The following is a 51,498-nucleotide window of genomic DNA, read 5'->3' as shown; positions in this document are numbered from 1 at the left end:
TGAGCGGGACAATCATATCATCGATAACTATAGGCTGGCCTTGGACTCCGAGCATTCGCGGAATGGAAAAACCGTAGACATCGGCATCGAGCAGACCGACTTTTTTGCCTAACCGCGCGAGGGCGCAGGCCAGGTTTACAGTCACAGTCGATTTGCCGACACCCCCTTTGCCGGACGAGACGGCGATAAATCTATCGGCGAAATTGATGACAGAAGCTGGCGCCCGACCCGTAGCGGGTTGGTTTCCGGTCGTCGGTTTGACTCCCATACCGAGTTTTGTCCGAAGCTCGGTCCGCTGTTGGTCGTTCATGACATCGAATTTGACGGCGACCCGCTCGACGCCGGGAATGAGCATGACGGCATTTGTGACATCGTTTGTGATTTTCTCTTTGAGGGGACAGCCTGGAACGGTAAGGGTGACGCCGACAGTGACATCGCCGCCTTCAATATCGACAAATTTGATCATTCCAAGTTCTGTGAGGGGCTTTTTGAGTTCCGGGTCATCGATTCCGGAGAGGATGTGCATGACGGTTTCGGTATTGAGCATAACAAAAATCTCTTTCACAGGGTGTAACGACTTTTATAGTCGCAAGTTCCGAGGGTTAATAAAGGAGTATTGGGGGGTGAAAGCAACGAGGGAAATGGGGACGGTGGTACAAGGGCTGGTGCACGGGGCTTTCAGGTCCGCCCCACCACAGCGGGCAGGCGTGGCGGGATGTACACCAGTCACGTAAATAAGGGCAGGCACAGGGACCTGCCCCTACAAATATAGAACTGTGACACTAATGCCGCACATTCGATATTGCGTCGATATTCCGTAGGGGCAACCCCCCGTGGTTGCCCTCTTCATCATCTCATATTCGTCTTCATCCTTGGTGCGGGGCAGACTGGACGAAGAATAAGTAAGTGGTGTCGGGCGTCTCTGCCCGACACAAAAAGACAGTCAGGCATCCGCCGCGGCGGACTGCAATGGAATGGTAGGGCAAGATCAGATCCGTCTTTCATTGAGACATAGGTTCCAGTGGCATTCTTAGCCAGCACGTCGCTTGCACCCGCCGCTCCGGCTCCTTTGCGGCCATGGATGATATTACCCAACGCTGTGACATAGCTGTCCATGCGAAGATTATTATTTGACTGCAAATACAGATTGCCGTTTATGTGCACCCGTCCAAAGAGCGTCATATCCGGACCGGGGGCGATCTCCAAATCATTGCCATAAAATACCGCAAACTGGAAAATCGGTATAAGCGCAGTTTCGAACGTTTGAGACATTTCAACCTTGCCATGATCCTGCAAGCTGGTCGCTGTCGAGTTCAAACTGAAAGATTTCATCAGCGCATGCAGCCCGGCCATAGAGCCGACTGTCAGATCCTTGACTGTAGGAAATCCGTCATCTGTGGTCGAGTATACCACCGCGCAGTTATTTACGGCATTTGTTCCTATAGGCATGACCAGCGGCGGAGCGCCGGTGCTGTCGTAGGTACACTGAAGCGATGCCGCGGCCTGCTCAAGCCCCGCTTCTGCCGCATAAAAGGCATGCATCTCATGCAATTTGGTTGCCAGCGATTGAGACCTCTGTATCCGAAGTCGACATTGTCGCCAACCCGATTAGTGTAAGCAGACCGACCATGATAAGCGCGATCAGAGTCGCAAAGCCTGATTCACGCCTTACTATTTTCGTACGCACTATATCACCTTCCTGTTATAGATACATATGGGAGTCTGATCCGACATGCTCCCGCTGCCATCCGGTACAGCGAAAGATTTTCACAACTGGCGCTTCGGGAGGATGGTTGGCAGCGTCATCCAGGCCGGTATCGTACGACCAGTTGCGTATAGGCTCAGAGAAAAATGCATTGCTCCACTTTCCAACAGCCTGTTGAGCTTCCCAGAGATTGACAGCAGAGCCTTTCCAGGTAAATGTTTTGCCTGTCCAGTCTTCAAGGAACCGGGGCAGATTTTCAAAGCCGCCGCCGTACTCGGTGGAGGTCGTGGTCTGTCCGCCGGTAAAATATGAGGCATTGACGGTGCTACTGCTGGCGATGCGGTCGGTCTTTGCAAGGGCGCTCTTGGAATCATCCCAAGAATTAGAGAGAAAGGTAAGGGCATCCCCCATGAGCGAGGCCGGTTTCTTGTTAACTGTGTTGAAATTTCCAACCGTGTAGACCGGATTCTCGCTTGCGATAGTCAATCCGCCGCCAAGCTCGGCGCCGTTTTTCAGTCGAAGCGCAGGATACTCTGATGCGCTTGCCGAAGCATCAGAGAAATAGATGACTCCATTGGACGGGGCAAATCCATTGGCGTAGAGTTTCTGAATATCGATATCTGTGACATCAACTTTTTTACCTTCACGTCCATCGGTGAACTTGTCGGCGCTATAGGTAATGACGCCTGTCGCAACCATCAAGGCGGTGACATCGACCCAGGAGCCGGCGACTTGTTTGAAGGCGATGTTGTCGACGATCTTAAGTGTCGCTTTGTTTTCGTACGAATCCGGGTTCGCTGTGCCGTTCGCCCGCTCGATTATTTTATGAGGATTGCCGGTCTCATCAGCCACAGGAAGATTCATTTTGGCTTGACCATGTGAGCCGTCTTGAACCTTGCCGCCCCAGCGGCTGAGGGCATCTGATTTCCAGGTGGAGACGGTCGCATCAAGCCAATTCCCTTTGTTGTCTTGCTGAGATTTATATATTCCGCTGGCGTTCTTAACGTAGACTTTGCCTGCTCCTACTGTGCCGGGGCCTTTGCGTCCGCGGAGAAATTTACCTGCGGCAGTTACATAGCTGTCTATATTTAGGTTATTGCTCGACTGAATGTAGAGGTTACCGTTTGTGTGAATTCGACCAACTAGAGTCATATCCGGCCCGGGCGCCATTTCGAGATCGCCGTCATAAAAAACGGCGTATTGAAAAATCGGTATGAGTTGGTTTTCGAAGGTCATCGTCATCGAGACAATTCCTTCACCTAGTGGGCCCGTTGCCTCAGATTGAACACTGAAGGATTTAACGGTGGAATTAAGACCAGCATACGGCCCTATGGACAGAGCTTTAGTTACTGCCGGGCCGTTATCCTTGGTCTCATACACGATGGAGCAGCCATTTATGGTTTCGCTTCCCGACGGCATAAGCGTAGGCGCTTTGCCGGTGCTGTCATAAACATTCTGTATTTGCGCCGAAGCGTACTCAAGTCCTGCTTCAGCGGCGTAAAAGGCACGCATCTCCTTGAGCTGGTTACCAGCAATGGTAACATCGTTGTCAGATGTCGACATGGCGGCCAGTCCAATAAGGGTCAGCATACCGATCATTATCAACGCAATGAGCGTCGCAACGCCCGTCTCATTTTTCAGCGGCTTACACAACATAATATTCTATCTCCTTTACTAAGATATATTTCTCACATTAACTGATGACGTGTACGTTCTCAAGCGATAGGGATCGCTTGTCTTGTCGGGATCAGGATTGGCCGAACGACCAGTCAGAGAAATTTTCACCTCGCGAATGTCTTCTGAGACCGTCGGCACATCGACAATTGTCCCGTCTTCAAGACGATACGTCAACTGCAGATCAGAAATGTTCTCGGCGTATACCTGAGGGTTCTGCCCGAAAAGCTTTATCATCATACAGGGTTTGTTCGGGTCAGTCGTGTTGTCTATATAGAACTTGACCTGATACATTAAGAGAATGACGGCGTCTTTGCCATATGACCTTGACAGCCTCATTGTATTATGCTGCAACATTCTAGATGCAGTCTGAACGTGAGTAATGACAAACCATTCGCCGCCTCCCGAATCGGGTTCAAAAATATATACCCACTGATTATCACTAAAGCAGGATATGTCTGTCGCGCACTTCAACTCCGCCGATGGCATAGGCATGGCTGCCGCCAGATAGGTATCGCAGTCCGAAGTCTGGTAGTTTACAGTTATCGTATCAGGATTTGTATTGTATGCGTCTATAGCTTCCAAACCGTCGGGGAGACCGTAGCCGGCCATGCGGATCTGTCGCGTCAGTTCATCAATCGAAGCCCGGGCGGACTGCTGAATTTGTGAGATGTCATCCTGGATTAAATAGTGCTCATGCTGAGTCAAATAGGTCTTCAGCACAGCCGTTGTCACCATACCCATCAAGACGAGCGAGATGAGAACCTCCATGATGGAGAATCCCCTCGCTCCCGTTTGCTTTCGTAGTAGAGTTCTCATAGCCTTTTGAGTCCTTTGCTTTCTATCTCTGTTAGAGTCTTTCATTATTTATTCAGTTCGGACAAATGCGCTCATACTGCTCGTTTTGGTCTTTGAGCGCACGTCCTCCCATGTGACAGCGACATCGATTTTAATCAAATGGCTTCCCATATCAGTGACTGTCCAGCTTCGCGAGATACCTTGAGCGGTGTCCGAGCTATTCAAAGTTTCGCCTGTAGCCCGGAGTTCTTCGAGCTTCTCCTGCATAAGTTGCGTGGCAATAGTAGTTCGATTTGACCAATCGTTGCCATCGAGGGCGACCATCGCCATATTTAAAAGGAGAAGAAGGGACACGCCCAGAATGACCATGGCGATCATAACCTCAAGAATCGAAATACCGCGCTGGCCTCTTTGATTGATCCTTGTGTTTCTTAATTTCTTCATAATTCTGCCTATTTTCATGGTATTGTTCCTTATATTTCAGCTTGTAGTATGTAACAAGTGTGCCGTAGACATAACGCGCACACGAAAACTGCTCTTTAACTGACATAAGAACTAATGCATCAATGGGATAGAAAAATACGAATCTGGTGTGTCCAGCAGCGAATCAATAGGTAAAATCCCATATTTTTTCGCTCCGAAGTGCCACAATCTATTGGTTTTCCCCCATATCTGAAAAGCCTACAAACTGCCAGCTTGACTTTACCACTGTTGAATGCAAAACTTGTTCAATGAGTCTAAAATTCGCTTTGTACCTCGCAGGGAAATGGGCTGAGAAAGCCCTACAGATAACAGTAAAATCCCCCTACGATAAGTCAGTGGTCGGGGTTGTTTCATCGGCATCGTCTGACGATTATACTCTTGCAATTGAAGCCGCCCATACCGCGTTTGCCCAAACCCGCGAACTGCCGTCCTACGTGCGCGAAAAGTGCTGTCTCTCGATTGCGGAGCAGATTAAAAATAGTCATGAAGAGTTTGCAAAAGTCTTGTCGCTTGAATCAGGCAAATCTCTCAAAGAAGCGAAACTTGAAGTAAACCGAGCTATCGGCGTTTTTAGAATCTCTGCTGAAGAATCGAAACGAATCGGCGGCGAAATAATCAACCTTGATTGGAATCCGGGAAGTGAAAATCGCATTGGCTTGGTCAGGCGGTTTCCACTCGGCGTCATTGCCGGAATCACACCCTTCAATTTTCCACTGAATCTGGTGGCGCATAAAATCGGCCCGGCTATGGCATCGGGTAATACGATAGTCCTCAAACCGGCCTCAGCAACTCCGCTCTCGGCGATGCTGTTGGCCGAAGCGATAGACAAAACGGATTATCCGAAAGGCGCGATTTCCATTCTGCCGGGACAGCCATCCGAGACGAGCCCGCTTATCAAAGACGAACGGGTGAAACTTATTAGTTTCACCGGCTCGGGCCAAGTCGGCTGGTGGATCAAAGAACAAGCGCCGCGTAAGAAAGTAGTATTGGAACTCGGGGGGAACGCCGGTGTGATTGTCGCCGATGATGCCGATCTTGAGTGGGCGACAACTCGGCTGGTCACCGGAGCATTTGGTGTCGCCGGGCAGTCATGTATTTCCGTCCAACGAATCTTCATTCATGCCAACGTCTATGAACAGACTATCGCGCTGTTTACCAAAAAAACCAAAGCGCTCAAAATTGGAAATCCCATTGATTCTATGACAGATCTTGGCTGTATGATAACGCCCGATGCTGTGGAGAAGGCCTCAATGTTTATTTCTAATGCCGTCTCAAAGGGAGCAAAAGTTCTTACTGGTGGAACTGTAACAGGACAGATGATTGAACCGACAATTTTGACCGACGTGGATCGTAAGCTTGATGTAAACCGCACAGAAGCCTTCGCGCCAATTGTAATTGTCGAAAAGTATGAAAAGTTTACTGATGCCGTCGCGGCAATAAATGATTCTCCGTTTGGTTTACAGGCGGGCGTTTTCACAAACCGCATGAATGATATTATGTATTCTTTCAAATATATCGATTGCGGCGGTGTTATAGTAAATGACATCCCCACTTACCGCGCCGACCAGATGCCGTACGGGGGGATGAAAGATTCCGGCACAGGCCGCGAAGGAATCCGCTATGCTATTGAATCGATGACTGAAATAAAACTGCTGGCCCTTAAAATGGATGTGAAGTAATAAATGCCCATTGCCTACACTACCGAACCGGATTTGACCGCCAAAGAATTCATCGATCTCCTCAACCGCTCAGGACTTGCCGCTCGACGCCCGGTCGATGAACCCGAGCGTATTGCTGAAATGGTTCAGTTTGCTTCGCTCATGCTCTGCGCCCGCGACGGAGATAAACTTGTCGGTATCGCTCGCGCTGTGACTGATTTCAGCTTCTGTTGTTATCTCTCTGATCTGGCTGTCGACAAAGCCTACCAGGGACAAAAGATCGGACAGGAGTTAATGCGTCTCACCCACGAGGCTTCCGGCGGCGGCAGGGTGACATTCCTGCTTCTTGAGGCCCCAACCGCAGCGGGATATTATGGGCATGTGGGTTTTGAAAAAGCCTCCAACGCCTGGCTGATAGCGCGGAAGATATAGGGCGCCGCGGGCTGCGCTTAGCCGTGCAGTTAGGCGACTGGAAGCCTCGTGCACCGGCTTATCCCGGTTACGTCATCGCTACAAGAGAAGAACAATTTGATTTTATAACCTCCAGTCATTATTATTTCTACAGTAAACAAACTGAACAGCGGAGTCATACTCTATGTTATTCGGAGCCCATGAATCAATTGCCGGCGGAGTTTTCAACGCCATCACCCGGGGCCAAAAGGCAACCTGCGGAACAATCCAGATATTCAACAAATCAAACAGCCAATGGCGCGCCAAAAAACTCGAAACAAAAGAGTTGGACCAGTATTTCAAACTCATCCTGGATACAAAAGTCACAGTTGCCACCTCGCACACAAGCTATCTGATCAATATCGCTTCGCCCAATCCGGAACTGAATAAAAAATCCTACCTTGCCCTCAAAGAGGAGATGGAGCGCTGTGAACTATTGAAAATCCCCTGTCTTGTCATGCATCCCGGCTCGCATGTCGGTTCAGGCGAAGAGACTGGTCTCAATGCAATAGTCGCTAATCTCATTCGCCTTTTCGATGAACTTACCAACAACAATGTCTGTCTCCTGCTTGAGACGACCGCCGGCCAGGGCTCAAACCTCGGCTATACCTTTGAGCAGATCGCCTATATCATCGACCATGCGCATAAACATGCCCAGCTTGGGGTGTGCATGGACACCTGTCATGTTTTTTCCGCCGGATATCCTATTAGCGATCCGAAGGATTACAAAAAAACAATGGCCACTTTCGATTCTGTCATCGGATTGAAACGACTTAAAATAATTCACATGAACGACAGCAAAAAAGAATTCGGAGCCAAAAAAGACCGGCATGAGCATATCGGAAAAGGCTTCATCGGTCTGGAGGCATTCCGTAATATCGTAACAGATAAAAGGCTTGCCGCCATTCCCAAAATTATCGAGACTCCCAAAGACGAAGACACGCTTGCCGAGGATATTGAAAATCTGCGCGTACTGCGAGGGCTGGCGGTGTGATCAATCAATAGCTCTTGTTTGGCTTCTCGTGCAGGCCGTCTCTGGCCTGCACCCTATGGCGTACTCTGTGGCTGGTGTGGCAATCTCATATTCTCTTATCTTGTAGCGATTCCGCCGCGGCGGACTGACTGTCTTGACGTGTCGGGCAGGATAACTGCCCCGTCGGGGTCGCCCGACACCACAACATAGATGCTCTTGCCCAAATAGATGTTCTCCCCCAACTAACTCTTGCCTCAGAGAGCCGATAGCCGTACCATTACCGGCTATGAAACTTGGGATTTTAGGCAAACCACAATCGGGCAAAACAACCGTCTTCAATGCCGCCGCAGGTATGCAGGAAGCAGTCGGTGATTTTTCGCAGGCTGTGCACCGTGCCGTCATCAAAGTACCCGATTCTCGGCTGCAGACCCTTGCCGAGCTGGTCAACCCCAAGAAAATCACACCCGCCGAAATTGAATTTCTCGATGCTCCTGGCCTTTCCGGCAAAGGAAAAGAGGGTGCCGGACTTGAGATAAGCTCCGATTTTCGCCATATGGATACCTATATAATGGTGGTGAACGCTTTCGCCCCCGACGCCAATCCGACGGTCGAAATAAAAAACCTTATCGATGAATTGATTCTGCTCGATCAGGCGATGATTGAAAGTGCGGTCGTGAAGAAATCGAAGAAAAGCCGCATGACCGGCGACAAAACCGAAACACGCGAAATCGAACTGCTCCAGAAACTTCTGGCATTTCTTGAACAGGAAAAACCGCTCATAGATTTGGACTTGACCGATGAAGAACTAAAGCTCATTCGCGGGTATATGTTTCTCTCTCTGAAACCGCTCCTGATTGTGCTAAATATTTCCGAAGACCAGTTGGCGAACTCGAGCGCGATATACGAAAAACACAAAAGTATTGTTTCACCGGGACGCCGTGAACTTGCGGTTGTGTGCGGAAAAGTAGAGATGGAACTTGTCGCCCTCGGCGACGACGAGCGTGAGATGTTCATGCAGGAGTTGAAAATTTCCGAACCTGCCGTTTCACAGGTTATCCAGAAATCATATTCCCTGCTCGGACTTATTTCATTCCTTACCGCGGGCGAGCCCGAAGTGCGGGCCTGGACAATCAAACGAGGCACAAACGCGCAAAAATCCGCCGGAGTTATCCACAGCGATATTGAGCGTGGTTTTATTCGCGCCGAGATAATTAAGTATGCCGATTATGTTTCCCTGAAAACTCCTGCCGCAATCAAAGCCGCAGGCAAGATGCGCCTTGAGGGGAAAGAGTATATCGTCGATGACGGCGATGTCGTGATGTTCCGCTTCAACGTCTAAGGCCAAGGGGAACTTCTACTTTGTCCACACGTTTTTATCTTTAGATGTTCATTTTTTGCTCATCAAGGCCGATAAGTTAAATAGAGGTTTTTAACATAGAGATGACCAAAGTGCTGGAAAGAAATATAGTCAAATCAGAGACTGAGACCCAGGTATTGCCGATTCTTCCCCTTAAAGGAATAATCGTTTATCCCTATCTGGTGGTTCCGCTCATGATCCAACAGGTGGAGCAGACTCGTCTTGTCGATGACGCCCTCATGCAAGGATCACGAATAGGTCTCTTTGTCCAAAAAGACCCCAAAGAGGAAAATCCCGGTCCCGATGGGCTCTATCATGTCGGCACTGCCGGCAATATCCTCAAAATGCTCCGGTTTCCCGATGGCACCGTCCGTTTTCTTGTCCAGGGATTAACTCGCATCAAAGTTCGCCGCTTTCTGCCCGACTCGCCCCATTTAACGGCTGAAGTTTTTGAGTTGGATGAAAACGAAGACGACTCGCTTCGTCAAACGGCGTTACAGAGAAATTTCATCGACCGTATAAAGACACTTGTGGAACTTGCGCCGTATCTAAACGAGGAGTTCCATGTCTCGGCCATCAATCAAGACACCCCTTCCAAGCTGACCGATTTTGTGGCATCGAGCCTGAATATACCGCTCGCCTTTAAACAACAGTTGCTCGAGGAACTCGATGTCGTCAAACGAATGCAAAAGCTGTATCAGGCGATAAATAAAGAGATCGAAGTGCTTGAGCTGTCGCAAAAAATTCAGGCCCAGGCCGCAAGCGAACTTGGAAAATCACAGCGCGATTATATTTTGCGCGAACAGATCAAAGCCATTCGGCGTGAACTTGGCGAGACAGATGGCCCGCGCGACCTCGAAGACCTTGAACAAAAAATTGCCGATGCGAAAATGCCCGAAGCCGTCGCCAAGACGGCCATGAAGGAATTCGACCGCCTCTCTCACATGGCTCCGTCGTCGGCTGAATACACTGTCTCCCGTACTTATTTGGACTGGCTGGTCTCGCTCCCGTGGAGTATCAGCACGACTGATATTCTGGATTTAAAAAAAGCCAAGCGAATACTCGACGAAGATCATTTTGATTTGGAAAAAGTAAAAGAACGGATACTGGAATACCTTGCCGTCCGTAAGTTGAAGGCAAATATCAAAGGGCCTATCCTCTGCTTTGTGGGCCCTCCTGGAGTTGGAAAGACATCGCTGGGGAAATCCATCGCCCGCGCGATGGGACGCGAGTTTGCGCGTATTTCTTTGGGTGGCATGAGGGACGAGGCTGAAATTCGCGGACATCGTCGAACCTATATCGGTTCCCTGCCGGGACGAATCATCCAAAGCTTAAAACGGTGCGGCTCGAACAATCCGATTATCATGCTTGACGAAATAGACAAACTCGGTTCCGACTTCCGCGGCGATCCGGCATCTGCGCTTCTTGAAGTGCTCGATCCGGAACAGAACGACTCTTTCACTGACCATTATCTGGATGTCCCCTTCGACCTATCGAAAGTAATGTTCATCACAACCGCTAACTGGGCCGAGCCGATATCCCATGTTCTCCGTGACCGGATGGAGTTGATTCAGATCCCGGGTTATACCGAAATAGAAAAATTGGCCATTGCCAAGCGGCATTTGCTTCCCAAACAGTTGGAGAATCACGGTCTGTCCGAGAAGAATCTTGAGGTGAACGACGACGGCCTCCGGACTTTAATTGAAGATTACACCCGCGAAGCCGGTGTGCGTAATCTCGAGCGGGAAATCGCCTCGGTCGTTCGCAAAGTAGCCCGCAAAGTGGCATCGGGAACTACAAAGAAAACTTTGATCAACGCCCCGGCTGTCGCGCGGCTTCTTGGCCCAAGACGATTCTCGCACGAAGTTCTTACCCGCTATGGGCGTCCCGGTGTCGTCCCCGGTCTTGCCTATACGGCCGCCGGCGGGGAACTGCTTTTTGTCGAGGCGACATTAATGCCCGGGAAAAACGGGATGATGCTCACGGGTCAGTTGGGAAATGTGATGAAAGAATCGGCTCAGGCCGCGCTCTCATTCATTCGCTCCAATGCTGCGGATTTAGGGATTGCATCACAAAAATTTGAAAATCAGGAAATCCATATTCATGTCCCCTCAGGCGCGACACCCAAAGACGGGCCATCGGCGGGAATCACAATGGCTGTGGCATTGGTATCCCTCTTCACTCAGCGTCCGGTCAAACCAGCTCTTGCCATGACCGGTGAGGTTACACTTCGCGGTGAACTGCTTCCCATTGGCGGACTTAAGGAAAAGCTCCTGGCCGCGCTTCGCGCCGGTGTGACGACCATCATTCTGCCAGCCGAAAATCGCAAAGACACAGTAGAATTGCCTGCAGAAATTAAGAAGAAGATCAAAATAAAGTTCTTTTCTGATGTCCTCCCAGCGATTAAGTTTGCTCTTGATGTTCCTGTCACTAAAAATAAAAGACAGCCGAAAAAGAGCAAATCCAAAGCCTCGGCCTAAACTGAAAATCAGAAAAATATGAAACTGGTCACAGCCGCCCAAATGCGGCGGATAGACCGTCTCACCTCCGAGCAGACCGAACTCTCCAGCGCGCGTCTGATGGAGAACGCCGGATCGGGTATTGCTGAATTAATCATCTCGGCCCTGCTTCCCGCCTCCGAAGGAAGCGTGATTCACATTTATTGCGGGCGCGGTAATAATGGCGGCGATGGCTTTGTTCTTGCCCGTCATTTGGCTGAGGAAGGTGCGAGTGTGACAGTCTTTTATATCGGACCCACCGAGAAAATATCTCAGGAGACGCGCCTGAATCTCGACCATGCAATTGCTGACGGTATTCACACGGTTGAGATTTCATCCGTTGACGATCTGCCGCACCCGGATGAATGTGACCTTGTTGTCGATGCAATTTTGGGAAGCGGCTCCGAAGGGGCGCCTGAAGGACTTGCCGCCGAAATGATCGAGCATATAAACCTGCATGATTGCATTGTCGTCTCTGTCGATATCCCCTCCGGTGTAAATCCCGACAGTGGCGAAGCAGTTGGGGCGGTGGTAGAAGCCGATTATACGTATGCGCTCGGTCTGCCAAAGTATGGACTTTTCCTCACACCGGGGCGGGAGCTGGCCGGAGAAATCGAAGTCATTCCTATCGGGATTCCTGATGAGATTGTCGAGAGTGTCGCAAAAGATTGTCTGCTTCTCACCGATGATGCGGTCGCAGATCTACTTCCGGAGCGGAAATTCGATGGCCACAAAGGGGAATTTGGAAAACTTTGTGTGATTGCCGGATCGACCGGACTCACCGGCGCGGCGGCGCTCGCCGGTTTAAGCGCGTTGAGATCGGGCTGCGGCACAGTTGTCGTGGGCACACCGGCATCTGTTCAGCCGATACTGGCGATAAAACTGACCGAAGTGATGACCCATCCCTTGCCCGATGTCGGCAAAAAAGGAGCCTTGGCGCTTCGCGCCCTTGGAGAGATTCGCGCCCTGATAAAAAAGCATGACGCGGTTGTAATCGGCCCCGGGCTTGGAAGGCACCATGAGACGTTTGAACTGGTACGGCGGCTTGTGGCAAAAATGGACAAACCATGTCTTATCGACGCCGATGGACTCAACGCTCTTGCTGGTCAACTGGCAATGTTGAGAGATTGTTCTATCCCGCCGATCCTGACTCCGCACGGTGGAGAATTTGAGCGGCTGACGGGATTAAAAACGCCGGATGACATTCACCAGCGAATAGCGCTTGTTCGAAAAGTTGCCACAGAGAATAAGATTGTATTGGTGTTAAAGGGAAGTCCGACTTTGGTCGCAACTCCGGCAGGCGAGGTTTATCTCAATCCGACTGGAAATAACGGCATGGCAACCGGGGGGACGGGCGATGTCCTCTCAGGAATAATCGGCTCGTTTCTTGCGCAAGGGATGACGCCGGATGCCGCAGCAGTCTGCGGAGTCTATGTTCATGGATTGGCTGGTGATTTTGTAGCGGAAACTTTTACTCAGCGCGCCATGATTGCCGGCGATATAATGGAGAGTCTCCCGTATGCCTTTGAGTATCTTGAGTAGCCGCAATTAAGACGCTTATTTATTTGATGTTCCGTTAGGTCTTGCCGGCCTTCTTAGGGCAGAGGTGCTGAGACTTCCGAAGTCCGCCCACGGCGGATGACCTGACGGTCACCTGGTGCGTGGCAGAGACGCCTCGCACGAAGAACAAGGAAGCGCAGTCAAGGCCCTATCTTGTCATTCCAACACATTGTCAATCCCGTCCCCCGTGGCGGACTGACATTTAAGGCCTTTCCATCTCAGACACCCAACTCAAAGGGGTTGACAAAGGGCGGTGTATGTTCGTAGTTTCAAGCTTCGAAAGATTCCTTACGCGCCCGTAGCTCAATTGGATAGAGCGTCTGACTACGGATCAGAAGGTTGAGGGTTCAAATCCTTCCGGGCGTATAAAATCTGCCGATTCCCTGCTGATGGCCAACAACTTACACAATGTTGCTGGCTTTTTTATTGGCTGGCACAGGAGCGAAAAGAGCATCTGACTATGACCTGCCACTTCAAGAACGTTTGTAATGTTCCGTTAGGTCTTGCTCACTTCAAGCGAACAGCCGGATTAGAAATCGATGATGAAAAACCCACCCGCTGGGTGGGTTACAAAGAAAAGACTATTTGGAAACCCACTGTCCAACGAGCCTGCCCACTGTGGCGCGGCAATCTCAGTTTTCTTCACTCCGGTGCGCGACAGGGACGTCCCGCACGAAGACATTTATACTGTAATTCCTCTTTAAATCTTCGTGCAGGCCGTCTCTGGCCTGCACCACCAATAAGAGCACACCGCCCACCGTCCGCCGATGGCGGAGTGGGGTACCCCAAATCACAACAAGTATCACTACATGTCGTTGCGAGGAGTGAGGCGAAGCCGAATGACGCGGCAATCTCATATTTGCTTTGTCCGTTCAGATCCCGTAGCCCAGCCAACGGCTGGGTTTTTCGTGCCCAGTGTGAGAATAAACAAGTTGCTGAGATTTGGTGCGGGACTGAGACGCTCCGCACGAAGACCAATGCGGTACGAGAATCAATGAGAAGGAAGAGCTGTTGCAATCACTTAAGACGAGTGACTACGAATTCTCTGAATGATTGGTGAAATTGGGCGCAGTCTCAACGGCAGTTGCTCCAACCGATTCCGTTGGCGGCTTTCTAAACATGGTGAGCAGGATAAAAACTATGGCGCAGGTGATTGCGGCATCGGCGATGTTAAACGTCCACCATCTCTCCAGCCGGTAACCGAAAAGGGACAGGTCAAAAAAGTCGACATCGATAAAATCGACAACTTTACCGATTCTTATTCTATCAATAACATTTCCGAGCGCTCCTGAGGCAATAAACGAAAGCGGCAGGGCAATCATTTTATACGTGCGGTTTGCGTAGATATAATAGAGCAGTAAGGGGAGTATGATAAGGGCGGTGATGAGATAATAGCCCGATGGCCCGAAGTTCGTCCCCATCGCGCCCCCTTCATTGTAGACCAGCGTGAACATCAGAAAATCGCCGATGATCGATTTCGACGGCTGCCCGGTAAGCGCGTCCACCGCCCAGATTTTGGTTATCTGGTCGAGAAGAACGACAATAGCAATTATAAGGGCCGGCATTCTCAGCCAGCTAAACTTATTTGCGGCCAGCTTTTGCTTCCTCTTCAGCGGATTTACAGCCTATGCAAAGCCTCGCATGGGGGACAGCTTCGAGCCGCGCGGTGCTTATCGGTTTATTGCAGACCGTGCAGATTCCAAACGAGCCATCTTTGATGCGAAGCAGGGCCTGGTCTATATGATAGACAAGCCGGCCTGATTTAGAGGCAAACATGAATGCCATTTCGCGATCCATAGTGTCCGTGCCCTGGTCGGCCATGTGATAGGAATACGACGAGATATCTCCTGACGCTTCTTTCTGGTTGGCATTTCCGCCAGGATTGACAATGCCCATTTCATCGAGCATCTCTTTCTTCTTTTGCAGAAGCAGGACCTCATACTTTTTTGCATCGACTTCTTTCATACATCTCCTCCGATTTATACTCGGGCCACCGCGATGGCCGCTTTTTCGCCGTTGATGTTCCACTCGGTGCTCTCGCCGCTTGTCGGGGAGGCAAAAGAGCCGTTGTCTGTAAACTCCATTTTATCAGCTAAAGTTTCACGACGGATAAAATCTTCGTGCTTTGTCACCGCCGTTTTTAACCTCGGTGACACCGCAACTTTGATTGTTATCTGGTCAGTGACGTCAAAACCGGATGTTTTCCGCAGATTTTGAATCTTACTAACCATTTCTCTCGCGAATCCCTCATCAAGTAAATCTTCTGTCAGAACAGTATCGATGGCCACCGCAAGCGGGCCATCGACTTCAACGGCCAAACCTTCCTTTTCGGTTCTAATGATTTCCACATCTTCTCCCGTCAAGGTAAGCAAACCGGATTTAAGGTCAACATTCAAAGAGCCACTCTGGGCAAATTTCGCGACTGCGGAATTATCCAACTGAACAATATGCGCCGCAACCGCTTTTACCTGCGCCCCCAATTTTGGTCCGGCTGTTTTGAAATTCAGCTTGGCAGAGTAGGTGACATAGTTATCAAGGTCAGCTTCTGCAATCTCTTTAATATTGAGTTCGTCTTTGATTATATGAAGAAACGGCGCAAGTGTCTCAAAAACGTTCTTTCGCTGGCCTCCGATAAGAAGCCGCGAAAGCGGCTGGCGAACTTTCAGATTTTTTCGAGAGCGCGCGGCGCGTCCGAGTGAGACAATCTTTTGAACTAAATCCATCGCTGATTCCAGTTCTTCATTGATAGAAGAAGATTCCGTCTCAGTTGGTTTCTGAGTGTAAGTGAGAGTTGCCTCACCGAAAGTTAATTTGAATTCACCTAGTTCAGCCCTAAGTACGTTATGTTTCGTGAATCGCGTCATATGAACCGACAATGGCGACTTCAGTGTTCTTGTTTTGCGGACAAGCTCCTGCCAGAGCAGTTCGCTTATAAACGGCGCAACCGGCGCGATGAGTCTGCAAACACCTTCAAGAATAGAATAGAGCGTATGATAGGCGCGCATCTTGGACGGATCATCACCAGCCGCCCAGAAACGACGGCGGTTATTGCGGACATACCAATTCGACATATCTTCAATGACAAAATATTGAATCGCTCTAACAGGTCGAGTGATTTCATATTTATCGAAATCCGCAGTGACATTTCTCACAAGCGATTGATATTTTGAGATAATCCAATTATCGAACTCCTCTGATTCTCCGGCCTTTCCCGCGAGATATTCTTCGACTGTTTGGCTATTCTTGTCGGCTTTGTCAACCACGTCGTCAATGTTGGCATAGAGCGCAAAGAAACTATAGGTGTTGCGGAGTGTGTCGAAAAATTTCCGCACGACTTCGGCCAATCCATTCAGATCAAATCGCGTCGGCAACGAGGGATTGGAAACCGACACCAGATACCATCTCACCGGATCGGCGCCGTAGGTGTCGACTGTAATAAACGGATCGACCACATTCCCTTTGTGCTTGGACATTTTCTTCCCCTCTTTGTCGAGGATGAACTCAATCACAACAACATTTTTGAATGCCGGTTTGTCAAAGAGCATCGTCGAAATAGCCAGAAGGGAATAGAACCAGCCGCGAGTCTGATCGACCGCTTCAGAAATAAAGTCAGCCGGAAATTTTGATTCAAACACCTCTTTGTTTTCAAACGGATAATGCCACTGCGCATAGGGCATTGCGCCCGAATCAAACCAGACATCGATAAGCTCGGGCACTCGTTTCATAGTCCCACCGCAGTCACAGCGAAGCTCCACTGCGTCGATATACGGTTTATGTAAATCTAGATCAGACGGGACATTTATGCCTTCGGCGCGAAGCTGTTCAAGCGAACCGACCGCCCGCTGTTTCGCGCAGGCTTTATCTGTGCAAATCCAAATCGGAAGCGGTGTTCCCCAGAATCGCTCGCGCGAGAGCGCCCAATCGACATTGTTCTCAAGCCAGTTGAGCATTCTGCCGGTGCGGATTTCATCGGGCACCCAATTGATGGCATTATTATTTTTGAGCAGCTGCTCGCGGAAAGCGGTCGTTTTGATATACCACGACTCACGCGCGATATAAATAAGCGGCGAATCGCACCGCCAGCAGAAGGGATAGTTATGCTCGTACTGTTCCTTTTTGAATAACCGTCCGGCGATTTTCAAATCCTTGATGATGACCGGATCGGCGTCTTTGATGAACATCCCTTTGTATGGCCCGGCGATATCTTTGAAATGCCCATTCGGCTCGACTGCCTGCAAAACGGGCAAGTCGTACTTTTTCCCGATCTCATAATCATCGGCGCCAAAGCCGGGCGCGATATGGACAATTCCGGTGCCGTCATTGAGGGTGACAAAATCGCCAGTGATAACATAGAACGCTTTATCGCTTTGGTCTTTGTATGTATCAAAGAGCGGGATATATTTACGCTTCAAGAAACTCTCGCCTTTGGCGCGAGCAACTATTTTTGGAGGTTCTGTGAACAGTTTAGGCACGAGTGCCTCAGCCAAAACCAACTTTTCACCTTCATGCTCGACAGTCACATAATCGGCATCGGCTTTCAAACAGAGCGCGGCATTCGATGGCAGCGTCCAGGGCGTCGTCGTCCAGACCAGATATGAAAAATCCCCGTCGGCCGCCTGAACTTTGACATAGACCGATGGGTCTTTGATCATGGCATATCCCTGGGCGACTTCATGACTCGAGAGGCCCGTTCCGCAGCGGGGACAGAAGGGGATTATTTTGAAGCCTTTATAAATCAAATCGCGGTCATAAAAATTCTTTAGTATCCACCAGACCGATTCGATATAGTCATTTGTCAGCGTGACATAAGCATCGTCGAGGTCAAGCCAATAGCCGGTGCGGCGGGTGATTTTGCGCCAGTCTTCGAGATATTTGAAGACCGACTCGCGGCATTTCTGGTTGAATTTGTCGATTCCGTATTCGATGACTTTGGCTCTGTTATCGAGCTTAAGCTGTTTTTCGACCTCTATTTCGACCGGAAGACCATGCGTATCCCAGCCCGCTTTGCGGTCTACCCGGAAGCCTTGCATAGCCTTGTAGCGGCAAACTAAATCTTTGACGGTGCGTGAGATAACATGATGAATGCCCGGCCGGCCATTGGCAGTCGGCGGGCCCTCGTAGAAGACAAACTGCGGACGATCTTTAGCGGCCTCGTTATAGGCCGTGAACACGTCCTGTTTGTTCCAGAACTCGAGGATTTTCTCTTCGGCTTTGGGCAGTGAAAAATTGTCTTTTAGCGGGTCAAATTTCATTTGTTCCATTTCCTAAATAACCGCCAATAATAGTGGATTTATGGTGATTTGTAAAGAGAGGAATATAGGGGGAGGGGGTATCTTTTCTTCCTGTAGCCCAGCCAACGGCTGGGTTTTTCCTGCCCAGTGTGAGAATGATCAGGTTCTTCAGGTTTGGTGTGGGGCGGGGCGCTACGGGTAAAGTAGGCTTACACATGGGTAAAATAATAACCCACCCGTTGGGTGGGGTACAAAGAATAGCAGATCATAGTGTCGGACAGAGACGTCCCGCACCACGGATATGACCACACCGTCGCGACCAATGTCGGAAGTGTGGTGTTCTCTCATTGTCATTCCAGCGCAAGCTGGAATCCATCTTCATCCTATTTTGTAACGATTCTGCGGCGGCGTGCTCTCTTCCTCTGTAGCGATTCCGCCTCGGTTCGCCGCAGGCGAACGGTTCAGCGATTCTGTATTGCTCGTGAATAAGTCCTCACCCTCCCCACGTCAATAAGTAGAGGGTAAAGAAAAGATCACACCGTCGCGACTAATGTCGGGAGTGCGGGACAAGAAATCAAAGAGAAGAGGGACCCCCTAGCTTTCGCTGGGGTGACACTACAATAAGTCGTTGCGAGGAGTCCCGCTTCGCGGGATAAACTGCGCGACGCGGCAATCTCAGTTTCCTGTTCCGTCTGGCCTTGGTCACTTCGAGCGAACAGCGAGGAGTGTGTGTGACCTGACGGCCATATAATCGGCGGGTTCGCGGGCGAGTGCGCCCTGCACCACATTCTTTTACAACCTAACTGACCTCTATTTCACCGGAAAATAGCCGACCTCGATAACAAGCCTCTGCCCCTTTTCTGACAATACAAAATCCACAAGCTTCTTCATATCCCCGGTCGGTTTGTTCCTAAGATACCAAAAAAGATTGCGAGAGAGCGGATATGCGCCGGATTTGACATTTTCAGCCGACGGCTCAAACGCTTCCGACACATCATCTTTTTTAACCTTAATTTGTCTGACTCCTTTGCTGAATGCTGCGCCGCCATAACCAATCCCGAGTTTATCTTTTGACACGGCATTCACAACCGCTGCGGTCCCGGGCAGTGTCTGGGTCTGCGGCGCAAAGTCCTCCCCCTTTAGCACATTGTCTTTGAAAAAAGTATATGTGCCGGAACTGTTCTCACGGCCATAGAGAATGATATTTGCATCCGGCCCGCCGACTTGGTTCCAATTTGTAAATTCGCCGGTATATATTGCCTTAAGCTGTGGGATACTCAACTCCTGAATGCTGTTGTCGGCATGGACGTAGACAGACAACCCGTCTTTTGCTACCGGTATCTCGACCCCGACAGTATTAAAGCGTTCTTTAAGTTTGTCGATCTCCGATGACTTAATCGGGCGCGATGACTCGCAGATGCTTGTTGTGCCATTGATGAGCGCCGCGATACCGACACCCGACCCTCCGCCTGTAACCTGAATTGTCGTCTGCGGATTTATTTTCATATACGCTTCGGCCCAACGCTGCCCAAGAAGAATCATCGTATCGGAGCCTTTGATCGTGATTGATTCGCGGGCCGAGATTTCTTTTTGCGCCACTGCGGTTATCAAGAAGAAAGCCGCGGCGATACATACTGTTGTCAAGCTATTCATTTTCATATTTTCTTATCCTTTTCTAAGTGCTATATGGCGAATTGGAATTGAAGTGTGAATCGGTTATCTGTGATATCAGCCGGATGCTTTCTGAATGTGGACCGTCCTTCAAGCAGGCTCGGAATATCATAAGCGGCGGTGATACGGACATAACTGTCGAAATAATAATGTCCCGCAAGCGACAAAGTGCCAATTGCATCATTGGCAGCGGTTGCATCTGTATTGGGGTCCCAGTAATCATAGCGAACTGCCGCGCCGAATTTCGTGCTGAGAGACTGCGAGAGCCAGAGGTACCAGCCGATTTTTGATGCGAGCGAATCCGCGGCAGAATTGTTATAATCCTCGGCGATAAAAAGTTCGCCGCGAAAAGCTGTGCCTCCAAAAGGAAGAATATCAAGATAGACTTGTGCGTCGGCTCCATACCGCGTTTTGTCCTTTTCAAACCCTGCTACTGCGGATTTGGCCGCAACCGGAGCAGTGGTCGTGGTCTCACCAGCATCGATAATACTGTTACCGTTGGCGTCAAACCATGTCGTAACTCCCGCTCTGGCGGCAACAGAGGGACTTCCGGCTAAATAATTTTTACCCCAGTAGCCGGAGATTCCTAAGTCAACCATTCCCAGCTTTGCTTTGGCGCGCGCCACAAAATCCTTTGCAATAGTGGGGTCATACCATGTCGGCGATTTTCCTTCGGAGCCCTCGATTCCCCAGCCCTGTAACAGAGCGATATTGAACTGTAGATAACGCGGCATGACATAGGTGAAATTCAATCCGCGGTCACGCTCTCCTTTGAACAATTTATTCTCAGCAAGACTTCGCTCGGGGAAATCACGTTTCGACGATGAGTATTCTATTTCATAGCCGAAAGGGATATTGAACTGTCCCGCTGTCAGCGCGAATCCATGTTCACCGAATCTCTTGTTCAATTCCACATATGCTTCTTTGAGCGAGATAGATTGTTTGGAGGCATCGATATAGAAAACATATCTGCTCGATGTCAGCGGCTGAAAGGTAAATTTGAGCCGTCCGCGTCGGATATAAAAGTTATTAGCGTTTCTATTTTTGGAATAGTCTCCGTTCAAAACACCGTTCTGCGATGTATCATTGAGTTCGTATCGTGCCTGAAGGTAGCCGGAGACCTTGAGCCATTTCAAAATGGAGAGGTCGCTGTTGACCACGGCAAGATTCTCATTGATACTTTCTACCTGCCCGTGGAGCCGATCGTCTCCAATGTTGGCAGAGTCCTCGCTCGATTGCGCGAATACGCCCGATGAAAGAAGCAGAGCGGCTACTAAAACCCATTTTGTTTGAATGACCATAATCTTTTTCCCGTCCTTAGTTCGTAAAAGTTCGTTTTTGTCCTAACCACAGCTTCATTAAGTTGGAATTATGTTAGTGTATTACATGTTCAATGTTAGATATTGGTTAGATAATGTTGGTTTCCCAGTGCAAAGAAAACGGGTACGACTGGTTCATACCATAGGGTACCCCACTCTCGACATTCGTCGGGACGGTTGATTATTCTTATTCCCAAGAATTAGAGTGGCTGGTGTATGTCCCCGTGCACCAGCTCTTGTACCACACTCCGCCGCGGCGGACGGTGTGATCTTACTTCTTTTCTGTGGTGTCGGGCGCCCCCGCCCGACACTATAATTTAACTGTCCGGCAGAGACGCCTGACTGCACATATTGTTCTCTTCGTGTGGAACGTCTCTGTCGCGCACGAAATATAAAGAGAATATGAGATTGCCATGCCGCGCCTAAAAAGCTCGGCCCACAATGACGGTGCTTCGAATGTTTGCTTTAATTCTTGTACCACACTGCTTGCGGTGTGACCCTACTGTTGGTGCAGGCCAGAGACGGCCTGCACCAAGATCCAAAGAGGAATTACGCAATGAAAATGGCTTCGCGGATCCACCACGGCGGACAGGCTTCCCCGCCCTACTGCCTGAGCATAAGCGTGTCGTGTGAGGATAACCGCCCGGTCGCGGCCAACAACATCGCACATCTTTAATTATCGGAGAATTACAATCAGAAGAAATCTAAAGCAGTCTATGCAACAACTGTTCGATATCAGACATCAGCAGCGGTTTCCCAAGAAAACCATCGGCCTTCAAATGCCCGGCCTGGGATTCGATCTCTGCGACCGAGTACCCTGAGATGAGCACCACCGGAATAGCAGGGTAGAGGCTCTTGACCTGCTGCAACAATTCAAGTCCGGTCATATTAGGCATTCGCATATCGGTGATAACCATGCTGATCCCGCCTTTGTGCAACTCGGTCAATGCCTGCGTTCCATCGGCAGCTCTGACCGACATATGATCAAAAACTTCTAACATCTCTGAAAGAAGAGAAGACATATTCGGATTATCGTCGACAATCAGTATTTTTTTGGCCATTCATTACCTCCTCCGCTATTATCGGCGAGAGAGGCAGAAGGTTGAATTATTTTTTATAGGAGGGAATACGCTCGGCTTGAGCCACAATTTCGGCCTTAAGGGCCGCAATCCCAGTCTTTTTGAGCGCTGAAATAGAAAGACTTGGACTACCGGTACCAATAGGTGTCTCAAAACCGGGGAGAGCATCGACTTTGTTATAGACCAATATATAAGGGACGTTCTCGGCCCCGATTTCTACCAAGACCGATTTTGTCTGAGCTATCGCGCTCTCATAGTTCGGGTCCGTCGAATCGACCACATGCAACAATAAATCTGCCAGCGCCACCTCCTCAAGCGTGGACTTAAATGACTCCACCAACTGATGCGGCAATTTCTTAATAAATCCAACGGTATCAGAGAAAACTATCTGACAGGGGTAATCGGCCGACATGACCCGCGTCGTTGAATCCAAAGTAGTAAAGAGCTTGTCCGCAATTTCGACTTCGGATTTTGTCAACACATTGAATAATGTCGATTTGCCGGCATTGGTATATCCCACAAGCGCGATTTTGAAAAGACCCTGTCGTCGTTTCCGCTGGGTCGCGCGTTGTTTATCGACTTGCCCAAGTTTCATCTTTACATGGCTTATCCGGTCGCGAACACGCCGCCGGTCAATTTCCAACTGCGTTTCACCCGGTCCCTTTGAGCCGATGCCGCCGTATTGTTTTGAAAAATGTACCCATGCGCCAGTCAGTCTTGGCATTGTATATTCCAACTGCGCAAGTTCCACCTGAAGCCGAGCTTCGGCGCTCCGGGCGCCGTGGGCAAAAATATCGAGAATCAAAACCGAGCGGTCGATAACTTTTGTTTCTAACTCGGCCTCAAGATTTCTCTGCTGGGCGGGGGAGAGGGCGTCATCGAAAATAATGCAGTTGGCATTGAGTTCGACGGCCTGCTCTTTCAGCTCCTGCACCAAGCCTTTGCCGATATAGGTCGACGCCTCAGGTCTTGGACGGGTCTGAATTCGTCTGGCAACCGTTGTCGCTCCAGCCGTCTCGGCAAGACGGGTCAATTCATCGAGCGAGTCTTCGACAGCGGGCCGTTCTTTTGAACTGCTTGCCAAGGCAACTAGAATTGCCCGCTCCGGTATTTTTTTGTTAGTGCTCTTGGTCATAATGTAAAGATAATAACCCGAAGGTGGGATGGTAGTTCCAAATGAGAGCCGGCCAGATTATTTAGAGTCAAAGAGGAGCGATGAGATGGACTCGTGTTCGTCAGTCCGTGCTGTCGGTTGCTCCTTCCCAACAGTGATGTAAGTAGGGCGGGTCCGTCCGCGAACCCGCCGAAAGCTGTGCGGTACATGGATCAAAGCTAACTTTCCCAGTACGTCGTTGCGAGGAGTGCCGTCTTCGGCACGACGCGGCAATCTCGGTTCTCTTAATCTTCTAATGCCTACAACCCATGTATTCTCCGTACTCAATTGAAAGGCTATCACCCGCTTCGTCGTAGACAACCGTCAGTCCCTTAAATCCAAGATCACTCATTCCAGGCAGAGTAAATGTATTATTGGGATTAATACGCGAATATTTAAAGTCATTTACATTAGTTGCTTTCCCTACTAGAGGCAGTTCCAGACTTTGCATTGAAAACAATTTTCCTTGCCTTGCACTGAAACGATGAGCAAACCCCCAAACGAAAAATTCATCGGTAAACAAGGTGATGAATTCATTAATGCCGTCACAGTCAAAATCCATGGAATAAGATTCTACCAAATTTTGATCCACCGATAATTTTGACCATACAATTTCCCAGACAGTATCACTCTCGTAACGTGCAATTGCAAAGCCACGCGGTAAAACCGTATCACACTTACCTAGTAAATACAAAATTAAACACTCCGAACTATTCTCAGAAGTATAGACTATTTCCTTGCAGGTTGTGGGCAAAGAGTCGCCCTGAACAGTATCCTGAATCGGATCGCTAAAAAGCTTGAGAAATAATAATCCAACAGCAAATATCATTTATAGTGCCTCCCTCCCTACTTCCTCAGCAACGCGACCGTAAACGGGTGTATCTCTTTTAAAACAAACACGCCGGCCTGAACGGCAGGATCACCGTGGGCAATTTCACGAGCCTCGGCTTCGGTCTCGGTTTCAACTACAATAAGGCCAAATGCCGCATCGTCGCATGGCCCGGCAAGGATAATTTTCCCCTCAGCGTGAAGCCCTTTCAGGCGTAAAAAATGCTCGCTGACTTTTGTCTGTTCTTCTTTTGTCATCGTCTCAAGAAAATTTGCCCGAGTAGGGGCAATCAAAATAACAAACTGTTTCTTCGCCACTGGCTGTTCTGTCGCTGCTGAGTTATCAATGCCTGTTTCATCGGCCAGTGTCAGGCGTTGGCTTCCCATAATTGCCAATGCCGAAAGCGCCAGCACGAATATAATTCTCTGCGCCGTGTGTAATCGTGTTGTCATGATGTGATACCCCGCCTCCTTTATCGATGTGTGTGTCTACTGTTTTTTTACTTCGCCTTTTGAAAGCACGCTGTAAAGCTCGTTAAAGACAACTTCTTTGGGCTGTGAACTGAAGGGCCCGAGCTCAAAATTGTTAGCCCCCGATTTCAATATATGCCTTGAGTAAACCGACGCCCCGGCTCCGTCTGCGACCCGCATCAGTACCGGCATTGAAAATGCCTGATCAACACCTTTTATATTAACATCGGTCGTGACATAAAACTGATTGTCGCGTGTCTCGTACGTATATCCGCCGCTAAACTCAGGAAGATTACGTCCAAAAAGCCATTGACTAAAAAACCAGTCAAGCGATTGCCCGTAATGTTTCTCGGCAAGTTTAACGACATCAGCATTCGTGAATGATTTGTTATTGGTCAACACGGCAAGTTCTCGCACAAATTTCCAAAATGTCAGATCCGACGATTTGTCTATGTCATACATGAGCGAGCGAAGCATATGTAGCACCCAGACTCCCTTTGCTGTTCGGGCAGTGACATCCAAACGCCGCCCTGTGGCCAAGGGTTGGTCGTCGTTGCGTTCCTGAAGGGTGTGCATGAAATTTCTGCGCCTTCCGAGTTCTCCAAAGAAAATCTCCGGCCCGACCGCATCTTGTATATAGAGCAGGCTGAGATAATCAGGAACGGCATCCAATAGCCAGTACTCACGGTCGCTCGCAGGACGTGCCAGTCCGCCGAACCACTGTCGCGCGGCCTGGAATCCGGCTGTGGCATGAAGTCCTCCGGTTTCCTCTTTGAAACACTGGACTTGTGGAAGTTCGATAAGTCCGGGCAAGCTCATTCCGCCTTCAGGAAAAACGGAGAGATTGAAGGTCGCAGGCGGAGCGCCCAATTTACTTGTCATGAAATTAAATGCGCTCATGACAACACTCTGGTATGTCTCATGCGGAATGAAGCATTCGAACTTATTCTTCGTAATACTCTTTGATTTCAAAAAATTGACTGTGACCCCGATATCGCTCACCAGTGACACTGTGTCAAAATTCGAGGCATAACTCTGGAATGACAATAGATGGTATGGCTCGTCCGGTTGAACGGTAAAGTGCACACTGTCATCATTTTTTGGCGTTATTTCGGACATCCCCGGAACAATATATGTAAATCCATTGGGGGCAATAAACTCAATTGAATGCGGTGTGGCCTGCGGCTGAGTAAGGAAAGGAAAGAGATTCGCGTAATCTTTTCCGTGATAAAATAAACGGAGCGCGAACGAGTCTCCTTTATGGTAATACTCAGGAAATATCAGCCCGACAAAACTGAAATCCCCGCGCCGGTAATAATCGAGCGGTTTATTGCCTATAAAAATCGAATCGAGTTTCAATCTGCTGTGGAGGTACAGCGATGCAAATCGCACACTGTCGGCATTGACGACTATGCCGAGCGATATGTCCGCGCCTTCAATGACATCCCCTTCGGCGCCCCCCAAGTGCAATTTCCCTTTGCGGTCAAGCAGTGAGAGCGGATAATCGATTGTAGACATGTCCAAATCGGCGGTCACATTACTCTCGGTGCGCTGAAACACTGCGGCGTCCGTTGCCGAGATATCTCCGCCTTCACGCTCGTATCCTACAATGACCTCCTCAGGGCGATTCGGATCAAACGAATAGACATAACGGTTGAAGTCTATCCAGAAATAGCCATCGGCCTTCCGCTCATAGACCGAGCGAAGAAGTTGAAAGTTATTATCGCTGATATGCATGACAGTTGGCTTGAAGAAAAATTCTCCCTGCTCTTTTTTTGTAATCCCGAAATTACGCATATCAAGTTCCGTCTGCTCCAAGGCGAACTTCTCCCTGACGAGAAGATCAAAATCATCGGCCATTCGGATAAAACAGAAAGTAAATGCCTGATCGACGGTGCTGTCGCGCGTGATGGAAATCAGCGTTTGTCTTTCTACGTGGCTGGGTATTGCTACCTCGGCTTTGCCATCTCCGATATATATAGCTGTGGTGGGGCGGTCGTTGACATAGCGAAGAAAAAACATCTTTCCGTTGGTAAACGTAAATGTGGCCGCGTCTTTTTTATAAACAAAGTTGGTGATTGTCGCCACTTCACACGGATTGTTGAGCAGATCGAGTTCCAAAAGCTCATAGTTATTTTTAAACTCTTTCATGAATTTAGAGTCGGCGGCGATTGTATTCAGCGGCGAAAACAATACAAAAGCGGCCAAAGCCATACATATTCTGTTCATATACTTTTCCCCTATCATGCGGTTCTTTCTACGGCTTATGTGACATTGTACAGACGCCCAAAGTGGGCGAAGTGTCTATTATCTTCTTTGAGACGTGTCAAAGGTAGCGAGAGTTTCCATGAATTCCTTGTATTTTTCCTCAAAATCCAGTTTTGCTCCCACAAATTGATAACGCGGATGGCCACCTGTGGCGTTACCGCCCGAGTTGTTCCCCTGCCAGGCCGAGCGGATGGCCTGCTCTATTTCCAAGGCATCAGAGATCGACTCCAACCGGACGGCATCCTTTATATAGTAGCGCTCCCCCAGACTCGCGGCGCTTCCCAAATGAATGACGCCCGTATACCGCCGATATTCTCGCTGGAGGGTGGTCCCGACAAATGCCAGTGTCTCGGGGTGGAAGGCGAAGGCATCGATCGTCCCGCGGTCGCTGATAAACGGCCTGCCCGAAACAGCATCCTCGCGGCGTACCTGCTCGGCATAGATACGCTTATGAAACTCTTTTAGGTTGGCGCGGTATTCCGGTTTTTTGATTAATAATCGCCGGGCAAGCTCATCGAAGAAAACCACATCCTCAAATTCAGGGAGCAGTTTCAGCCGTTCAATAAACTCGGTCTTGCCTGAGCCTGGCGCGCCGGTGATAACAATTTTCATCATCTCCGTTTCCATGTACAGATCAATCTATCCTACTGATTTTGTAGTGTCAAGATGTCTCCGGTTAAGTATACTGCCTGAGTCGCAATAGACATAAACAGAAAAGAGGAACAGGGAGACAATGAAACTGCCAATCGACACAATTCAAGGCTATTTAAAAAAGCACGGTCTCGATGGCTGGCTAATGGTCGATTTCCACAGCCGCAATGATATCGCCGTGCAGATGCTTGGCCTGCCGACCACTCTCACCCGGCGTTTTTGCTATTTTATTCCGTCATCCGGCAGCCCGACTGCGTTGGTACATAATATTGAAAAAGCCAAATTCTCCGCCCTCCAGGGCACCATTATTCCATTTTCTTCTTACCGCCTTCTTGAATCTGAACTGCAAAAACTGTTAGTAGACTGCAAAAAGATAGCCATGGAGTACGCCCCCCACGGCAGGCTCCCGTATATTGGCCTTGTCGATGCCGGCACCATCGAACTTATCCGCTCTTTCGGGTGCGAGATTGTAACATCGGCCGACCTTGTTGCCTTCTTTCAAGCGAGGCTCTCGGTTGAGCAGATAGCCACCCATCGCATTGCCGCCAAAAATCTTATAGAGATCAAAAGTAAAACCCTCAAACATATTGCCGACTGCCTCAACACAAACAAAAAGCAGACTGAATTTGATATTATGAATTACATGCTGGCTCAGTTTGAAGAATATGACATGATTAACGACCACGGCCCCAATTGCTCTATAAACCAGAATGCCGGCAATCCGCACTATGAGCCAACCGCAGAAAACGCCCAAATCATTAAAAGGGGAGACCTGATTCTTTTGGATATCTGGGCAAAACTGAAAATCGATAACGCCGTCATGGCCGATATCACCTGGATGGCTTTTGCTGGCAGGAAATCCGAAATCCCGCCCAAATACAACGAGCTCTTTTCGGTCCTCGCCCACGCCCGCGATGCAGCCATCCAGTTTCTTCGCGACAACATCGACAAACGCCAAGTTTTTGGCTACGAGGTCGACGATGCCTGCCGGAATGTCGTCATCGCCGCCGGTTACGACAAGTATTTCACCCACCGTACCGGCCATTCGATCACGACATCAACCCATGGCACAGGCCCGAATATCGACAACCTCGAAACCGAGGATCGTCGTGTGCTCCAGCAAGGCCATCTTTTTTCAGTCGAGCCGGGGATATACATGGCTGATTGCGGATTCCGGACCGAAATTGATGTCTTGATCAGTAATGAAGGGGTTGAAATCACGACCCTCCCGCTCCAAACGGAGATTGTGACACTGTTCTAACCCATGTTCATCACTGACTCGATGATCGCGCACATGGCCGAACGTTACGGTTCTCCAGTATTCAAAGAGTTCACCTATATTATCTCCGACGAAGAATTCGACCGTATCAAACAGTCCCAAAAAGAGGGACGCAACCATGATGTCACCCTCTACATCACCAAAGGGAGCGAATATCTCGTCATGTCAAAACACAGCTACCCACACAGTCTGTTTCGCTCCATGTCCGGCGGAATCGAACCGGGGGAGACATTCGAGAAGGGGATAGCCCGCGAAGTTGCCGAAGAGCTTGGCTGTACAGTCGAACTGGAGCGATTCATTCTCCAAACCCGCGTCTATTTTCATATCGACGGCCAATACATCGAATGGCGGTCATTTATCTTTACCGCCCACTGGCTCTCAGGGGATTTCAATTTTACCGACACCCATGAAATCCGCGAGATCGCCCTCGTTCCGCTCGGCGAATTCGAACGATTCTCATCTATGATGCGGCAAAGCGACAGCGGTGGTTTGCACTATCGCGCCGATCTGCACGATGCGGTAAAAGAACTGCTTTGAAAGCGCGCACAGCGACACTTGTCGGCGCCTCGCTTATTACTGTGCTGGCCAATATTGGCAGCCGTTTTTTTGGTTTTGCCCGCGAAGCCGTTATTGCCAACTTTTTTGGCACAAGCGCCGCTCTTGAAGTCTTCATCATCGCCTTCACACTCCCTGAACTGTTGACCTTCATCTTTTTTGCGGCGATACCTACTGCATTTATTCCAGCCAAAAAGAGCCATGAAGAATCAGGTCACGACGAATCAGAATTGTTCTGGTCGGGCACAATTCTCTTCGCCTCAATTTTTGCGCTGATCGCGCTCTTGCTAATAGCGTTTCGTGAAAGCATCCCGATCTGGATAGACCCCAATCTTGTGCCTGAGCAGAGAGAACTTGCTGCGCGACTCATACTTATTTTCTCGGGATTTATCTTCTTTCGGGGGATGGAGGCATACTTTCGAAGCTGGCTCTATGAAAAAAAGCGATTCGTTGTTCCATCCCTTTCTTCAATTTTGGTGAACGCTGTCGTTCTAGGAATACTTTTTCTCTGGCAAAATGATATCACTATTGAACTGCTGGCCTACTCATGGCTTGTCGGTTCATTCGTTATTTTCGTCTATAACGGGGCGGCGGCATTTTTATTAATCAAACCAAAAGCCTTCACCGTCTATACAGCTGCCATCAAACCATTTCTTCTGGCCACAATCGCTGTCGGGCTTGTCGAAGCCATCGCGCTTATATATCCCGTTGTCGATCGAATTCTCGCCAGATGGTATCTTGGCGATGGTCAAATAGCGGCCCTCAGATATGCAATATTTTTGGCCCATATCCCAACCGGGATCTTCGCCGCTACAATTTCTCTGGCCGCATTTCCGTGGATATCAGACTATTCCACACCGGACGGAAAAGAGAAACTCCACTTGCTCTACTCACACAGTGTGCGGCTTTTGTTTTTTATCATGTCTTTTATTGCGGTCGGCATGGTCATCTTTTCCGAAGAAATTGTCCGCGTCGCATTCCAGCGCGGGGCCTTCGACGCGCAATCACTTTCACTCACAAGCAGTCCGCTCTTTTATTATGCCATTGGCATCCCGCTCTACTCGGTTTATCTTTTTCAAATGCGCCTCTATTATGCCGGCTCTCTGCTCAAACGACTCGGATTCATTCTACTTGTGATGCTTGTCATTAAAATTACTTTGAGTCTCTGGCTGGTTCATCCGATGGCCCAGGATGGCCTTGCTCTCGCCACTACTTTCGCATGGCTTTCAGGATTCCTCATTATGTCATTTGATCTGAGCCGAAAGCTCCAATTGAGCATGAGGGAGCTGTGGCGAAGTTCTATCCTCAAAATCACCCTTCTGCTCGCCATAGTCGCCGCTCTCTGGCTTTGGCTTGACACTCTCTGGCCGTCTCTCCAAGGCGAGCTTTCAGCATCTGCCACGCACAGCCTGCTTTATACTTTTATCAGGTTGACAATTTTTGGCATTATTGGGATCGTGGTTTATCTGGGTCTCGCTTATGCGTTGAAACTTGAAGAGCCAATAAAGCTTTTGGCCACACTCAAAAAGAAAACCTTCAACGCATAACAGGTCGATATCTTCCGAGGTCTCGACATTTTTTCTCACTCACCAAATTCCTGTTACGTCGGGTCTTGCTTATATCTGAGCGCAGTGAAGATATGAGTGTGACCTGACCGTCACTTGATGCGGGACAGTCCGCCGTGGCGGACCGCACGAAGATGGATTCGTGCCTGGTGTACGTCCCCGTGAGAAACGTCCCGGTTACGCGCCGGAGGAAGAGAACATGAGATTGCCATCCGCCGCGGCGGACGGTGTGATCTTCTTAGCTCTGTGGTGTCGTGCACCAGCGAAGCATCACATCCAATGCGCCATGCGCCACCGCAATTTCGCTGGCAACGTCCGCAAGGCGTTAAACCGCCCATTCAGATATTCTTCCCATTGTGCGGCATACCTCTCAAAAATCTCGTCCCCTGTGATCCTATACATCGCATGCACCTGCGCAATATGCAACCGGTGATACGGCACACTCGCCGGATTTGTCATTTCAAAACTAATATGATAGAGCGACCAATAGCCCGTATCAAATTCTGGAAGTTTCTTCCTAAGTGCCTGCAAACCAGCTTCATATAACTCTCGTGCCAATGCATTCTCCTCGATGCGAACCAAATCATACAATCCCCAAAGCGCGAAAATGAAACCGTTGAGAACCTGATACGGTACAGCCGACGGATATTCCTCGTACCAGCTCAAACCATCATTTGTGCGAACGACGCCGCCGTCCTGAATTTCTATATGAAAAGATTTTAGCCCTGCTCGAGCCGAAACCAAATATCGCATATCGTTTGTTAATGCGTATGCCCGCACCAAACAGGAAATAGCTTTGCCTTGAGTTAATGCCGACGGCCACGGTTTCATCAGTCCATACTGACGGTCAAACAGATTAATCAGCCACATCCCATTGTTATCCTGCTTCGCCACAAACCAATCGCATAGTTGAATAAATCTCATCCTATATGTCTCGTCTCCAGTGCGGCGATACATATCCAGGTTCCCGAATGCCGTCAATGCAATCCCCACTGGTTGATAATCAACCGTGCCGCGATGGTTATATAATGGTATGCCTGCGGAATCGACGGGCCCGGGATAAATCGCCCGCTCGGCGTGGTCGATGTAGTAGGGGAGAATATTGTCAGGATCGTATGAAACCGGGGTACTTGAATGAAAATAACTTTTCGAGCGAACCCTGAAATATTCCAGCACGTTACGTACACGGTCAGTTAGAATTGGCATATTAATTTCCGAACCGCATATATTTTGGTACCCCACCGCTTGCGGTGGGCCCGGCCTTCCACGGCATAAACCGGGGACATCCTTGACACTTTTGTGGTCTTGTCATTATTTTATCGTGGTTAGTGTACCTCCCCATGCACCAACGCGTGCCTAAAGACTTCGTGCGGGGTGTCCCCGCCCCGCACCAAACTTCAGCAACCTGCCCAGGGACAAAATCATTTATATTCATAACAGCCCGTATGAACGGTTACATAGTTGAACGTGGCAGTTCCCTTCTTTACTGGGTTAGGCATCACCATTGGGCGGGACGTCAGCTGACATGGGAAGACCGGGGCTGTGGTAGCGGCACCTTTGCTCCCTTGATGAGAAGCCACAAGATTATCGGCACCTCTCCGAAAGACAACGGCATCATGACCTGGAAAACAACGTGCCTGTAAGCAGGCAAGAGGATGGATGTAAACCTACTAATGATATAGGCGAAGCCGGCAACCATCAGCAAGATGCCCAGGATCCGAGGAAAGAAACCCGACTTGATGACAAGGATGCCGAAGGGAAAGAGCCAGAGACCCCAGAATGCCATGACAACAGATTCTCCACTGCCGTTTAATCTGAGAAAGCCCAGCGCCAGAGCATCCAGTTGAGGTTTGGTGAAAACCGACAAGTAGTCGGCGCCACTCAGGAGTATCAGCGGCGCAATCTCATTGAGTAGGTTGGCAAGTGCCAGGGCGACGCCGATTGACACCAAATACCACCATGAGCATGGCGTGCTTCTTGTTGACGTCTTTGAGTAGGTTGTACAGCATTACGACCAAGAAGTAAACATGATCTGGGAGACAAAGTCAATCAGAATGCCAATGCGGTAAGTAAGCTTGGCAGCGGTAATGTTGAGGGCGGTCGCTGTAGCATCCCCAAGAACAACGAACTCGGGAAAGAAAAACTCGCCGAAGATCCCCACTACCATAATCAGGAAGTACAGTACTCCTGCTTGCCGCGCTACTGCTTTAGCTGAGTTCATGTCGTGTCTCCAGTTCTTGTTACGGGCAAGACCGATTTCATCTCTCTGGCCTCTGCGAGTCAGTGTCACTCCATCAGCCCGAGCCAAGGCTTGCCGAACGTACTACTCACCCGCGAATTCAGAAATTTCAACTCTAAAACCCAAAAGCATCGGCGGTTGCCTCGTCAACTTGGGTGTCTCGTTGGTAATACGAAAGCCTCACCTACTTGTTTCGCACTTCCTTGGTTGTATGTCGTCAAACCATGCGGACACGGGGCGCTTCAAATTAACTTTTGTGGTTTTGTCATCTTTTTTTCAGTTCCTGGAAGTGGTGTCAGGCGCCCTCGCCCGACACCACGGAACGAGTACTCCCCACCCCCGCCAAAAACATCCAAATACCGCTTGACGCGGCCTCCGAAACCTATATATTGTCCGACTTGAGAAGAGGTATATAAATTATGTTAAGAACATTTCAACCATCGAACCGGAAGAAGATTAACGATCACGGTTTCCGCGCGCGTATGGCTACCAAGAATGGCCGGAAAGTGCTCGCTCGCCGCAGGGCCAAGGGCCGCAAGAGATTAGTTGTTGTCGTCGCCCGGAAAAAATAGTCTTCCCCGAGACCTCAGTCTGAAAAGCCGTCTTGAAATCGATTCACTTTTCAAGACCGGTACACGGATTCATGGGACATTTCATACCCTTATCTGGCAACCGTCGGAGCAGTTCTCCTATGGAGTTTTTGTCTCGCGTCGGCTTGGCAATGCCGTCAAACGGAACCGAGTAAAACGGCTTTTCCGCGAAGCTCTCCGCCTCAACCGACATTCTCTTACCCAACCGGGCAGAATGGGACTTATCATCAAATCCGAAACTGTCCAGGCCGATTTCAGCCGAATCTCCCAAGATTTAGTGTCAGCCATTGATAGAGTGAACAAAAGCGAGAGGGGAGAGGTAAGATGAAATCCGGTGATGCTGCACCCAAAAGCGTTTCCACACCCATATTGGCCTGGCCGTTTATCTTCCTCATTTATCTCTATCGCGCTACTTTGTCACCCTTTCTGGGAGGATCCTGTCGGTTTTATCCCAGTTGTTCCCGCTATGCCGAAGACGCCCTTCGCGCCCATGGCCCTTTCCGTGGGAGCATAATGGCCATTAAACGTCTGCTCAGATGCCACCCGTGTCACGATGGCGGCTATGACCCGGTTGCGAAGTAGTTTCACGTTTCTCATGCAAAACATTTCTCACAAGAATATAACCATCTCTGTGTCAGCAGAAACCCAAGCAAGGAATGCGCTCTGTGGATAAGAAGACTCTCCCGATAATTATCGTTCTCGCTCTACTCGTCATGTTCTACTGGCAGATTCTCCAATTCTTCGGACTCACTCCTGCCTCTGACCAACAACCAGCCCAGCAAATCCCCGATACAAATTCGCAGTCTGTAACGCCAACTGATACCGCGTCGACCTTTGGCCGGGCCGACATCTCTCAGACAGATTCACTACAACCCACGCCCGTTGATTCACTCCAACAGCCGACCGAGCAAACCGAAACCGATAGCGTGGTCATCAACACAAACAAATATACAGCGACGCTCTCCACTAAGGGAGGTGGACTTGTCTCACTTCTCCTCAAAGAACATACCTACCGCGATCGCAGCCCAGTTGAGATGATTCCGCAAACCGATGGCGGAGTCCCCGAAGCTCGCTTTGCCAATGGCACAGTCGCGACATCCGATTTATCGTTTCAATCCAGCCGCGAGCCGAGGTCATACGATGTCTCAGGTCAATCTTTTTCTCTTGCATACACTTACACCTCGCCGAGCGGGGGCAAAATCACCAAGACATATACCTTCTATCCCGATGAATATCATATCGACCTTGCCCTCCAAATTACAAACCGCGAGCAGCTCGGATTCGAACAGCAGTATTCTATAAATTGGAACAGTCCGATCGGTATCACCGAACCAGATAAGAAGTTTGACCATGAAGCAATTGAAGCCGTAGCGATGCAGTCTGGCTCAAGAGTCAAACTTGATGACTTTCAAAACAACACCCTCAATCAGTCCCTCACTGGCTACACCTCGTGGGCCGGTGTCCGTTCAAAATACTTTGCCGCCATCATTATTCCCAAAAACAAAGTCGCCGATGCCGCAATGGCCCAAGGTGAAATCCGTAATGTCCCGAGTGAGGGAGATGTCCTGCAGGAGAAATATCTCACTGCCGGGATGGAGCTTCCTATCGAAGCTGGCTCGTCGTTCACCGACAGCTTTACCGTCTTTGCCGGGCCGCTTGACTATACCCTGATGTCCAGTTACGATGTCCAACTCGAAGACATGCTCGATATCGGCACAACCCCCTATATCGGATGGATAATAAAACCGTTTGCGCTCGCCATCATCTGGCTTCTTCCCAAAATGTACAGCTTTATCGGCAACTATGGCGTAGTGATTATTCTCTTTGCCCTGCTCGTCAAGCTTGTCACTCTCCCGCTGTCACTTAAGTCATTCAAATCCATGAACGCCATGAAAGAACTCGGGCCAAAACTGGAGCAATTGAAGGCCAAACATAAAAATAATCCGCAGGCTCTCAACGCTGAAATGATGAAACTCTATAAAGATAACGGCGTCAATCCATTCTCCGGCTGTCTGCCCATGCTCATGCAGATGCCGCTCTTTTTTGCGCTCTTTTCTGTCTTCCGCTCGACCATATTACTGCGCGACGCGCCTTTTATTGGCTTCATCAATGACCTCTCGCATGGGGCATCGAGTTTCACCGACCCGTATATCATTCTCGTCGTGCTCATGATCGCAGCGCAGTTTGTCTCGCAGTATCTGACTACAGCCCAGACCCAGCAGAACAAAATGCTTCTTTATGCCATGCCACTCGTGATGGGCTTTATCTTTCATAGTTTTGCCGCCGGACTTGTTCTCTACTGGACGGTATTCTCCCTATTCTCGCTCATAGACTACGCTCTCTTCAAACGCGGCAGCAAAAACGCCCAGATAAAAACGGCCTGAGTCTTTCTATGACCGATTCTGTCAATTCGGTCGACACTGGCCGCGTCGACAGCCCGCACAATGAGACCATTGTCGCGATTATTACCCCGCCCGGCGAAGGCGGCATTGCGGCCATCCGGCTGGCCGGGCCGAAAAGTCATTCACTGCTCACCCTGTCAGTCCGATCCACAGACAACAAGTCTATCAGCTTTGAACCGATGCATATGCAGTTCGGGCGTTATTATTCTATCAATGGAGAGATGCTCGATGAGGTCATGGCTGTCTGCATGACTCGCGGACATTCATACACCGGGGCAGACCAAGCCGAAATCTTCTGTCATGGCGGACAACAAATAGTTAAGCTGATCTTAGAGGACATCATAGCGTGCGGCGCACGTCCCGCGCTCCCGGGAGAGTTCACAAAACTCGCTTTCCTCAGCGGACGAATAGATTTGGCCAAAGCCGAAGCCGTAGCCGAAATAATCTCGGCCAATTCGCACCATTCATATACCGTGAGTCGGGAGCATCTTCTTGGAGCATATTCGGAGCATATCACGAGTCTAAGGGAGAGGCTCCTTGGACTTTTGGCCGAGATCGAAACCGCAATCGATTTCACCGAAAACGAAAACTACTCCGCTCCCTATCACACACTAACTGAAATAGCAACCAAAGTCGAAAAAAACCTGTCAAAATTGATATTGACCTATACCGGTGGCAAAATTATCAGCGAGGGTTTCACTGTAGCTGTAGCCGGACGTCCCAATGCCGGCAAATCATCTCTTTTTAACCGACTTTTACAACAAGATCGGGCAATTGTGAACCCCCAAGCTGGCACTACACGCGACTATCTCTCTGAATGGATTATACTTAATGGATTTTCAATAAACCTTGTAGACACCGCGGGACTCCGCAAAGAAGGCGGAGAAATAGAAAAATCAGGCCAGCAACGTGCCAAACAGATTATCGATAAGGCCGATCTGGTGTTATGGCTCTTTGATCTGTCCGACACAACAGCCATCGTCGACTTGCAGACTGACATAAACGCTCTTTCAGGTCATCAGCTACTTGCTGTTGGAAACAAACACGATCTGGTAAAAAATAAAAACATCCATGAAGTTACAAAATCCAATGACGGCTTGTTAATTTCCTGTCTTACTGGTGAGGGAATAGAGGAACTCAAAACAGCTTTGCTCGCTTGTATCGAACAAAAGATGCCGGACCTGACTTCAGGCCTGGTTGTAACTTCTGCCCGCCATCGCCATAAACTGGCATTGGCTCAAGATTCGCTGGCTTCTGCCATGGTAAAACTGACAGCTGGGGCATCACCGGAACTGATAGCTTTTGACCTGCGCGAGAGCATCAATTCCCTCGATGAAATAATCGGCAAAGTCTATACTGAGGACATTTTGGGCGAGATTTTCTCACGATTCTGTATTGGAAAATGATTTTGTACAAGAACGATGGTAAATCGATGGTAATTCAGATATATTCCGGCTTAGTAAACGGTTTATTGAATTGTTTCACGTGAAACATTGCGGATTAATTGGCAGAAAAGAGAATTGAGATTGACATCCGCCGAGGTGGACCAGCCGTGGAGGGTCGCGCCTTAAGAAAGTCGCTCCTCGCAACAACACTTCGCAAATGTCACCCCAGTCCGCCGATGGCGGATGGTTTATTTTTTCTTTACACAAGTTGTGTTGGGTGTCCCTGCCCGACACCAAAAGACAGTCAAGCAGATACGCGAGATTGCACAAGGTGAAAGTATATATGCGCGATTTTGATGTCATTATAATCGGGGGTGGGCATGCCGGTGTCGAGGCCGCATTGGCCGTCGTACGCATGGGCGGGACTGCCGCGCTTGTGACTATGGATGCCCAACGATTGGCCCTAATGTCCTGCAATCCGGCTATCGGAGGCATCGGCAAGTCCCAATTAGTCAAAGAAATAGACGCTCTTGGCGGAATTATGGGATTTGCGACCGATATGACTGGTATTCAGTTCCGACGCCTCAATCTTTCACGAGGCCCGGCGGTCTGGTCGACTCGTGTCCAGGCTGATCGCATCAAATATAACCAATTCATCTGCGACTTTGTGGCCAAACAAAACGGCCTCACCGTTATCGAAGCTTTAGCCGGTGAAATCATGGTCGAAGGAGACAAAGTGGTCGGTATCCGCACCGAATCTGGCCAGCCGATCACATGCAAGGCAGTTATTGTTGCAACCGGCACCTTTTTAGGTGGACTTATTCATATTGGCAAAAAGCAAACCAAAGCTGGCCGATTTGGCGAACCAGCGGCCTACAAACTCTCCGATTCGTTTGCCAAACTTGGCTTTGAACTTGGACGACTCAAAACTGGCACTCCGCCACGTCTCGATGGCTCAACTATCGACTGGTCGGTCTGTGAAATCCAGCCCGGCGAAGAACCCATTCCATTCGTCTCGCACAGAAGCAATCGCGAGTCATTTATCCAAAGTCCATGCTATCTGACCAGCACCACAGCCAAAACCAAAGAGATTATTCTGGCCAATGTCCATCGCTCGCCGATGTTTTCCGGGCAGATTACAGCGGGCGGTCCGAGATATTGTCCATCAGTTGAAGACAAATTCTTCCGCTTTGCCGACAAGGCAACCCATCAGATATTCCTCGAACCGGAAGGAAACGGGACAAACGAAATCTATCCCAACGGCTTCTCGACATCCCTTCCCGAGGACGTCCAGCATGGCGCTATTCGAACAATAGTTGGGCTTGAAAATGTACGCATCACCCGTCCGGGATATGCGGTCGAATATGACTACTGTCCGACCTACCAAATCAAGCCATCGCTTGAGACAAAACGGATCAAAAAGCTCTTTTTTGCCGGTCAAATCAATGGAACTTCAGGTTATGAAGAAGCAGCAGCTCAAGGGCTTATGGCTGGAATCAATGCAATGCTCTCCATTCGAGATGAACCGGCATTTATACTCGATAGATCAGAAGCATACATCGGGGTAATGGTCGATGATTTGACTACCCGCTCGACCACCGAACCGTACCGGATGTTCACATCGCGGGCCGAATATCGACTGGCTCTTCGCGAGGATAATGCGCGGGATCGGCTGACCCATTTCGCACATAAATACGGATTAATTGAGACGGCGGAATATGAATCATTTGTCGGACTTCAGTCCCGTACAAAAGAGACAATCAGACTTTTTGAAAAGACGCGGCTCCGAGTGACCGACCTTGGAGCGTTAGCTGACCGGCTTCCCAAATTACAGACTATGACTGTCGCTGAACTGGCCAAACAACCGGCCGTCGAATTTCATGAAATAAAAACAGCTCTTTTCGGCAAGGAGTTTTTTGATGCCGTTGAGACAGAATCGGCCGATCGCGCCCTCATTTATATTCGCTATCAGGGCTACATTGAAAAACAGCAGCGCGAGATTGACAGATTTAAAAAGCTCGAGCATGAAGTAATCCCAGTGAGCTTCACATATAACAACATTGTCGGTCTTAAAAAAGAAGCGCTGGAAAAATTCCAGCGTTTTCGTCCGGCATCGCTCGGCCAGGCAGGCCGAATTGAAGGGGTCACACCCGGCGATGTGGCTGTTTTGTCCGTATATATGAAACGATTTAAAGAACAGGCCGCTCTTTCATGACCACACAGCAGGAATCAGTACTTCTTAATCCGCATGAGGTTATCACACAGTACAGACTGTTTGATAGAGTCGAAAATTACTACTCGTCGCTAATGGAGTTGAACCAAAAAATCAATCTTGTTTCACGTGAAACAAATCGTGAAGGCTTCACCCGCATGATCGCTGAATGCCTCCTTCCACTGGAGAAGATTTCCGGTGTGAGTGAGAGCTATCTCGATATCGGCTCAGGGGGTGGGTTGCCAGCGATTCCAATTCTGTTCGCGCGGAAATTTTCCGGCGAAATCAAACTCATTGAGCGCACTCTAAAAAAAACGAAAGCCCTTCGATCGATGCTTGTGGCGTTAAATCTTCCGGGCGAAGTTCTGCCCAAAACATTCGAGGAGATTGCGCTGACATCGAAATATGATCTTATCACAATGAGGTATGTGAAGCTGACACTTCCTCTGCTTAAACATCTGACGGGTAAACTCACTGATGCAGGGACTTTTGTTTACTATGCTTCGCCGGAGGTGAAAATTCCTCCGCATGTTGAGGTGGAGACGTTTCATTTCAAGGATGGGATAGGTGAGGCGAATAAGAGTTACACGCTAATCCGTAAGCGCGGGTAGGGAGGGGGCTACGGGGTAAGACATGGATTCATGATCTTGTACCACACTCCGCCGCGGCGGACTGTGTGATCTTCCAGTTGGTGCAGACCAGAGACGGTCTGCACGAAGATCTAAAGAGAAATTGCGGGGTAAATGGCTTCGTGCGGGACGTCTCTGCCCCGCACCGGGGTGACCGTCAGGGTCATCCACCTGCGGCGGACTTAGGAAGCCTTAGCGCCTATATCCTTGTTCACGCAACGATATAGCCAAGACCCAACGGAATATTTTGTGGCTGGTGTACGTTCCACCACAGCGGACTTGAAAGCCCCGTGCGCCAGCATAAAATGTCAGGATCGCAAGGATCCTGACCTACGAATATGGGAGAACCCTCCACGGCGGGCAGAGAAAGTTGTAGGGGCTGGGATATTTTTAGTTGATTCCCGTATATTCATGCTCTACCATACGTTGTGATACGAAATAAGACAACAAGGAACCCATTGTGAATAAAATTATAGCGATCGCCAACCAAAAAGGTGGGGTCGGCAAAACCACGACGGCTGTCAATCTCTCCTCCTGCTTGGCCGCGGCGGAACAGAAGACCCTACTTATCGATATGGACCCGCAGGCCAATTCCACCAGCGGTGTCGGTATCGACAAATCCAAAATAGAATTTTCAATTTATGAAGCGCTCGTGGGTAGCAAAAGCATATCCGATGTCATCGTACAGACAGAAATGAGCTATCTCAATGTGGTGCCGTCGTCTATCTCACTGGTCGGAGCCGAAGTCGAACTTGTGGGGATGCTATCCCGTGAGACACGTCTCAAAGCGGCACTTGCTCCTATTAAGGACAAATACAAATATATCATCATAGACTGTCCGCCCTCGCTCGGCCTTTTGACGGTAAATACATTGACCGCCGCCGATTCGCTCATTATCCCAATTCAGTGTGAATATTATGCCCTTGAGGGACTTGGGCAATTGGTCAATACAATCAAACTCGTCCAGCGCCACCTCAATCCGGCTCTTCAGATTGAAGGTGTGCTTCTGACCATGTTCGATGGCCGGTTGAATCTTTCCAGACAGGTCTCTGATGAAGTGCGAAAACATTTTGATAACAAAGTTTATGAAACCGTGATCTCAAGAAATGTCCGTCTCTCCGAAGCCCCATCGTTCGGCAAGCCGATCATTCTCTATGATATCCTCTCGACAGGAGCGGAAAATTATATGTCATTCACAAAAGAGGTGATGGCGCGATGACAAAATTAGTCTTAGGAAAAGGACTTGGCGCACTCATCCCGACCGATGACGGCTCTTCTGTCGTCACCGAGTTCACTCAGTTTGCGATGTTGGTGCTCGATGAGATAGCGCCGAATCCGATGCAGCCGCGTCATGAGTTCGACACAGACAAGCTCAATGAATTGGCTCAATCACTTAAAGAGAACGGGCTTATGCAACCGCTGGTGGTGAAAAAAGCGGCCTCCGGATATACTATTATAGCGGGCGAGCGACGCTACCGCGCCGCGAGACTTGCGGGATTTGCCGAAGTCCCGGTTGTTATTATGGATGCTTCCGATGATACCAAAATGCTGGAACTTGCGCTCGTCGAAAATATTCACAGGCAGGATTTAAATCCGATCGAACTTGCTGAAGCCTACCGCCGGCTCATCGAGCATTGCAATTTCACGCAACAGCAGTTGGCGAATAAAATCGGAAAAGGGCGTGTGGTCATTGCCAACACAATGCGTCTGCTTACCCTCCCCCCACAAATCCAGCAACTGCTTCGCGCTGGAGCGCTTAGCGAAGGGCATGGGCGCGCCATGCTGGCCCTTGAATCGGAACCGAAGATGCTGGAAATGGCCGATCGGATCATCAATGGTTCGCTTTCGGTGCGTCAGACCGAGCAGGAATCAATTTCACCTCGCGCGAAAAAGAAACGGCTTCTTCCAAAACGCCATCTTCCTGCTTTAGCCGAAGTCGAAACGAGTCTCAAACAACTGCTTGGGACCTCGGTCAAGATTCATCCCGGTCTTAAACGTGGCCGCATTGAAATTGATTACTATGGCGAGGATGACCTCGACCGGCTATGGGACCTTTTCAAACGGATTGACAAGGTCTGATGCGTGAATCACGATATGTCACCCTTATGCTCGTACCCGATGGCACAGAAAGCCGTCGTGGATGGAGAGTGCGTCGATGGGTGCTGAACTTAATTATGGTGGCATTCGCCGTCACGGTTATCGGCATAGTGATGTTTTTTACGTTTTATGGACTAATTCTTAGTCGTGCGGCACGCACCGAACAATTGACTGAAGAAAATGAGCGATTGCGCCGATACAGATATAAAGTGCAGTTACTTGAAAACAATATGGAGCAGGTCAGAGGCGTGGTAACTCGACTCACACAGTTGGCGGGGATAGAATATCAATTTCCTGAATTGCCCGATGATTCGACGCTGATGGCGGTCGAACTCGATAGTCTGGGCGAGGCCGCTCCTGTTACCTACACGCGCTCAGGTAAAGGTTCAAATCCTATCGGTACCCCAGTTAAAGGCGTGATACTCAAACTATTCGGGGTGGATACTTTGTCGGGCACATTTCACACAGGGGTTGATTTTGCCTGCGCCAATGGCTCAGCGGTACTCGCGACTGGTTCTGGCCTTGTAGAGTTTGCTGATTTTGATTCGACAATGGGATATCTGGCGGTGATTAGACACAACGATAGCATTTCCACGCTCTATGGTCACAACGATTCGCTCTTGGTTCGCGCGGGCGATAGGGTTATTGTCGGGCAGCAGATCGCGCTTTCGGGCAATAGCGGGATTTCGAGCACAGCTCATCTCCATTATGAAGTTAGACTCTTTGAACAACCTATAAACCCTTTGGACAACTTGTATGCTAAAGAAACCTTTTAATACTGATGAAGTGGATGGTCTCATGAACACCATTATTGGCAAAGACACAATCATTACCGGAACAGTCGACATCAAAGGCGCCTTGCGCGTCGACGGAACAGTCAAGGGGAAAATTATCTGCTCCGACTGTGTGACAGTTGGCGCAACTGGTTTTGTTGAGGCAGATATCGAATCGGTGAGCGCGGTAGTTGCAGGACGCATGACTGGCAATATTGTCGCAAGCGACAAGATTGAACTTCAGGCCAAATGCGAGATGGATGGGGACTTAAAGACCAAATCACTGGTCATCGAACAGGGAGCAGTCTTCTGCGGATCATGCAATATGAAGAACCAGACTCCGGATTTGGGTTTCCTGGCTCCGCAAAAGGAGAAGAAGGAATTCGCGACTCTTCAGCCTAAGGAGTTCAAGTAGGCTATATCGGTGGCTTTGTGGACAAAAAGCGTTTGTTGTGGAAATCCATGTAACTCATTGGGAATTAAACGCTTTAACGAGCACTGACAAGTTGAGATACGTGTCGCTTATCCACAAGTATCGGAATTTGTTAAGCCAATATGAGATTTTAACTTAGGGAAAAAGTATCAAGCGCTGGGTTAGATTGTCTCTGATATATAGCAATAGTTTAGTGTGGGTTTCTCGGGTTCATTGATAGGATGATGACCGCAGATTGTGACTGCCTTCTGATTTAAGTAATCAGAAGGCAGTTTTTCTATGTGGTGCATGGCTGAAACAGCGGAATCGCTTAAAGATGAAGAAAAGATGTCAGTCCGCCGCGGCGCGGACTGACCTACCAAGAGAAGAGAACTCGCCACAGTGGGCAGGCGTGGCGGGACGTACACCAGCCACGATGTCGCGCACGAAGTGACCGTCAGGTCACAACTATCCCCGCACTACGCTCAGGAATAGTCAAGACCCGACGGAACCAATTAACGACTTGTTCTTCCCCCGCTTCCCTTGAGAGAGAGGGGGGGGGTCATATTCATGAGGAATTAAGAATCGCTGAACCGCAAGGGTTCATCGCTACAAGATAAAGATGAAGATCGTTTCTGGTCCGCGCCGGAATGACATCGACCGGCAATTTCTCTTGGCGGGCATCCCTCTTATGTTATATACTCCCATGAATATGGCTGTTACTTTTATTCGCAAGACGGGTATAAAAGGGGTGTTACGCATACCTGTTCCTGAATTCTTATACTTTCCCCTTACAAAAGACAAAATTTCCGGAGGAATTGATGACACCGAGTGAAACGAAATCCGATATCAGCGCCGTTGAAAATCTTAACACCGCCTACAGGCAAATAAAATCCGAGGTCGGCAAAGTAATCATCGGGCAGAATGAGGTTGTCGAGCAGTTGTTGATATCGCTTCTTTCATCGGGACACTGTCTTTTGGTAGGCGTGCCGGGACTTGCCAAAACCCTGCTTATTTCTACTGTTGCGAGAGTGTTGAATCTTTCATTCAATAGAATTCAGTTCACTCCGGACCTCATGCCATCGGATATTACCGGAACAGAAATAATCGAGGAAGACCACACCACTGGCAAACGGCAGTTCCGATTTGTCAAAGGGCCGGTCTTTGCCAATATCATTTTAGCTGATGAAATAAACCGAACTCCGCCTAAAACCCAGGCCGCGCTTTTGCAGGCGATGCAGGAACATGAAGTCACAACGGCCGGTGAGACATATCGGCTCGATGAGCCATTCTTTGTTTTGGCCACACAGAATCCGATTGAGCAGGAAGGGACCTATCCCCTGCCTGAAGCGCAACTTGATCGGTTCATGTTCAATGTCTTTGTGAATTATCCGTCGGCGGAAGAAGAGCGTCAGATTGTCAAGGCAACGACTACCCTGCAGACGCCGACACTCCAGCGGATTCTTTCGGCCCAGGATATTGTCGCCTTTCAGCAACTCGTACGTCGGGTGCCAGTATCGGATCATCTTGTGGAATATGCGGTCGATATTGTTCGGGCGACACGTCCCAATGAAAACTCGGCGCTGGAGTTTGTGAAAAACTGGGTCAATTGGGGGGCGGGACCACGGGCCTCGCAGTATCTTATTTTAGCCGCGAAAACCCGAGCAATACTCGATGGCCGCCCGACTCCGGGACCTGAAGATATTCGCTTTGCGGCCTATCCGGTGTTGCGGCATAGAATAGTGACCTCGTTTAATGCCGAGGCCGATGGCATCGATACACTGCAAATTATAAAAAAAATTATGGAGACGGTCAAAGAGCGGAAGTGATAGGGGATTGAATGCTTTTACCCTATACTATGGATTATGGGAGTCGGCATTATTTTATGAGCACATTTTATAGTATGGGTAGCCGTAAACGTTTCAGTCGGGATAGAGATCGCATCACTCTCGTCCAATATTCGTTTAAGCCCCCGACTATTCCCAGCTCGATTTAGCGGTTGTCTCATGAGTACCTCTCACAAAATAATTATAGGAGATGCTCGTAAGATGTCACTTGTGGACGACCAAAGTGTTCATCTCGTTGTGACGTCACCACCTTATTGGCAACTCAAGGATTACGGTTCGCCAAATCAAATTGGTTTTGATCATTCTTATGAAGAATATATCAACAATCTCAACCTTGTATGGAAAGAATGCCATCGTGTTCTTCACGACGGATGCCGGCTCTGCATAAACATTGGGGATCAGTTTGCCCGGTCAGTATATTATGGGCGGTATAAGGTCATCCCGATTCGCACCGAAATAACGCGCTTTTGTGAGACTATCAGTTTTGACTTTATGGGGTCTATCATTTGGCAGAAAGTGACTACCTGCAATACGACAGGAGGGGCGAGTGTGATGGGCTCTTTCCCCTATCCAAGAAATGGGATAGTAAAGATTGATTATGAATTTATACTTCTATTTAAGAAGCATGGGCAAGCTCCTGTAGCGACCAAGAGCGCAAAAGAGGCCTCAAAAATGACAACTGAAGAATGGAATTCCTACTTCAGCGGGCACTGGAATTTTCCAGGCGAAAAACAAGATGGTCATTTAGCAATGTTTCCAGAAGAATTACCTAAGAGGCTGATTAGGATGTTTAGTTTTGTTGATGAGACAGTGCTCGATCCATTTTTGGGGAGTGGTACTACTGCAGCCACAGCGCTAAAGCTTCAACGCAATTCATTGGGATATGAAATCAACAAGGAGTTCTTGCCTTTTATCCAAAACAAATTTTCTAAAGCCCAGGGATTATTTTCGAATGTAGATTTTGATGTGTTATCCGATTCCAGTGTACCGACCAAAGAAGATTATATTTCCTTGCCATATCAATTTATAGACCCATTAAAGCTTGATAAAAAGCTCGATCCGCATAAACTTAAGTTCGGCTCTCGCATTGGTAATTCCGATTCGGCTGCACCCGAACAATACACCGTAAAGCAAATTCTTGCTCCAGACCGTTTCGTCCTCAATAACGGTCTCAATATCAGATTATTGGGAGTTAGACCTTTGGTAGGATTCGAACTAGAGGGCAGGCAATTCATGGAAAAAATGATACGCGGGAAACAAGTATCGCTAAAATTCGACGAAACGCTCTATGATGATGCAAATAACCTATTTGTATATCTATACTTAAAGAACAAGACTTTTGTTAATGCTCATTTCCTTAAGAGTGGGTTAGCTGTTCTTGACCGTGATTGGAAAATGAACAATCGTTCTCTGCTTAAAATGGATGGGACTATTGTCAAAAGAGTGGATTCTTAATTCTGCGACTAACCGTTTTCAACTGAACTTCAAACGAAATGTTGGGCCGACCTCCGAAAGTATACGAAAATGTTAGCCGAAGTCTCTCCAAGAATGGGAGCAATATTATTATATAAATGTAAAATCCAAGGAGCATTTAACTCAACTTGGTCAAAAACTGTATATTAAAGTTACGGAAGTACTGGCTGCCGAGGTGGCGGTGATCACTGAGCAAGATTGTATTGACTATATCCAGAATCTTGTCATCAATCGTTCGTATGACGGCTATACAACAGAAATTACAACGATTTATGGACAACTTGAGAAGTTTCTAGATGTAAACATATCCCCTGCGCCAGATGAATGGGACAGGCTTTACAATGTAGATTTCTTCATCGAGATTGGCGGAAAATTTATTGGACTGCAAATCAAGCCCGTAAGCGAAGTTTCTCATATTCCCCAAATATTCAAAGAGAGAGGCATTCAAGTGGAAACACATTTACGGTTTACGAAGGAGTTCGGCGGACGCGTGTTTTATGTCATGTCGGTTACAGCCGAGAAAGTCAAAAAGATTGCAAACATCGAAGTTGTTGATGAAATTAGAATAGAAATGGAAAGATTAAAGAAACTATGATAGCAAATCTTAGACTGAGTCAGCTCCCACTCTATGCCAAGATATTTCTGGGGATGTTTTCGGTTCTCATGGTGATGGTCGTGCTCTGGGCGATGTGGCTGCTCTATATCGAGCAGGGCCGGGTTGAGCCGGACCCGGCGCCAGCATCTTCAGAACCGAAAATAAAAATGGATGCTGACCAGCCTGCGGATATGGCGGAGATTTATGCCGACAGCGAGGCGGTGCAGGCGCCGAGATGGGATTCAGCGGATGCCGGCGAGGATGTGCCGTTTGACAGCGCCGCAGTCGATTCGGCGCAGGGTTTAGGACGACTTAAAAATGCTCGCGGTAACGAAGAAGTAGGCGCGCCATCGGTTATCGTGGACAGATATAGATTGCTCAAACATAATGTCAAACTTGCGCACACGCATATCAATGGCCTCTCCCTTCTCTATTTTGCGTTGGGAGTTGTTTTTCTGTTTACCAATGTGCCGAGGAAAATAAAAAAGACGGTGTATATCGTGTTCGGATTTGCAATAGTCATTCACACTATTGGGCTTAGCGGCGCAGGGTTTCATTCGATCTACGATGATATGGTTGCTTTGAGCGGTGTGGCGATTTTGGTGATGATTGTGTATATGACGCTCATGGTGATTGTTGAGTTGTGGAAGCGGCGTGCGAGCCAATAATGCAGGCCGATTACCGACAATATCTCCAACCGGGTACAGTTTCAAAACTTAAAGGGCTTGAGTTGCGGGCGCGGATGGTGGTCGAAGGCTTTATTGCCGGACTGCATAAGTCGCCGTATCACGGGTTCTCGGTCGAATTTGCCGAGCATCGACAGTATATGCCCGGCGATGCCATCAAAGATATCGACTGGAAAGTTTACGCCAAGACCGACAGATATTATATCAAGCAGTATGAAGAAGAAACGAACCTCAAGGGGTACCTGCTTTTGGACTGCTCACGGTCGATGGCTTACAGTTCGGGCGATATGAGCAAATTCGATTATGCGGGATTGTTGTGCGGCGCGCTGTCGTATATGATGCTTCGCCAGCGCGATGCAGTCGGGCTGGTCACATACGATGATAAAATCCGGCGCTACATCCCTCCCCGCTCAAAAAGCGGGCATCTGCATTTGCTACTCAATGATATCGCCAACCAGCGGCCGAGTGATAAAACAGATATTTCATCGGCACTTCACCAGATGGCCGAGCGGATAAAACGCCGCGGGCTGGTGGTCATTCTCTCTGATTTGCTCGATGAGCCGGAGAAGATTATCTCAGGGCTGAAACATTTCAGATATAACAAACATGAGATTATTGTTTTTCATATTCTCGATCCGCGCGAACGGGATTTTAATTTCGGGGCTGAGGCGATATTCAAGGATATGGAGACGGGCGAAGAAGTGACGACGCTTCCATTTCAAATAAAGAAAGATTTCGCGAATCAGGTGTCGCAGTTCGCAAGTGAGATATCATCGGCGTGCCGTCAATCATCGATTGATTACCATCCGATTGATACGAGTATGTCATTTGACAAGGCGTTGTATGCATTTTTGGCGAAGCGGGAGCGGTTGTTGTAGGAGGGGGAGAGTGATGTATCGACCAATTTACCATCCTCGTATCAACATTCATCCGACTGCGATTGAAGATCATTTCCGCGAGTCTCCGCATCATATGGAAAAGAAGCGAGGTCAAGAACTTTTGGCCGGCTGTGTATTGTCCAAAGTGTTCGAAACCTTCGATGGCCATTTAGGAGAAATCGCACTTCCTCTGAAACAACGGCCCGATGAGCCTTATACCCTAAGTGAACTCATCACAAATGAGTCGTTGCATGTGGATGCGGATGTTGACCTATATCTGATAAACCAAGATGGTGATGCTCATCCGGTTCAGGTTACACGCCTTGAGGAACACTATACTGGAAATAATACCGATGAAGGTTTAATTAACCTCATTCGGAAGAAAAGTCTGGTCCCGCCCGATAATGATATGATCTTAGCGGTCTTAATCGATGTTGAGGGAACAGGGGATTTCGAAGAACTGAGAGTTAAAATCGAAGGAGAAGCTTTTCCTTTTTGTATGATTCTTCTTCTGGGTCAGTTTGGAAATGACCCTAAGTTAGGGGCTTTCACTTGTTATGCGATCTATTCTGTGATTCGAGAGCCAATCACGGTACAACTCAATTTAGGAGATAGATAGTGGAGTTGTTGGCTTATGTTGAAAATGTCCACCCATTGAGAAATCTTTGAGAAAGGTTGTCATGATAAAAATGTTGCGAGATGCTTTTCTAATCTCACTTGTTATAGTCAACGCGCCTTTTACGGCCTTTGCTGATGAGAATTCAAAAGTACAAGTCGATCACAAAGCTTCAATTGATAACGCCTTGGATAGCACAAAGCCCATAAAGGATTCTCTTATAGAACTTACAGATGATATTGTGGAGCAAGCTTCCGGACGATCGACCAAGAACGATTTTCGCGAAGCCCAACTTCTTATGGAATTGACCTTTAGCGTCATAAACCACCATTCAGGGTTAATGCAATGGGCTTATGTGTATGACATAAAATGTGATTCAATAGTACATCTACAAGCAACGTTTAACATGGAGTTTCACAGAATCCTAATTTCTTCATACAAGTCCAAACTGAACGGCATACTTCAGTATTATGCCGATGACATCGGGCAGGCTCAGAGCGATAGATTGAATCGTTTGGTAGGGTTACTCTATGACAATGCCATCATTATTGATGCAAAAATTAGAGAGACCCATTAGGTGGGTCGTTTTTTTAGTAAAAAGAAATAACAAGATAAAGGAAATCTCCTTTCGGTAGGCCGGCATGAGATTGCTTCGCCACTCCTAAGAAAGCTTTCCTTGCGATGACACTGCTGGTAGTCTGTTTTTGATTCCTGTACCACCGTCCGCCGCGGCGGACGGTGGTACAAGAATCAAAGGAGACATTTTCAAGATCGCCATTGCGAGTTTCGCTTCCGAGCGAAACGTGGCAATCTCATGTTCTCTTCGTCCAGTGCGCGACAGGGACGTCTCACACGAAGAATGAGGAAGTGCGGTCGGGCGTCTCTGCCCGCATCAACGATCAAGACAAATATGAGATTGCCACGTCGCTCGGCTTCGCCTCACTCCTCGCAACGACGTGATGGGAAAGTTGGCTTTGAATCTTGTACCGCACCGCTTTCGGCGGGTTCTTGCTGTTGGTGCGGGCCAGTGACACCCCGCACATCAGAAAAAAAATCAACTGCACAAAAGAATACCTTGCGCGTCATTTAGAGGCAGGATACACTGGATTCTGTCAACGGGGCACATCGGTATCTAATCTGAGGAGGGATTCTATGTCCGCATACAGCCGAAGACATTCGTTTTTGCTCTTGCTACTGGCCTTAGTTTCGGCTGGCGCAGCTTTTATCGTCTGCGACAAGAAACCAACCGAGCCCCCAAAGACGAGCCACCGCTCGTCGAGAAGGATTATATCATCTACCTGTCCAAATCTCAGGATGCCCTGACCCATTATGGATATCATGTACTGCTCCCCATTAGTCAAGCAGATTTGAAGAGTGTCTCATGGCCTAAGTTATAGGTTACTTCGGCCTGGTTCGGCGTCCGGTACTTGAGCGCCGA

The 51,498-nt window shown here is 48.9% G+C and carries 45 protein-coding genes, 1 tRNA gene and 2 pseudogenes; 28 read left to right on the top strand and 20 right to left on the bottom strand.

The window, feature by feature from the left end; translation table 11 throughout:
- From SGI97_01690 to SGI97_01665, 6 genes are all read right to left on the bottom strand, one after another.
- The coding region (locus SGI97_01690; protein MDZ4722614.1) for a P-loop NTPase at positions 1 to 565 on the bottom strand (565 nt) is incomplete at its 3' end.
- Positions 566 to 849: 284 nt separating this feature from the next.
- Positions 850 to 1,551 (bottom strand): hypothetical protein, encoded by a 702-nt coding sequence (locus tag SGI97_01685; protein ID MDZ4722613.1) that lies wholly within the window; start codon positions 1,549 to 1,551, stop codon positions 850 to 852.
- The gene (locus SGI97_01680) at positions 1,544 to 1,687 is read right to left on the bottom strand and encodes a hypothetical protein (protein MDZ4722612.1); all 144 of its coding nucleotides are present in this window, start codon (positions 1,685 to 1,687) and stop codon (positions 1,544 to 1,546) included. Before SGI97_01680 ends, SGI97_01685 begins: the two co-directional genes overlap by 8 nt.
- Before the next feature lie 15 nt (positions 1,688 to 1,702).
- The gene (locus SGI97_01675; GenBank protein MDZ4722611.1) at positions 1,703 to 3,361 is read right to left on the bottom strand and encodes a hypothetical protein; all 1,659 of its coding nucleotides are present in this window, start codon (positions 3,359 to 3,361) and stop codon (positions 1,703 to 1,705) included.
- An 18-nt stretch (positions 3,362 to 3,379) separates the two neighbouring features.
- Positions 3,380 to 4,198 carry a hypothetical protein gene (locus SGI97_01670; GenBank protein MDZ4722610.1) on the bottom strand — a complete coding sequence of 273 codons (819 nt, stop codon included), beginning with the start codon at positions 4,196 to 4,198 and terminating at the stop codon, positions 3,380 to 3,382.
- A 48-nt stretch (positions 4,199 to 4,246) separates the two neighbouring features.
- Positions 4,247 to 4,621, bottom strand: coding sequence for a prepilin-type N-terminal cleavage/methylation domain-containing protein (locus SGI97_01665; GenBank protein ID MDZ4722609.1), 375 nt, complete (start codon positions 4,619 to 4,621; stop codon positions 4,247 to 4,249).
- 287 nt (positions 4,622 to 4,908) lie between these two features.
- Here SGI97_01665 and SGI97_01660 point away from each other — a divergent pair, with 287 nt between their 5' ends.
- From SGI97_01660 to SGI97_01630, 7 genes are all read left to right on the top strand, one after another.
- Entirely contained in the window at positions 4,909 to 6,339 is a 1,431-nt protein-coding gene (locus tag SGI97_01660) for an aldehyde dehydrogenase family protein (protein ID MDZ4722608.1), read from the top strand.
- Between the two features lie 3 nt (positions 6,340 to 6,342).
- On the top strand, positions 6,343 to 6,750 hold the full coding sequence (locus SGI97_01655; GenBank protein ID MDZ4722607.1) for a GNAT family N-acetyltransferase: 408 nt from the start codon (positions 6,343 to 6,345) through the stop codon (positions 6,748 to 6,750).
- Between the two features lie 163 nt (positions 6,751 to 6,913).
- A complete protein-coding gene (locus SGI97_01650) occupies positions 6,914 to 7,762 on the top strand; it encodes a deoxyribonuclease IV (protein MDZ4722606.1) in 849 nt (282 codons plus the stop codon).
- A gap of 265 nt (positions 7,763 to 8,027) precedes the next feature.
- On the top strand, positions 8,028 to 9,080 hold the full coding sequence (ychF, locus tag SGI97_01645) for a redox-regulated ATPase YchF (GenBank protein MDZ4722605.1): 1,053 nt from the start codon (positions 8,028 to 8,030) through the stop codon (positions 9,078 to 9,080).
- Between the two features lie 101 nt (positions 9,081 to 9,181).
- Positions 9,182 to 11,578 carry an endopeptidase La gene (gene lon / locus SGI97_01640; protein MDZ4722604.1) on the top strand — a complete coding sequence of 799 codons (2,397 nt, stop codon included), beginning with the start codon at positions 9,182 to 9,184 and terminating at the stop codon, positions 11,576 to 11,578.
- A gap of 18 nt (positions 11,579 to 11,596) precedes the next feature.
- Positions 11,597 to 13,138: an NAD(P)H-hydrate dehydratase gene (locus SGI97_01635; protein MDZ4722603.1), complete on the top strand. Its 1,542-nt coding sequence runs from the start codon at positions 11,597 to 11,599 to the stop codon at positions 13,136 to 13,138.
- A gap of 310 nt (positions 13,139 to 13,448) precedes the next feature.
- Positions 13,449 to 13,522: transfer RNA gene (locus tag SGI97_01630), tRNA-Arg, on the top strand.
- Between the two features lie 668 nt (positions 13,523 to 14,190).
- Here the strand turns inward: SGI97_01630 and SGI97_01625 are convergent.
- From SGI97_01625 to SGI97_01575, 11 genes are all read right to left on the bottom strand, one after another.
- Complete coding sequence (locus SGI97_01625; protein ID MDZ4722602.1) at positions 14,191 to 14,721, bottom strand: signal peptidase II; 531 nt, start codon at positions 14,719 to 14,721, stop codon at positions 14,191 to 14,193.
- Positions 14,722 to 14,737: 16 nt separating this feature from the next.
- Positions 14,738 to 15,121: a TraR/DksA C4-type zinc finger protein gene (locus tag SGI97_01620; protein ID MDZ4722601.1), complete on the bottom strand. Its 384-nt coding sequence runs from the start codon at positions 15,119 to 15,121 to the stop codon at positions 14,738 to 14,740.
- Between the two features lie 14 nt (positions 15,122 to 15,135).
- Positions 15,136 to 18,408 carry an isoleucine--tRNA ligase gene (ileS, locus tag SGI97_01615; GenBank protein MDZ4722600.1) on the bottom strand — a complete coding sequence of 1,091 codons (3,273 nt, stop codon included), beginning with the start codon at positions 18,406 to 18,408 and terminating at the stop codon, positions 15,136 to 15,138.
- 789 nt (positions 18,409 to 19,197) lie between these two features.
- Positions 19,198 to 20,046, bottom strand: coding sequence for a phosphate ABC transporter substrate-binding protein (locus SGI97_01610; GenBank protein MDZ4722599.1), 849 nt, complete (start codon positions 20,044 to 20,046; stop codon positions 19,198 to 19,200).
- A gap of 23 nt (positions 20,047 to 20,069) precedes the next feature.
- A complete protein-coding gene (locus tag SGI97_01605; protein ID MDZ4722598.1) occupies positions 20,070 to 21,359 on the bottom strand; it encodes a porin in 1,290 nt (429 codons plus the stop codon).
- Between the two features lie 722 nt (positions 21,360 to 22,081).
- Positions 22,082 to 22,438, bottom strand: a complete 357-nt coding sequence (locus SGI97_01600; GenBank protein ID MDZ4722597.1) for a response regulator — start codon at positions 22,436 to 22,438, stop codon at positions 22,082 to 22,084.
- A gap of 46 nt (positions 22,439 to 22,484) precedes the next feature.
- A complete protein-coding gene (gene hflX / locus SGI97_01595) occupies positions 22,485 to 23,591 on the bottom strand; it encodes a GTPase HflX (protein ID MDZ4722596.1) in 1,107 nt (368 codons plus the stop codon).
- 271 nt (positions 23,592 to 23,862) lie between these two features.
- Complete coding sequence (locus SGI97_01590; GenBank protein ID MDZ4722595.1) at positions 23,863 to 24,438, bottom strand: hypothetical protein; 576 nt, start codon at positions 24,436 to 24,438, stop codon at positions 23,863 to 23,865.
- A gap of 17 nt (positions 24,439 to 24,455) precedes the next feature.
- Positions 24,456 to 24,890, bottom strand: coding sequence for a YciI family protein (locus tag SGI97_01585; protein ID MDZ4722594.1), 435 nt, complete (start codon positions 24,888 to 24,890; stop codon positions 24,456 to 24,458).
- Positions 24,891 to 24,926: 36 nt separating this feature from the next.
- A complete protein-coding gene (locus SGI97_01580) occupies positions 24,927 to 27,137 on the bottom strand; it encodes a hypothetical protein (protein ID MDZ4722593.1) in 2,211 nt (736 codons plus the stop codon).
- 78 nt (positions 27,138 to 27,215) lie between these two features.
- Entirely contained in the window at positions 27,216 to 27,791 is a 576-nt protein-coding gene (locus SGI97_01575; protein ID MDZ4722592.1) for an AAA family ATPase, read from the bottom strand.
- Positions 27,792 to 27,909: 118 nt separating this feature from the next.
- On the opposite strand from SGI97_01575, the gene SGI97_01570 reads away from it, so the two are divergent.
- Genes SGI97_01570 through SGI97_01560 form a run of 3 tightly spaced genes read left to right on the top strand, consistent with a single transcriptional unit; the run spans position 27,910 to position 31,208 of the window.
- Complete coding sequence (locus SGI97_01570; protein ID MDZ4722591.1) at positions 27,910 to 29,088, top strand: M24 family metallopeptidase; 1,179 nt, start codon at positions 27,910 to 27,912, stop codon at positions 29,086 to 29,088.
- Between the two features lie 33 nt (positions 29,089 to 29,121).
- Positions 29,122 to 29,643: an NUDIX hydrolase gene (locus SGI97_01565; protein ID MDZ4722590.1), complete on the top strand. Its 522-nt coding sequence runs from the start codon at positions 29,122 to 29,124 to the stop codon at positions 29,641 to 29,643.
- Positions 29,640 to 31,208: a lipid II flippase MurJ gene (locus tag SGI97_01560; protein ID MDZ4722589.1), complete on the top strand. Its 1,569-nt coding sequence runs from the start codon at positions 29,640 to 29,642 to the stop codon at positions 31,206 to 31,208. The genes SGI97_01565 and SGI97_01560 overlap by 4 nt, the downstream gene beginning before the upstream one ends.
- A gap of 288 nt (positions 31,209 to 31,496) precedes the next feature.
- Here the strand turns inward: SGI97_01560 and SGI97_01555 are convergent, their stop codons facing one another.
- On the bottom strand, positions 31,497 to 32,432 hold the full coding sequence (locus SGI97_01555) for a D-glucuronyl C5-epimerase family protein (GenBank protein ID MDZ4722588.1): 936 nt from the start codon (positions 32,430 to 32,432) through the stop codon (positions 31,497 to 31,499).
- 310 nt (positions 32,433 to 32,742) lie between these two features.
- A pseudogene (locus SGI97_01550) lies at positions 32,743 to 33,447 on the bottom strand (DUF4386 domain-containing protein).
- A gap of 437 nt (positions 33,448 to 33,884) precedes the next feature.
- Here SGI97_01550 and rpmH point away from each other — a divergent pair.
- The 18 genes and pseudogenes from rpmH (at position 33,885) to SGI97_01460 (ending at position 50,637) form a co-directional block, all read left to right on the top strand.
- Positions 33,885 to 34,037, top strand: coding sequence for a 50S ribosomal protein L34 (gene rpmH / locus SGI97_01545; GenBank protein ID MDZ4722587.1), 153 nt, complete (start codon positions 33,885 to 33,887; stop codon positions 34,035 to 34,037).
- Entirely contained in the window at positions 34,015 to 34,383 is a 369-nt protein-coding gene (rnpA, locus tag SGI97_01540) for a ribonuclease P protein component (protein ID MDZ4722586.1), read from the top strand. The genes rpmH and rnpA overlap by 23 nt, the downstream gene beginning before the upstream one ends.
- A complete protein-coding gene (yidD, locus tag SGI97_01535; protein MDZ4722585.1) occupies positions 34,380 to 34,637 on the top strand; it encodes a membrane protein insertion efficiency factor YidD in 258 nt (85 codons plus the stop codon). The genes rnpA and yidD overlap by 4 nt, the downstream gene beginning before the upstream one ends.
- A gap of 83 nt (positions 34,638 to 34,720) precedes the next feature.
- A complete protein-coding gene (gene yidC / locus SGI97_01530; protein ID MDZ4722584.1) occupies positions 34,721 to 36,439 on the top strand; it encodes a membrane protein insertase YidC in 1,719 nt (572 codons plus the stop codon).
- Positions 36,440 to 36,447: 8 nt separating this feature from the next.
- On the top strand, positions 36,448 to 37,863 hold the full coding sequence (mnmE, locus tag SGI97_01525; protein MDZ4722583.1) for a tRNA uridine-5-carboxymethylaminomethyl(34) synthesis GTPase MnmE: 1,416 nt from the start codon (positions 36,448 to 36,450) through the stop codon (positions 37,861 to 37,863).
- Positions 37,864 to 38,185: 322 nt separating this feature from the next.
- On the top strand, positions 38,186 to 40,057 hold the full coding sequence (gene mnmG / locus SGI97_01520; protein ID MDZ4722582.1) for a tRNA uridine-5-carboxymethylaminomethyl(34) synthesis enzyme MnmG: 1,872 nt from the start codon (positions 38,186 to 38,188) through the stop codon (positions 40,055 to 40,057).
- Positions 40,054 to 40,665: an RsmG family class I SAM-dependent methyltransferase gene (locus SGI97_01515; GenBank protein MDZ4722581.1), complete on the top strand. Its 612-nt coding sequence runs from the start codon at positions 40,054 to 40,056 to the stop codon at positions 40,663 to 40,665. The genes mnmG and SGI97_01515 overlap by 4 nt, the downstream gene beginning before the upstream one ends.
- A gap of 478 nt (positions 40,666 to 41,143) precedes the next feature.
- On the top strand, positions 41,144 to 41,902 hold the full coding sequence (locus SGI97_01510) for an AAA family ATPase (GenBank protein MDZ4722580.1): 759 nt from the start codon (positions 41,144 to 41,146) through the stop codon (positions 41,900 to 41,902).
- A complete protein-coding gene (locus tag SGI97_01505; protein MDZ4722579.1) occupies positions 41,899 to 42,762 on the top strand; it encodes a ParB/RepB/Spo0J family partition protein in 864 nt (287 codons plus the stop codon). Before SGI97_01510 ends, SGI97_01505 begins: the two co-directional genes overlap by 4 nt.
- The gene (locus tag SGI97_01500) at positions 42,762 to 43,556 is read left to right on the top strand and encodes a M23 family metallopeptidase (GenBank protein ID MDZ4722578.1); all 795 of its coding nucleotides are present in this window, start codon (positions 42,762 to 42,764) and stop codon (positions 43,554 to 43,556) included. Before SGI97_01505 ends, SGI97_01500 begins: the two co-directional genes overlap by 1 nt.
- Positions 43,537 to 43,968, top strand: a complete 432-nt coding sequence (locus tag SGI97_01495; protein MDZ4722577.1) for a polymer-forming cytoskeletal protein — start codon at positions 43,537 to 43,539, stop codon at positions 43,966 to 43,968. Before SGI97_01500 ends, SGI97_01495 begins: the two co-directional genes overlap by 20 nt.
- 818 nt (positions 43,969 to 44,786) lie before the next feature.
- Entirely contained in the window at positions 44,787 to 45,794 is a 1,008-nt protein-coding gene (locus SGI97_01490) for a MoxR family ATPase (protein ID MDZ4722576.1), read from the top strand.
- A 219-nt stretch (positions 45,795 to 46,013) separates the two neighbouring features.
- Entirely contained in the window at positions 46,014 to 47,267 is a 1,254-nt protein-coding gene (locus SGI97_01485) for a DNA methyltransferase (protein ID MDZ4722575.1), read from the top strand.
- Positions 47,236 to 47,880, top strand: a pseudogene (locus tag SGI97_01480) (MjaI family restriction endonuclease). The gene SGI97_01485 and the pseudogene SGI97_01480 overlap by 32 nt, the downstream one beginning before the upstream one ends.
- The gene (locus tag SGI97_01475; protein MDZ4722574.1) at positions 47,877 to 48,548 is read left to right on the top strand and encodes a hypothetical protein; all 672 of its coding nucleotides are present in this window, start codon (positions 47,877 to 47,879) and stop codon (positions 48,546 to 48,548) included. Before SGI97_01480 ends, SGI97_01475 begins: the two are co-directional and overlap by 4 nt.
- Entirely contained in the window at positions 48,548 to 49,444 is an 897-nt protein-coding gene (locus SGI97_01470) for a DUF58 domain-containing protein (protein MDZ4722573.1), read from the top strand. The genes SGI97_01475 and SGI97_01470 overlap by 1 nt, the downstream gene beginning before the upstream one ends.
- A 10-nt stretch (positions 49,445 to 49,454) precedes the next feature.
- A complete protein-coding gene (locus SGI97_01465; GenBank protein MDZ4722572.1) occupies positions 49,455 to 50,063 on the top strand; it encodes a hypothetical protein in 609 nt (202 codons plus the stop codon).
- A gap of 61 nt (positions 50,064 to 50,124) precedes the next feature.
- Entirely contained in the window at positions 50,125 to 50,637 is a 513-nt protein-coding gene (locus tag SGI97_01460) for a hypothetical protein (GenBank protein MDZ4722571.1), read from the top strand.
- A gap of 535 nt (positions 50,638 to 51,172) precedes the next feature.
- Here the strand turns inward: SGI97_01460 and SGI97_01455 are convergent.
- Positions 51,173 to 51,400 carry a hypothetical protein gene (locus SGI97_01455; protein ID MDZ4722570.1) on the bottom strand — a complete coding sequence of 76 codons (228 nt, stop codon included), beginning with the start codon at positions 51,398 to 51,400 and terminating at the stop codon, positions 51,173 to 51,175.
- Positions 51,401 to 51,498: the final 98 nt, after the last annotated feature.

This window comes from Candidatus Zixiibacteriota bacterium (assembly GCA_034439475.1).
Taxonomy (GTDB): Bacteria; Zixibacteria; MSB-5A5; order GN15; family FEB-12; genus JAWXAN01.
Note: the sequence above shows the minus strand (reverse complement) of the source record. Positions and strands in the feature narration are given on the sequence as shown.

Coding starts and splice junctions, on each gene's coding strand:
- SGI97_01470 (MDZ4722573.1), top strand. CDS start 48,548: ATGCAGGCCGATTACCGACAATATCTCCAACCGGGTACAGTTTCAAAA.
- SGI97_01515 (MDZ4722581.1), top strand. CDS start 40,054: ATGACCACACAGCAGGAATCAGTACTTCTTAATCCGCATGAGGTTATC.
- SGI97_01605 (MDZ4722598.1), bottom strand. CDS start 21,359: ATGGTCATTCAAACAAAATGGGTTTTAGTAGCCGCTCTGCTTCTTTCA.
- SGI97_01625 (MDZ4722602.1), bottom strand. CDS start 14,721: ATGCCGGCCCTTATAATTGCTATTGTCGTTCTTCTCGACCAGATAACC.
- SGI97_01660 (MDZ4722608.1), top strand. CDS start 4,909: ATGAGTCTAAAATTCGCTTTGTACCTCGCAGGGAAATGGGCTGAGAAA.
- SGI97_01485 (MDZ4722575.1), top strand. CDS start 46,014: ATGTCACTTGTGGACGACCAAAGTGTTCATCTCGTTGTGACGTCACCA.
- SGI97_01570 (MDZ4722591.1), top strand. CDS start 27,910: ATGAAACTGCCAATCGACACAATTCAAGGCTATTTAAAAAAGCACGGT.
- SGI97_01580 (MDZ4722593.1), bottom strand. CDS start 27,137: ATGAACAGAATATGTATGGCTTTGGCCGCTTTTGTATTGTTTTCGCCG.
- SGI97_01505 (MDZ4722579.1), top strand. CDS start 41,899: ATGACAAAATTAGTCTTAGGAAAAGGACTTGGCGCACTCATCCCGACC.
- SGI97_01495 (MDZ4722577.1), top strand. CDS start 43,537: ATGCTAAAGAAACCTTTTAATACTGATGAAGTGGATGGTCTCATGAAC.
- SGI97_01500 (MDZ4722578.1), top strand. CDS start 42,762: ATGCGTGAATCACGATATGTCACCCTTATGCTCGTACCCGATGGCACA.
- SGI97_01620 (MDZ4722601.1), bottom strand. CDS start 15,121: ATGAAAGAAGTCGATGCAAAAAAGTATGAGGTCCTGCTTCTGCAAAAG.
- SGI97_01650 (MDZ4722606.1), top strand. CDS start 6,914: ATGTTATTCGGAGCCCATGAATCAATTGCCGGCGGAGTTTTCAACGCC.
- SGI97_01590 (MDZ4722595.1), bottom strand. CDS start 24,438: ATGATATTTGCTGTTGGATTATTATTTCTCAAGCTTTTTAGCGATCCG.
- SGI97_01490 (MDZ4722576.1), top strand. CDS start 44,787: ATGACACCGAGTGAAACGAAATCCGATATCAGCGCCGTTGAAAATCTT.
- yidD (MDZ4722585.1), top strand. CDS start 34,380: ATGAAATCCGGTGATGCTGCACCCAAAAGCGTTTCCACACCCATATTG.
- hflX (MDZ4722596.1), bottom strand. CDS start 23,591: ATGACCAAGAGCACTAACAAAAAAATACCGGAGCGGGCAATTCTAGTT.
- ychF (MDZ4722605.1), top strand. CDS start 8,028: ATGAAACTTGGGATTTTAGGCAAACCACAATCGGGCAAAACAACCGTC.
- SGI97_01455 (MDZ4722570.1), bottom strand. CDS start 51,400: ATGATATCCATAATGGGTCAGGGCATCCTGAGATTTGGACAGGTAGAT.
- SGI97_01610 (MDZ4722599.1), bottom strand. CDS start 20,046: ATGAAAATGAATAGCTTGACAACAGTATGTATCGCCGCGGCTTTCTTC.
- SGI97_01665 (MDZ4722609.1), bottom strand. CDS start 4,621: ATGAAGAAATTAAGAAACACAAGGATCAATCAAAGAGGCCAGCGCGGT.
- SGI97_01565 (MDZ4722590.1), top strand. CDS start 29,122: ATGGCCGAACGTTACGGTTCTCCAGTATTCAAAGAGTTCACCTATATT.
- mnmG (MDZ4722582.1), top strand. CDS start 38,186: ATGCGCGATTTTGATGTCATTATAATCGGGGGTGGGCATGCCGGTGTC.
- SGI97_01655 (MDZ4722607.1), top strand. CDS start 6,343: ATGCCCATTGCCTACACTACCGAACCGGATTTGACCGCCAAAGAATTC.
- SGI97_01555 (MDZ4722588.1), bottom strand. CDS start 32,432: ATGCCAATTCTAACTGACCGTGTACGTAACGTGCTGGAATATTTCAGG.
- SGI97_01675 (MDZ4722611.1), bottom strand. CDS start 3,361: ATGTTGTGTAAGCCGCTGAAAAATGAGACGGGCGTTGCGACGCTCATT.
- mnmE (MDZ4722583.1), top strand. CDS start 36,448: ATGACCGATTCTGTCAATTCGGTCGACACTGGCCGCGTCGACAGCCCG.
- ileS (MDZ4722600.1), bottom strand. CDS start 18,408: ATGAAATTTGACCCGCTAAAAGACAATTTTTCACTGCCCAAAGCCGAA.
- lon (MDZ4722604.1), top strand. CDS start 9,182: ATGACCAAAGTGCTGGAAAGAAATATAGTCAAATCAGAGACTGAGACC.
- SGI97_01475 (MDZ4722574.1), top strand. CDS start 47,877: ATGATAGCAAATCTTAGACTGAGTCAGCTCCCACTCTATGCCAAGATA.
- SGI97_01585 (MDZ4722594.1), bottom strand. CDS start 24,890: ATGACAACACGATTACACACGGCGCAGAGAATTATATTCGTGCTGGCG.
- SGI97_01635 (MDZ4722603.1), top strand. CDS start 11,597: ATGAAACTGGTCACAGCCGCCCAAATGCGGCGGATAGACCGTCTCACC.
- rpmH (MDZ4722587.1), top strand. CDS start 33,885: ATGTTAAGAACATTTCAACCATCGAACCGGAAGAAGATTAACGATCAC.
- SGI97_01670 (MDZ4722610.1), bottom strand. CDS start 4,198: ATGAGAACTCTACTACGAAAGCAAACGGGAGCGAGGGGATTCTCCATC.
- SGI97_01460 (MDZ4722571.1), top strand. CDS start 50,125: ATGATAAAAATGTTGCGAGATGCTTTTCTAATCTCACTTGTTATAGTC.
- SGI97_01575 (MDZ4722592.1), bottom strand. CDS start 27,791: ATGATGAAAATTGTTATCACCGGCGCGCCAGGCTCAGGCAAGACCGAG.
- SGI97_01600 (MDZ4722597.1), bottom strand. CDS start 22,438: ATGGCCAAAAAAATACTGATTGTCGACGATAATCCGAATATGTCTTCT.